This window comes from Alistipes provencensis (assembly GCF_900083545.1).
Lineage (GTDB): Bacteria > Bacteroidota > Bacteroidia > Bacteroidales > Rikenellaceae > Alistipes > Alistipes provencensis.
In genome coordinates, this window is the sequence record NZ_LT559262.1 from 230,285 (window position 1) to 287,955 (window position 57,671).

General features: G+C 61.2%; 43 protein-coding genes and 1 pseudogene (2 of these 44 running past the window's edge). 22 read left to right on the forward strand and 22 right to left on the reverse strand.

The annotated features are described in order from the left end of the window. Nucleotides 1-351: the 3' portion of a sugar O-acetyltransferase gene (locus BN5935_RS01065; RefSeq protein WP_064974451.1), read on the forward strand. 231 nt of this gene lie to the left of the window's left edge; only the last 351 of its 582 coding nucleotides appear in the window; the start codon falls outside the window, past its left edge; it ends in the stop codon at nt 349-351. Nucleotides 352-387: 36 nt separating this feature from the next. On the opposite strand, the gene BN5935_RS15705 is transcribed toward BN5935_RS01065, so the two are convergent. The 7 genes from BN5935_RS15705 to BN5935_RS01095 form a co-directional block, all read right to left on the reverse strand. Further along, nucleotides 388-618 (reverse strand): helix-turn-helix domain-containing protein, encoded by a 231-nt coding sequence (locus tag BN5935_RS15705; RefSeq protein ID WP_082943977.1) that lies wholly within the window; start codon nt 616-618, stop codon nt 388-390. Between the two features lie 233 nt (nt 619-851). Further along, complete coding sequence (locus BN5935_RS01070) at nt 852-2,090, reverse strand: exo-beta-N-acetylmuramidase NamZ family protein (protein WP_064974452.1); 1,239 nt, start codon at nt 2,088-2,090, stop codon at nt 852-854. 58 nt (nt 2,091-2,148) lie between these two features. After that, nucleotides 2,149-3,261, reverse strand: a complete 1,113-nt coding sequence (gene prfB / locus BN5935_RS01075; RefSeq protein WP_064974453.1) for a peptide chain release factor 2 — start codon at nt 3,259-3,261, stop codon at nt 2,149-2,151. Between the two features lie 5 nt (nt 3,262-3,266). Beyond that, nucleotides 3,267-3,899, reverse strand: coding sequence for a cytidylate kinase-like family protein (locus BN5935_RS01080; RefSeq protein WP_064974454.1), 633 nt, complete (start codon nt 3,897-3,899; stop codon nt 3,267-3,269). A 4-nt stretch (nt 3,900-3,903) separates the two neighbouring features. Next, complete coding sequence (locus BN5935_RS01085; protein ID WP_064974455.1) at nt 3,904-5,301, reverse strand: MATE family efflux transporter; 1,398 nt, start codon at nt 5,299-5,301, stop codon at nt 3,904-3,906. A 59-nt stretch (nt 5,302-5,360) separates the two neighbouring features. Further along, nucleotides 5,361-6,836: a cysteine--tRNA ligase gene (gene cysS / locus BN5935_RS01090; protein WP_064974456.1), complete on the reverse strand. Its 1,476-nt coding sequence runs from the start codon at nt 6,834-6,836 to the stop codon at nt 5,361-5,363. A gap of 66 nt (nt 6,837-6,902) precedes the next feature. Beyond that, complete coding sequence (locus BN5935_RS01095; protein ID WP_064974457.1) at nt 6,903-7,574, reverse strand: M15 family metallopeptidase; 672 nt, start codon at nt 7,572-7,574, stop codon at nt 6,903-6,905. Between the two features lie 89 nt (nt 7,575-7,663). Here BN5935_RS01095 and BN5935_RS01100 point away from each other — a divergent pair. The 4 genes and pseudogenes from BN5935_RS01100 to BN5935_RS01115 all read left to right on the forward strand — a co-directional run. After that, nucleotides 7,664-8,755 (forward strand): annotated as a pseudogene (locus BN5935_RS01100) (DEAD/DEAH box helicase); the annotation flags it as partial. 769 nt (nt 8,756-9,524) lie between these two features. Beyond that, nucleotides 9,525-12,752, forward strand: coding sequence for a glycosyltransferase family 117 protein (locus BN5935_RS01105; RefSeq protein WP_064974458.1), 3,228 nt, complete (start codon nt 9,525-9,527; stop codon nt 12,750-12,752). Between the two features lie 178 nt (nt 12,753-12,930). After that, complete coding sequence (gene asnA / locus BN5935_RS01110; protein WP_064974459.1) at nt 12,931-13,965, forward strand: aspartate--ammonia ligase; 1,035 nt, start codon at nt 12,931-12,933, stop codon at nt 13,963-13,965. Between the two features lie 613 nt (nt 13,966-14,578). Further along, nucleotides 14,579-14,815: a helix-turn-helix domain-containing protein gene (locus BN5935_RS01115; RefSeq protein ID WP_064974460.1), complete on the forward strand. Its 237-nt coding sequence runs from the start codon at nt 14,579-14,581 to the stop codon at nt 14,813-14,815. Between the two features lie 32 nt (nt 14,816-14,847). On the opposite strand, the gene BN5935_RS01120 is transcribed toward BN5935_RS01115, so the two are convergent. Continuing rightward, nucleotides 14,848-16,515, reverse strand: a complete 1,668-nt coding sequence (locus tag BN5935_RS01120; protein ID WP_064974461.1) for an AMP-binding protein — start codon at nt 16,513-16,515, stop codon at nt 14,848-14,850. Between the two features lie 99 nt (nt 16,516-16,614). Here BN5935_RS01120 and queG point away from each other — a divergent pair, with 99 nt between their 5' ends. Then, on the forward strand, nt 16,615-17,520 hold the full coding sequence (gene queG, locus BN5935_RS01125) for a tRNA epoxyqueuosine(34) reductase QueG (RefSeq protein WP_064974462.1): 906 nt from the start codon (nt 16,615-16,617) through the stop codon (nt 17,518-17,520). On the opposite strand, the gene BN5935_RS01130 is transcribed toward queG, so the two are convergent. From BN5935_RS01130 to BN5935_RS01140, 4 genes are all read right to left on the reverse strand, one after another. Beyond that, the gene (locus BN5935_RS01130) at nt 17,510-19,660 is read right to left on the reverse strand and encodes a fimbrillin family protein (protein ID WP_082943978.1); all 2,151 of its coding nucleotides are present in this window, start codon (nt 19,658-19,660) and stop codon (nt 17,510-17,512) included. The two genes, queG and BN5935_RS01130, sit on opposite strands and share 11 nt — an antisense overlap. After that, nucleotides 19,653-19,778, reverse strand: a complete 126-nt coding sequence (locus tag BN5935_RS15610; RefSeq protein ID WP_262481018.1) for a hypothetical protein — start codon at nt 19,776-19,778, stop codon at nt 19,653-19,655. Before BN5935_RS15610 ends, BN5935_RS01130 begins: the two co-directional genes overlap by 8 nt. Nucleotides 19,779-19,905: 127 nt before the next feature. Further along, nucleotides 19,906-20,865, reverse strand: coding sequence for a hypothetical protein (locus BN5935_RS01135; RefSeq protein WP_064974464.1), 960 nt, complete (start codon nt 20,863-20,865; stop codon nt 19,906-19,908). 98 nt (nt 20,866-20,963) lie between these two features. After that, nucleotides 20,964-21,410, reverse strand: coding sequence for a nucleoside deaminase (locus BN5935_RS01140; RefSeq protein ID WP_064974465.1), 447 nt, complete (start codon nt 21,408-21,410; stop codon nt 20,964-20,966). A gap of 117 nt (nt 21,411-21,527) precedes the next feature. Between BN5935_RS01140 and aspS the strand changes: the two genes are divergently transcribed. Beyond that, complete coding sequence (gene aspS, locus BN5935_RS01145) at nt 21,528-23,282, forward strand: aspartate--tRNA ligase (protein WP_064974466.1); 1,755 nt, start codon at nt 21,528-21,530, stop codon at nt 23,280-23,282. Nucleotides 23,283-23,363: 81 nt separating this feature from the next. On the opposite strand, the gene BN5935_RS01150 is transcribed toward aspS, so the two are convergent. Then, nucleotides 23,364-24,659, reverse strand: a complete 1,296-nt coding sequence (locus tag BN5935_RS01150) for a hypothetical protein (protein WP_064974467.1) — start codon at nt 24,657-24,659, stop codon at nt 23,364-23,366. A gap of 85 nt (nt 24,660-24,744) precedes the next feature. Here BN5935_RS01150 and BN5935_RS01155 point away from each other — a divergent pair, with 85 nt between their 5' ends. After that, nucleotides 24,745-26,019, forward strand: coding sequence for a replication-associated recombination protein A (locus tag BN5935_RS01155; RefSeq protein ID WP_064974468.1), 1,275 nt, complete (start codon nt 24,745-24,747; stop codon nt 26,017-26,019). Between the two features lie 51 nt (nt 26,020-26,070). Here BN5935_RS01155 and BN5935_RS01160 read toward each other — a convergent pair whose 3' ends face one another. Beyond that, complete coding sequence (locus BN5935_RS01160) at nt 26,071-27,528, reverse strand: hypothetical protein (protein ID WP_235820970.1); 1,458 nt, start codon at nt 27,526-27,528, stop codon at nt 26,071-26,073. 20 nt (nt 27,529-27,548) lie between these two features. After that, nucleotides 27,549-27,710 (reverse strand): hypothetical protein, encoded by a 162-nt coding sequence (locus BN5935_RS15035; protein ID WP_157377871.1) that lies wholly within the window; start codon nt 27,708-27,710, stop codon nt 27,549-27,551. A gap of 137 nt (nt 27,711-27,847) precedes the next feature. On the opposite strand from BN5935_RS15035, the gene BN5935_RS01165 reads away from it, so the two are divergent. The 9 genes from BN5935_RS01165 (at nt 27,848) to ung (ending at nt 38,988) form a co-directional block, all read left to right on the forward strand. Continuing rightward, nucleotides 27,848-28,342, forward strand: coding sequence for a metallophosphoesterase family protein (locus BN5935_RS01165; RefSeq protein ID WP_064974469.1), 495 nt, complete (start codon nt 27,848-27,850; stop codon nt 28,340-28,342). Nucleotides 28,343-28,735: 393 nt separating this feature from the next. Next, the gene (locus tag BN5935_RS01170; protein ID WP_064974470.1) at nt 28,736-31,189 is read left to right on the forward strand and encodes an ATP-dependent Clp protease ATP-binding subunit; all 2,454 of its coding nucleotides are present in this window, start codon (nt 28,736-28,738) and stop codon (nt 31,187-31,189) included. Nucleotides 31,190-31,338: 149 nt separating this feature from the next. Beyond that, the gene (locus BN5935_RS01175; protein WP_064974471.1) at nt 31,339-33,381 is read left to right on the forward strand and encodes a sensor histidine kinase; all 2,043 of its coding nucleotides are present in this window, start codon (nt 31,339-31,341) and stop codon (nt 33,379-33,381) included. Nucleotides 33,382-33,482: 101 nt separating this feature from the next. After that, entirely contained in the window at nt 33,483-34,841 is a 1,359-nt protein-coding gene (locus BN5935_RS01180; RefSeq protein WP_064974472.1) for an MATE family efflux transporter, read from the forward strand. Nucleotides 34,842-34,878: 37 nt separating this feature from the next. After that, complete coding sequence (locus BN5935_RS01185; protein WP_064974473.1) at nt 34,879-36,321, forward strand: PSP1 domain-containing protein; 1,443 nt, start codon at nt 34,879-34,881, stop codon at nt 36,319-36,321. 4 nt (nt 36,322-36,325) lie between these two features. Next, the gene (locus tag BN5935_RS01190) at nt 36,326-36,766 is read left to right on the forward strand and encodes a hypothetical protein (protein WP_064974474.1); all 441 of its coding nucleotides are present in this window, start codon (nt 36,326-36,328) and stop codon (nt 36,764-36,766) included. Nucleotides 36,767-36,915: 149 nt separating this feature from the next. Next, a complete protein-coding gene (trmB, locus tag BN5935_RS01195) occupies nt 36,916-37,665 on the forward strand; it encodes a tRNA (guanosine(46)-N7)-methyltransferase TrmB (RefSeq protein WP_064974475.1) in 750 nt (249 codons plus the stop codon). Between the two features lie 11 nt (nt 37,666-37,676). Next, entirely contained in the window at nt 37,677-38,171 is a 495-nt protein-coding gene (locus tag BN5935_RS01200) for a GNAT family N-acetyltransferase (protein ID WP_064974476.1), read from the forward strand. Between the two features lie 154 nt (nt 38,172-38,325). Beyond that, nucleotides 38,326-38,988, forward strand: coding sequence for a uracil-DNA glycosylase (gene ung / locus BN5935_RS01205; RefSeq protein WP_064974477.1), 663 nt, complete (start codon nt 38,326-38,328; stop codon nt 38,986-38,988). Between the two features lie 71 nt (nt 38,989-39,059). On the opposite strand, the gene BN5935_RS01210 is transcribed toward ung, so the two are convergent. The 7 genes from BN5935_RS01210 to BN5935_RS01240 form a co-directional block, all read right to left on the reverse strand. Next, nucleotides 39,060-39,920 carry a sigma-70 family RNA polymerase sigma factor gene (locus BN5935_RS01210; protein ID WP_010266169.1) on the reverse strand — a complete coding sequence of 287 codons (861 nt, stop codon included), beginning with the start codon at nt 39,918-39,920 and terminating at the stop codon, nt 39,060-39,062. 55 nt (nt 39,921-39,975) lie between these two features. Next, nucleotides 39,976-41,460 carry a Do family serine endopeptidase gene (locus BN5935_RS01215; RefSeq protein ID WP_064974478.1) on the reverse strand — a complete coding sequence of 495 codons (1,485 nt, stop codon included), beginning with the start codon at nt 41,458-41,460 and terminating at the stop codon, nt 39,976-39,978. 175 nt (nt 41,461-41,635) lie between these two features. Beyond that, nucleotides 41,636-42,940, reverse strand: coding sequence for a methionine adenosyltransferase (metK, locus tag BN5935_RS01220; RefSeq protein ID WP_064976787.1), 1,305 nt, complete (start codon nt 42,938-42,940; stop codon nt 41,636-41,638). 296 nt (nt 42,941-43,236) lie between these two features. Beyond that, a complete protein-coding gene (locus BN5935_RS01225; RefSeq protein ID WP_064974479.1) occupies nt 43,237-45,270 on the reverse strand; it encodes a transketolase family protein in 2,034 nt (677 codons plus the stop codon). A 62-nt stretch (nt 45,271-45,332) separates the two neighbouring features. Further along, nucleotides 45,333-46,601 carry an ATP-dependent Clp protease ATP-binding subunit ClpX gene (gene clpX / locus BN5935_RS01230; protein ID WP_064974480.1) on the reverse strand — a complete coding sequence of 423 codons (1,269 nt, stop codon included), beginning with the start codon at nt 46,599-46,601 and terminating at the stop codon, nt 45,333-45,335. A gap of 5 nt (nt 46,602-46,606) precedes the next feature. Beyond that, nucleotides 46,607-47,275, reverse strand: coding sequence for an ATP-dependent Clp endopeptidase proteolytic subunit ClpP (clpP, locus tag BN5935_RS01235; protein WP_064974481.1), 669 nt, complete (start codon nt 47,273-47,275; stop codon nt 46,607-46,609). Nucleotides 47,276-47,511: 236 nt separating this feature from the next. Then, nucleotides 47,512-48,837, reverse strand: coding sequence for a trigger factor (locus tag BN5935_RS01240; RefSeq protein WP_064974482.1), 1,326 nt, complete (start codon nt 48,835-48,837; stop codon nt 47,512-47,514). A 162-nt stretch (nt 48,838-48,999) separates the two neighbouring features. Here BN5935_RS01240 and BN5935_RS01245 point away from each other — a divergent pair, with 162 nt between their 5' ends. The 5 genes in view from BN5935_RS01245 to rnr are tightly spaced (at most 12 nt apart) and all read left to right on the forward strand, a layout consistent with a single transcriptional unit that may run on beyond the window. Next, nucleotides 49,000-49,812: a glutaminyl-peptide cyclotransferase gene (locus BN5935_RS01245; RefSeq protein WP_064974483.1), complete on the forward strand. Its 813-nt coding sequence runs from the start codon at nt 49,000-49,002 to the stop codon at nt 49,810-49,812. After that, nucleotides 49,813-53,427 (forward strand): methionine synthase, encoded by a 3,615-nt coding sequence (gene metH / locus BN5935_RS01250; protein ID WP_064974484.1) that lies wholly within the window; start codon nt 49,813-49,815, stop codon nt 53,425-53,427. Continuing rightward, nucleotides 53,424-54,380 carry a methylenetetrahydrofolate reductase [NAD(P)H] gene (metF, locus tag BN5935_RS01255; protein WP_064974485.1) on the forward strand — a complete coding sequence of 319 codons (957 nt, stop codon included), beginning with the start codon at nt 53,424-53,426 and terminating at the stop codon, nt 54,378-54,380. The genes metH and metF overlap by 4 nt, the downstream gene beginning before the upstream one ends. A 12-nt stretch (nt 54,381-54,392) precedes the next feature. After that, complete coding sequence (locus BN5935_RS01260) at nt 54,393-55,505, forward strand: M20 family metallopeptidase (RefSeq protein ID WP_064974486.1); 1,113 nt, start codon at nt 54,393-54,395, stop codon at nt 55,503-55,505. Then, on the forward strand, nt 55,505-57,671 hold the 5' portion of the coding sequence (gene rnr, locus BN5935_RS01265; RefSeq protein WP_064976788.1) for a ribonuclease R. The gene runs 74 nt beyond the window's last position; only the first 2,167 of its 2,241 coding nucleotides appear in the window; it begins with the start codon at nt 55,505-55,507; its stop codon lies off the right edge, out of view. Before BN5935_RS01260 ends, rnr begins: the two co-directional genes overlap by 1 nt.

Consider the following 57,671-nt stretch of genomic DNA (forward strand, 5'->3'; position numbering starts at 1 on the left):
GACCATTTCGTGGGCAACTACAACCTGACGATCCTCGACGAAGCTCCCGTGACGATCGGCGACCACGTCTTTATCGGCCCCAACGTGGGGCTTTACACCGTCGCCCACGCCCTTGTGCCCGACCAGCGCAACGCGGGCATCATGCGCTCGCTGCCGATCACCATCGGCAACAACGTCTGGATCGGGGGCAACACGGTGGTGATGCAGGGCGTGACGATCGGCGACAACACGGTGATCGGCGCCGGAAGCGTCGTCACGCGCGACATCCCTGCGGGAGTGATCGCCGTCGGGTCGCCCTGCCGGGTCCTGCGGGAGATCACCGAAGCGGACCGGATAGCGGAAGTATATTAAAGAAAAAAGGAAAAGCGCCCCGAAACGGGGCGCTTTTTATTCGATTGGAAGCCCTTTGAAGAGTTCTTCCAAAGTTATCCCGTAAAATTTACACAATTCACAGAGCGTCGACAGCGACAAATTCGTTTTTCCGCCTTCAACACGACGCATATTCAGGCCCGTATTAAAATACACCGCCTCCTGAGTCAACCCCCGGGCAATCCGCACAGCACGAAGTCTTTCGGCTACCGATTTTATAGCAGTATCATAATGTTTCTGGCCTTTCATAATGCAAAGGACTCGTCAAATCGAAAAAAACAGTCAGACGAATTCGTCTTTTTCGTTTTTTTGATTACCTTTGCAGAAACCAAACCAATCTAAGGCTGCGCTTATTCGCAGCCTTTTTACTCGCGGGGCGGCAACTCAGCACGGCCGTGCGTCACTAATTCTTCATAGAATCCATTGAAGCCGCGGCCGCCCCGCTTCTTACGAAAAACAGCCCCGGAAATCCGGGGCTGTTTTCAATTCTCATACAATAAGTATTTCGTTCGCCGTTCGCGGTAGCGTTCCACATCATCGGCCCAGCGGGCGCGTATCTCCCCCTCCGGGGCTCCGGCAAGGATCATTTCGCGCACCCACCCCACGCCGACCAGTTTTTCGAACATCGGCGTAAAGAATTTGGTCCCCGACCCGAGGTCGGCATAGGCATCGATCACATATTTCAACGAAAATCCCACTTCGCGGGCTTCGGCGAGCGGCATGCCGCTCAGGTCGACGCCCCGGCACAACTGTCCTTCGAGCGGCGGATGCTTGGCCCCGGCCGTCGGACGGGGTGTGAACGTAAAGGTGCGCCCGGTCAGGTCCGGATGTCCGTAGATTTCAAACGGCTTGTCGGTCCCGCGTCCGAGGCTCACGACGGTGCCTTCGAAGGGGCACAGCGCGGCATAGAGGTAGACGGCACGCGCGGTCGGCAGGTTGGGCGACGGAGCCACGGGCAGCCGGTATTCGGTCGCGTGGGTGTAGTTGCGGCACTTCACGACCGTCAGGTCGCACGGCTTCGCCCACCCTTCGCCGACGGCCATGCGGGCGATCTCGCCCATCGTCAGGCCGTGGAGCACCGGCACGGGAATCGCCCCGACGCCCGACCGGTATTTCATGTCCAGCACGGGCCCGTCGACGATGTGCCCGTTGGGATTGGGACGGTCGAGGACCACGACCCGGCATCCGAAATCGGCGCAGGCATCCATCATCCGCAGCATCGAGATATAGTAGGTATAGAATCGCAGTCCCACGTCCTGCATATCCACGACCAGTACGTCGAACGAGCGCATCGCCTCGTCGGAGGGACGCTTCGTGTTGCCGTCGTAGAGCGAGCGGATCGGAATGCCCGTCCGGACGTCGACCGAACTTTTGACATGCTCCCCGGCATCCGCCGTGCCGCGGAATCCGTGTTCGGGCGAGAAGATGGCGGCGACGTCGAAACCCTCGCCGTGCAGCAGATCGACCAGATGCACCCTCCCCGAGGCATCGGCCCCGGGCGCTCCGGGCATCTCCGCCACGGAGGTCTGGTTGGCCAGCACCGCGACGCGCTGTCCCCGGAGAAGCGGAAAATAGGCCGCCGTGTCGGTCATGCCCACGAGAGTTCCCTGCGCCGGAACATTGAAAATACCCGAAACGCAGGCGACAAGCACGACGACAAGCCGTCTGCATTTTAGGGATGCAGATGTGGCGCATCGTGAAGGGCGGGCCGGACGGGACATACAAGCAGTATTTCCCGTTCGGGACGGCCAAGGGATGTGTCGCAAGTGCCCCATAAAATCAGACGGACGCGCCATATTCCATTAAATAGCCCTTGATGAACTGGTCCAGATCGCCATCCATCACCGCTTCGACAGCCGAGGTCTGGACACCCGTGCGGTGGTCCTTCACGCGGCGGTCGTCGAAGACGTAGGAGCGGATCTGCGAACCCCACTCGATCTTCTTTTTCGAAGCCTCCAGCGCCTGCTGCGTCGCCATGCGCTTGTCCAGCTCGCGCTGGTAGAGTTTCGACTTGAGGATGCGCATGGCATTCTCGCGGTTCATCAACTGCGAACGGGTCTCCATGTTCTCGATCAGGAACTCCACGGGTTCGCCCGTGTCGGCATCCTTGCCGTGGTAGCGCAGACGCACCGCCGTCTCGACCTTGTTGACATTCTGCCCCCCGGCGCCCGACGCCCGGTAGGTATCCCACTCGATATCCGACGGGTTGACCGTGATCTCGATCGTGTCGTCCACGGCGGGCGAGACGAAGACCGACGCAAAGGTCGTCTGCCGCTTGTTGTTGGCGTTGAACGGCGAAAGACGCACCATGCGGTGCACGCCGTTCTCGCTCTTGAGATAACCGTAAGCGTACTCGCCCTCGAACTCCAGCGTGCAGGATTTCACCCCCACCTCGTCGCCTGCCTGATAGTCCAGCACCTTGACCTTGTAGCCGTGGGCCTCGCCCCAGCGGGTGTACATGCGCAGGAGCATCGACGCCCAGTCGAGGGCCTCGGTGCCGCCCGCCCCGGCGTTGATGTCGAGGATCGCCCCCAGCTTGTCCTCTTCGCGGCGCAGCATGTTGCGCATCTCGAGGTTCTCGATCTTCTCGAGCGTCGCGGCGTAGTGGGCGTCCATCTCCTCCTCGGTCACGACGCCCTCCTTCACGAAGTCGGGCATCAGCGCGAGGTCCTCGGCATCCTTGCGCACGGCGTCGTAATCGTCGACCCACGCCTTGATCGCCGCCACCTTGCGCAGCTGTTCGCGCGCCTTGTCGGGCTCGTCCCAGAAATTCGGCTCCTGAGTCTTCTCCTCCTCGTTGCGCAGGTCGATGCGCTTCTGTTCGATGTCGAGACAGCGTTCCAACGCCTCCCGGCGCTGTTCGATCTCCTTGATCTGTTCGGCAAGTACCATATCGCTTAAAATTTCTCGTGCAGTTTCCGTGCGGCGAATTCCAGAATGAAATCGGCCGTGCCCTCGTCGCCCAGAGGCGAGGAATTCACGCAGAGGTGGTAGGTCGAAGCCACGCCCCACGTCCGCGAACTGTAATAATTGTAATAGGAGGCGCGACGGGCGTCCACACGCTCCATCAGGGCCTGCGCCTCGGCCGGAGTGCAGCCCTGCCGCGCGCAGATTCGGCGGCAGCGGTTCTCGTCGTCGGCCGTGATGAAGACGTTGACACAGCGCGGCTCCTCGCGCAGGATGTAGTCGGCACAGCGGCCCACGAAAACCGCTGACTCCCCGGCGGCGACCTTACGGATCACGTCGCTCTGTATTTTGAACAGCGCATCGTTCGACAGCACGTTCGTCATGCCCGCGTCGTCGCCCGCAAACGGGGCGCGAAGGTAGCCGATCATCGTCGAGAGTACGCCGCGCGACTCCTTTTCGTCGGCCCTTTCAAAAATCTCGGGGCAGATGCCGCTCTCCTTGGCGGCCAAGTTTATCAGCTCCTTATCGTAGACACGGATACCCAGCCGGCGGGCGATGATCTCCCCGACGGTCTTGCCGCCGCTGCCCAGTTGACGGCCTATGTTGATGACGAATTTTTCCATATTCCTATCCCTCTTTGGCGGCATTCGCGGCGCCGATGGCCCGGAATTTCCGCAGTTGGTAAGTCAGCATGAAGAACGCCACGAGCGACGCCAGAAAATCCGACAGCGGCATCGCGCACCACACGCCCCAACTGCCGTTCCACTCGGTGTAGACGTCGAAAATGTGGGGCAGGAAGATCAGCCCCGGCATCAGGAACAACAACTGCCGCGACAGCGACAGGAAGATCGCCTTGCCGGCCATGCCGACGCTCATGAAGAAGTTCGTGGCCACCATCTGGAACCCGATGATCGGGAAGCAGAAGAAGACGATGCGCATGCCCTCGACCGAAAGGCGGATCAGCTCCTCGTCGGAGGTGAACATCCCCACGGCCAGCCGCGGCATGAACACGCCGATGATGAATCCCGCCGTCGTGACGCACGTCGCACCCATGATCGTCAGCTTCAGCACGCGCATCACGCGGTCGTACTGCTTCGCACCGAAATTGTAACCCGCAATGGGCTGCATGCCCTGATTGACGCCCAGCACGATCATCACGAAGAAGAACGCCAGCCGGTTGACGATGCCGTAGGCGCCGATCTGCAGGTCGCCGCCGTACTCCTTCAGCCCCTTGTTGATGAGGATGACGATGAAGCAGGCCGCGAGGTTCATCAGGAAGGGCGACATGCCGATGGCGAGCATATCGCGCACGATCTTTTTCCGCAGGCGGTAGATGCCGCGGCGGAAGTGGAGCAGCTCCCGTTTATTGGAAAGTATCTGGAACTGCCACACGAGCGCGATGATCTGCGCCAACACCGTGGCGATGGCCGCACCGCGGATGCCCCATCCGAATCCGAAGATGAAGATCGGGTCGAGGACGGCGTTGATGACCACCGTGATGATCGTGGCGTACATCGACTTGCGGGGGTGTCCCGAAGCCCTCAGCACCGAGTTCAGACCCAAGTACATGTGCGTGACGACGTTGCCCAGCAGGATAACGGTCATATATTCGCGGGCATAGCCGATCGTGGCCTCGCTGGCTCCGAAGAAGTAGAGGATCGGATCGAGAAACAGCAACGCCACCAATCCGAACACAACGCCGATAATCAGATTGAGCACCAGCACATTGCCCAGTACCCGCTGGGCCGTTTCATAATCCCGCTGCCCGAGCCGCATCGAGACCAGCGTCGCGGCGCCCACGCCCACCAGCGAACCGAACGCCGCAGCAAGGTTCATCAGCGGGAAGGTCAGCGCAAGGCCCGAAATGGCCAGCGGCCCCACTCCGTGACCGATGAAGATACTGTCGATCATGTTGTAGAGCGACGAAGCCGTCATGGCGATGATCGCCGGCACGGCATATTGTACGAGCAACTTCCGGATACGCTCGGTCCCGAGCTCCAGTGCTGCCGATTTAAGTTCTGCCATAAATACCTTAATTTTTCTATACCCTTTCTCCCGGGAAAGGGTCAAAGGAGGCCGCTAAATTACTCCAGATACCAATCCGAGCCCTCCTTGCCGTCCTTGACGCGGATTCCGGCGGCGGCGAGACCGTCACGGATGCGGTCCGAAGCGGCCCAGTCCTTCGCGGCACGGGCTTTCAGCCGCTCGTCCAACAGCATCTCGACCAGCGGCGTCACATAATCCCTGCCCGAAGCGGCTCCGGCGGCTTTCTCGTCGCGCAGGCCCAGAATGTCGAAGGCATAGCGGCGCACGGTGGCCGTCAGCGCCTCGAGATCGGCGGCGGTGATCGTCTGCGAACCGTCGACCAACTGATTGATGATGCGCACCCAGTCGAACAACGCCGAAATGACCATCGGTGAATTGAGGTCGTCGGCCATCGCCTCGGCACAGCGGGTCTCCAGCTCGACGGGATTGACCGTCGAGGAGTCCGCAGGCTTGATCTTCTCCAAAGCCTCGATGCCTTTCATCAGACGGTCCAGCCCCTTCTCGGCGGCCTGCAGGGCCTCGTTCGAGAAATCGAGCGTCGAGCGGTACTGCGCCTGCAAGACGAAGAAGCGGATGGTCATGGGCGAATAGGCCTGCGCCAGCAGTTTGTGCGACCCGGTGAAGAGCTCTTCGAGGGTGATGAAGTTGCCCAGCGACTTGCCCATCTTCTGGCCGTTGATCGTAATCATGTTGTTGTGCACCCAGTAGCGGGCCGAGTCGTGGCCCAGTGCGGCGGTCGACTGCGCGATCTCGCACTCGTGGTGCGGGAACATCAGGTCCATACCGCCGCCGTGGATGTCGAAACGCTCCCCGAGGTAGCGCGTGGACATCGCCGAGCACTCCATATGCCAGCCCGGGAATCCCTCGCCCCAAGGCGACGGCCACCGCATGATGTGTTCGGGCGCCGCCTTCTTCCACAGCGCGAAATCGTAGGAATGGCGTTTGTCCGACTGCCCGTCCAGCTCGCGCGTGTTGGCGATGATGTCGTCGAGATTACGGCCCGAGAGCTTGCCGTAGTTGTATTTGGCGTTGTATTTCTCCACGTCGAAGTAGACCGAACCGTTCGACTCGTAGGCGTAGCCGTCGGCGAGGATCTTCTTCACGAACTCGATCTGCTCGATGATGTGACCCGAGGCGTAGGGCTCGATCGAGGGGGTCTCGACATTGAGAGCATCCATCGCGCGGTGGTAACGCTCCGTGTAGTAGTGCGCCACCTCCATCGGTTCGAGCTGCTCGAGCCGGGCTTTCTTGGCGATCTTGTCCTCGCCCTCGTCGGCGTCGTGCTCCAAGTGGCCGACATCCGTGACATTGCGCACATAGCGCACCTTGTAGCCCGCGGCCTTGAGGTAGCGGAACAGGAGGTCGAACGTCACGGCGGGACGGGCGTGGCCCAGATGCGGATCGCCGTAGACCGTGGGGCCGCAGACATACATGCCCACGCGGCCCGGAACGAGGGGCTCGAACTCCTCCTTGCGGCGGGTGAGCGTATTGTAAAGTACGAGTTTGGAATCCATATTCGTGAATTAACGTTTTGAACGGGTAAAATTACAACTTTTTCCGCAAACATCCGCTCTTCGGGCTCAAAAATCGAGCAACCGGAAGCGTTCGCGCACCTCGGGCATCGGCATCGGCTCCTCGTAATGCCACCATTCGCGGCGGTAGGGAACCAGCCCCGCCCCGCGCATGACCGACCGGAGCAGTTCGCGGTTGCGGGCCGCCGTGGCGGAGATCTTCCCCGCGGCGACCAGCGCGGCCTCGCCTCCGGTGTGGGCCTCCTCGCCGAAGAAATCGACCGGCGTACCCATGTCGGCCTCGCGCCCCGCGGCGTCGAGCAGCGTCACGTCGACCGCCACGCCGTAATTATGGCGTCCTCCGCGGGCGCCGTTGGCCACATAGACCTGATTCGGAGTTCCCTCGACCAGACTGTACATATAGCGCTGGACGCTGATCGGGCGCGCCGCGTCGCAGACCAGCAGCCGCCACCCGGGACGCCGCTCACGCAGCAACGCCTGAGCCCGGGCCACCTTGTCGGCGAAATGCGGCAGCAGGTAGGCCCGTTCGAGGTCGCCGTACACGTCGCGGCCCATGAAATTGTCCTCCGTGGAGTACATCAGCCGCACGCGCAGCGTGGAATCCACGCCGAGCACGTCGACCAATCCCGCATCGCGCATTTTCCGATCGGTCGCACCCTGCGCCCGGACGCCCGTGCAGAGCAGGACGGCACACGCCGCCAGCAGGAGTTTTCGTTTCATATTTGCGAATTATCGTCCCGCAAAGGTAAGAAATATACGCCCTCCGACGCAGGAACCGGGAAATTATCGTACCTTTACCGCCGATTATTATGAAATTTCAAGACTTAGGACTCTCCGAGCCGCTGTTACGCGCCATCGGGGAAAAGGGGTACACCGATCCGACCCCCATTCAGCAACAAGCCATCCCTCCCGTACTCGAAGGCCGCGACCTGCAGGGCTGCGCACAGACCGGGACGGGCAAGACCGCAGCCTTCACGCTGCCCATCCTCCAGCTTTTAGCCGCAGAACCCGCCGCCAAGGGACGCCGCGAAATACGCGCACTGGTCATCACGCCGACGCGCGAGCTGGCCATCCAGATCGACGAATGCTGCCACGACTATGCGCGCTACCTCTCCATCCGCCACTGCGTGATCTTCGGAGGCGTCAACCAGCGCCCGCAGGTCGATGCGCTGCAACGGGGCGTAGACCTGCTGGTCGCCACCCCGGGCCGGCTGCTGGACCTCATCGGGCAGGGTTACATCTCGCTGGACAAAATCCGCTTCTTCGTGCTCGACGAGGCCGACCGCATGCTGGACATGGGCTTCATCCACGACATCCGCCGCATCCTGCCGCTGCTGCCCGCACAGCGGCAGACGCTCTTCTTCTCGGCCACGATGCCTTCGGATATCGCCCAACTGGCGGCCAAAATCCTGCACGATCCCGTGCTGGTGACCGTCACCCCGCCCGCTTCGGTGGTCGAGACCATCTCGCAGCGGGTCCACTTCGCCGAGAAGGCCGAAAAGAGCCAACTGCTGATCGACCTGCTGGAAGGCTCCGACGCTCAGCAGGTGCTCGTCTTCACACGCACCAAGCACGGCGCCGACAAGCTGGCCAAGATACTCAACCGCGCCGGCATCCAGTCGAGCGCCATCCACGGCAACAAGTCGCAGAACGCCCGCGTGAAGGCCATGAACGACTTCAAGGGCGGCGCCTGCCGCGTACTGATCGCCACCGACATCGCAGCGCGGGGCATCGACATCGACCAGCTCCCGCTGGTCATCAACTACGACCTGCCGGAGGTTCCCGAGACGTATGTCCACCGCATCGGCCGCACGGGCCGCGCCGGATACGAGGGCACCGCGTGGTCGTTCTGCTCGGAGGACGAGTTCGACTACCTGAAAGACATCCAGAAGCTCACCGGACTGACGATCCCCGTCGAGGGGCCCGTTCCGGAGTTCGCCGCACGGCAGTCCGCCGCCCCGGCCCGGAAACCCGCACAGAAAGCCGCACCCCAACCCGCCCGCAGCACGGAACAGCGGTCCGCCCGGAACGCCGCGCCCAAACAGGCCCGCAATCCGGAGCCGAAGCAGGCCCCCGCGCAGGATGCCGCCGGGCAGCCCGCCCGGCCGCCGCGGGGAACCAGCGAGGAGAAGCGCACACGGTGGGGCGGGGTCACCTACCGGCCCAGTTGGGGGGGCCGCAGGGAGGTCACGCCCAAACGGAATCCCTGTTTCTTATACACTTCTAGATGTGTAAAGGGGACAGGGCCCGCCCGCCCGGTCGTCGCGCTCCCGCCACAGACGGGGCACGCGCCCCGCACCGGGAACGCCCGTCCAGTCCACGGACAAAGGCTCGGCCGACACGCCCCGCAAGCAGGAACGGAAGCAAGGTTCCGGCAACGCCCCGAAAGGTGAGCGCAACGCCCCGAAACCCGCCGGGAACAAACCTGCCGCCGCAAACGCCCCGGAGGGCGCTTCGAAATCGGCGTCGTCCCGCCGCCGCAAACGCCGCCCCGCAGGCGGTGCGAAACCGGCGCAGGCGCAGGCCGCCAAACCCGCCGCAGAAGCCGCTCCGCGAAAGAGTTGGTGGAAAATGTGGTAAAATCGGGCTTTCCGGAAAATAAGGTTTGAAATAAAGCGTTAAATCATTACTTTTGCACGATAAGTAGTTACGAAAAAAGTTATCTCGGATATGCACGTTTTTAAACGCTGGAACAACATCACGGGCTGGGCGGTGTTCGCCATTGCGGCAATCGTCTACCTGATGACCATGGAACCCGTGTCGAGCCTCTGGGACTGCTCGGAGTTCATCGCCACCTCCTACAAGCTCGAAGTGGGACACCCTCCCGGAGCCCCGCTGTTCATGATGCTGGCGCGTCTGGCGACGCTCTTCTCGTTCGGCAACCCCGACTATGTGGGCATCGCCGTCAACGCCATGAACTCGCTGGCCAGCGCCTTCTGCATCCTGTTCCTGTTCTGGACCATCACTCACTTGGCCCGCCGCCTCGTGACGCGTGACGGCAGCGAACTCTCCGTGGTCAACACCGTCGCCGTGCTGGGCGCCGGAGCCGTCGGGGCCTTGGCCTACACCTTCACCGACACCTTCTGGTTCTCGGCCATCGAGGGCGAGGTCTACGCCCTCTCGTCGATGTTCACGGCGCTGGTGGTGTGGCTGATGCTCAAATGGGAGGAGCAGGCCGACGAGCCCCACTCCTCGCGCTGGATCGTGCTGATCGCCTACCTGATGGGGCTGTCGATCGGCGTACACATCCTCAACCTGCTCTGCATTCCCGCGCTGGTCTTCATCTACTACTTCCGCAAGACCGAACGGGTGACATGGAAAGGCATCGCGTGGTCGACCGTGATTTCGGGCGCGCTGATCGTCTTCGTCAACAACTTCATCATCCCCTACACCGTCTGGTTCGGAGCCCAGATCGACACGCTGTTCGTCAACACGTTCGGCCTGCCCGTCAACTCGGGCATCACGCTCTTCGCACTGGCGCTGATCGTCGGCATGGGATGGGCCGCATGGGTCGCCCACAAGCGGGGCCGCGTCGTGCTGAACATCCTCCTGCTCTCGACGACGATGATCCTCGTGGGTTACTCGTCCTACGCCTCGGTGACCATCCGCGCCGCGGCCAACCCGCCGATGAACTCCAACAACCCCAACAACCCCCACGCCCTGCTGTCGCTGCTCAACCGCGACCAGTACGGCGACCGTCCGCTGCTCTACGGCGCCCAGTATTCGGCTCCCCCCGAGGGCGTGAAGGAGAAGAAGGTGTGGTATCTGGACGAGGACGGCAAGTACAAGACCGCCACGGTGCTGACGGGTTACACCCACTCACCGGAGTTCATGACGCTGTTCCCGCGCATGTGGAACTACTCGAAAGGCGAAAAGGAGTACAAGCAGTGGGCCGCCTACCGCACCACGACCGAGACGCTGCGCGACGAGAACGGCGAGATACGCCGCGACGCGCAGGGCCGCCCCGTACGCGGCGAGGTGCTCGATTTCGGCCGCAAGAAGGTCTACACCGACTCCTACGGCGAACCCCGCACGGTTACGGAGCCGACGTTCGGCGAAAACCTCAACTTCTTCTTCAACTACCAGCTTTCGTACATGTACTGGCGTTATTTCCTGTGGAACTTCGTGGGACGCCAGAGTGACATACAGCCTTCGCGCACGACGATCACCGACGGCAACTGGCTCTCGGGCATCAAGTGGATCGACGAGATGTACCTCGGACCGCAGGACAACCTCCCGCGCGAAATCGCCGAAAATAAAGGCCGTAACACCTATTATTTCCTGCCCTTCCTGCTGGGTCTGATCGGACTGATCTACCAGTTGAACCGCGACCAGCGGAACTTCTCGATCGTGATGTGGCTGTTCGTAATGATGGGCATCGCGCTGGTGTTCTACTTCAACACCTCGCCCGGCGAGCCGCGCGAACGCGACTACGTCTATGCGGGGTCGTTCTACGCCTTCTCGATCTGGATCGGATTCGGGGTGCTGGCCATCCGCGACCTCATCGCATGGATCACCAAGCGCAACAACGTCACCGCGGCGGCCGCCGCAACGGTCCTCTCGATGGGCGTGCCGGTGATCCTCGCAGCCCAGAACTGGGACGACCACGACCGTTCGCACCGCACCATGGCCCGCGACATCGGCTGGAACTACCTTATGTCGACGCTCCCCAACTCGATCATCCTCAACTACGGCGACAACGACACCTTCCCGCTGTGGAACAATCAGGAGGTCTACGGCGTGCGTCCCGACGTGCGGATCATGAACACCTCCTACCTCGGGGGCGAGTGGTACATCGACGAGATGAAGACCAAGGCCAACGACGCTCCGGGGGTTCCGTTCTCGCTGCCCAAGCACAAGTACACCTACAACAACGACATGATCTACGTCACCAACAGTGTGGACCGGACGGTGGACATCCGCGAGGTGATGGACTTCGTGCGCAGCGACGACCCGCGCAGCCAGCTCAAGCTCTCCGACGGTTCGATGACCGACTACATCCCCACCAAGCGCATCGCGCTGCCGGTGAACAAGGAGAATGCCATCGCCTCGGGCATAGTCGCCGAGAAGGACCGCGACAAGATGGTCGACACGGTGTATATCAACCTCAAGCGCAACTCGCTGGACAAGAACCAACTGATGATCCTCGACATGCTGGCCAACTTCGACTGGAAACGCCCCATCTACCTCACGCAGGTCTATATCCTGCAGGACTTCGGGCTGATGGACTACCTCCAGTTCGACGGCTACGCCTACCGTTTCGTACCGATCCTCACCCCGGCGCAGAACCCCTATGAGATCGGGCGCATCGACCCCGACTATGCGGCTCCGCTGCTCAAGGAGACGTTCCGCTACGGTAATCTGGCCGACCCGAGGGTCTACGCCGACTACTTCATCCAGTACAACCTCTCGGCCTCGCACGCCCGCGACGCCTTCGCCCGCGTGGCCAAGGAGATGCTGCGGCAGGACCGCGTCGCAGAGGCCGTCGAGCTGCTCGATCTGGGACTGGAGCGGATGCCGACATGGCAGGTGCGCTTCACCGACACCAACACCTATCCGTTCCTCGAAGCCTACTACGCCGCCGCCGCGATGGGCGACGAGACGGCCGCCGACAAGGGCGACGCGCTTTTGAGGGAGTATGCCCAGACGCTGATCGAGTACATCGAGCACTACCTCCGTTTCGAAGGTGCGCAGGGCGACATGGTTTCGGGCATCATCGACGAGAAGCTCGACCAGTTGGGCGACGTCTACTATCTGGCCAGCTATGCGGGCCGCAAGGAGGTCATCGCCGAACTGAATACCTACTACCGTTCGCTGGGGGTCTCGGAGGAGAACCTCATCGACGTGGGCGACAAGACCCCGCAGCCCGACTCCGCCCACCTGAAAGGTGGGATTTAGGGCGCGACGGCCTGATTTTCCGTATCGGAGCAAGATTTGCGCTACGCCCCATTCTAAAACCCGCCCCTTAGGCGGGCGGAACGCACGGATTATTCCGTGCGTTTTTTGTTCGGTTTGCACCCGATTACGCACACTTTTTTATATATTTGCAAAATACGAATTTCAAAACCCCGAACTTATGCCGCTGTTCATTCCGGAAGACTATACCGCCAAGCTCGCTCCCGAGACCATGGAGCAGGCCATCGGCTACCTCAAGGAGATTTTCCCCGACATGCTCTCCCGCACGCTGCACCTGCGCCGCGTCACGGCCCCGTTGTTCGTGCTCTCGGGCACGGGCATCAACGACGACCTCAACGGCGTGGAACGCGCCGTGTCGTTCCCGATCCGCGATCTGGGCGACCGCCGGGCCGAGGTGGTGCACTCGCTGGCCAAGTGGAAACGCATGAAGCTCGGAGCCTACAAGATCGCCCCCGGATACGGTCTTTACACCGATATGAACGCCATCCGCGCCGACGAGGAGCTGGACAACATCCACTCGCTCTACGTCGACCAGTGGGACTGGGAGCGCACGATACGCCCCGAGGAGCGCAACCTCGGCTTTCTGAAAGCGACCGTCGAGACGATCTACGAGGCGATGAAGGCCGTCGAGGAGGAGGTTTACGAGCTCTACCCGCACATCACGCCCATCCTGCCCGAGCGGATCACGTTCCTGCAGGCCGAGGAGCTGTTGCAGGAGTTCCCCGCGCTCACGCCCAAGGAGCGCGAGCAGGCCGCCGCGCGCAAATACGGCGCGTTGTTCCTCATCGGCATCGGCGGCGAACTCTCGAACGGCGAGCGTCACGACGGCCGCGCCCCGGACTACGACGACTGGAGCACCCCGACCGAAGGGGGTTACAAGGGCCTCAACGGTGACATCATCGTCTGGAACCCGGTTCTGGAGAGTGCTTTCGAACTTTCGAGCATGGGTATCCGCGTCGATAAGGAGGCTCTCGAACGCCAGTTGGCGCTCTGCGGCTGTCCCGAACGGCGTGAAATGGAGTTCCACCGGATGCTGCTCGAAGGACGTCTGCCGCTCTCGATCGGCGGCGGCATCGGCCAGTCGCGGCTCTGCATGTTCTATCTGCGCTGCGCCCACATCGGCGAGGTGCAGGTCAGCATCTGGCCCGAGAAGATGATCGCCGAATGTGCCGCTCACGGTATTTATTTAAAGTGATTGCCGACTACCTTTTGATGTCAAAAGGTAGCACCAAAACCACCCGCTTAAGAAGCGGGTTTTAGGGGCTGCTGAAGCATCTTGCATATCGGAAACTCATTTCCGCTCCCCACCTAAGAGGTGGGATTTAGCGGCTACAATAGCATTTTGCATAGCAACGCCCGATTTCCGCGTCACCCCCCCCCGCTCTCGGAGCGGGGGTTTGCTTTTATAGCGTCTTCGACGCAGATTTCTTTGTACTTTTTTCCGCAAAAAGTACCAAAAACTCTCCGACGGATACCTCCGCCTGCGACGAACCGTCTAACGCTGGCTCCGGGCGACTATTCGCGGGGGCGCACGCGCCCCGTCCCCTCCGCTCGCGCTTTTAGCCGGTCCGTCGCTTAACGGCTCCGGCATCAAGTCGGAATCCTATCGAGTGTAGCATCGAAAAAAAACGGCGGGCAAAGGACTCTATGAAGAATTCAGTACCCAGTGACGCAACTCACACCTTTGCTCCGCCGCATAACCATTCCGGCCCGGTATCTGCTATTCCATACGACAAAGGTAAATAAAATTTCCCATTACACACTATATAGGGTGTAATAAAATTTTATTTGCAAGTCATCTTTGCAGCATGAAGCCGAGAAGCCCAAAAAGAGTGAACAATTCATTGACCTCAGCCGTTGCGTGGAAATTGAAACAACTCCGCGTTGCCAAAGGGTTCTCGCAGGAATATGTAAAGGAAAACACCGGAGTAAACATACAACGCAGCGAATCCAGCACGACAACCGTATCCCTGATTACGTTGGATATTCTCTGCAAATTCTACGGCACCTCGCTGAAAGAATTTTTCAACGAACTCAACCAATAAATAAAGCCCCGCTCTGAGAGCGGGGCTTTATTTTACTTACCAGCAGCGGGCTGATCGGGGGTTTTACCGTCCTTTTTATTCTTGTTGTAGAGGAATCGCTTGATCTTCTGCGTGGGGGTCTTGACGAAATCGTCCTTCTCCTCGACCACCTCCGAGATGCGCGAGAAACGGTTAACCTTGGCATTCACGAAATCCATGATCTCCTTTTTCAACTGCTCGGTCTTGGCCTCCCAAGCCTCCTTCTTGCCTTCCCACTCCTCGCGCCAGCCGTCGATCATCGACTCGATCTCCTCGCGGTTGAAATGCACGAGGGCGATCAGACGGCCCTCCTGCTCCGTGACGATCGAATCGGCGATGCAGACGTGCGAGTTCAGTACCGTCTCGATGTCCTCGGGATAGATGTTCTCGCCCCCGGGGCCCACGATCATATTTTTCAGACGCCCCTTGATATAGAGCCATCCGTCCTTGTCGAACTCCCCGAGGTCGCCCGTGCGGAACCAGCCGTCGGTCGTAAAAACCTCCTTCGTGGCCTCGGGATTCTTGAAATACCCCACCATGGCGCTCGGCGTGCGGGCCACGATTTCGCCCTGCCGCGTCTCGGGGTTGATGTTCTCCAGCCGCAGTTCGACGCCCGGGGCCTGAGGCCCCGTCGAGCCGAGGCGCACCTGCGAGGGAGCGGCTCCGGCCAGCAGCGGCGCAGTCTCGGTCAGTCCGTAACCGATGGCGTAGGGAACCTTCGATTCGAGCAGGAACTTCTCGGCTCCGCCGTCGAGCTTCGCCCCGCCGATGCCGAGAAAGCGCAGGCGGCCTCCGAAGAGCTTCATAAGTTTCTTCCCGGCCATGCGGTTGAGATAGCGGCGCATGAACCCGATGCGGTAGAGCGTGCGCCAGAAACGCGTGGAATTGAACTTGGCAAGCACCTGATGGCGGTAAATCTTCTCGATGACCAGCGGCACGATCAGCATCACCGTGGGACGGACCGCGCGCAGTGCGGGCATCAGCGCCGAGGCCGTGGGCGGACGGTCGAGGTAGACGATCCGGGCGCCCATCGAGAAGGGATAGATCATGCCGATCGAACATTCATAGGTGTGCGACAGGGGCAGCACCGAGAGGAACGTGTCGTCGCCGTCGACCGGGAAGATCGACGACGAAATGGTGACCTGCGCACACAGCGCGGCATGGGTCAGCATCACGCCCTTGGGCTTCGAGGTCGTTCCCGAGGTGTAGATGATCACGGCGATGTCGTCGGGCTTGGGGATGCCGGTCGAACCCTCCTCCCTGACCCGCTGCGCGATGACGCCGAGGTTCTTGGTGCGGACCACGACGTTGAGCCGCCCGATGGTCTCGCGGGAGAGTTTGGTGAAGAGTTTGTCGGAAACCAGCAGGGCCTTGGCCTCGGAGTGTTCGATAATCATGTCGAGCTCCTCGCCCGAGAAGTCGGGCAGGATGGGCACGGCGACCATGCCGGCCGAGGTCACGGCGAAGTAGCAGACGCCCCAGTTGGGCATGTTGCTGCTCAACAGAGCCACCTTGTCCCCGGCACGGAGCCCCGCGTCGGTCAGAATTTCCTGCACCTTAGCAATACGACGACCCGCCTCGGCGTAAGTCACGTCCTCACCCTCGAACATCGAGAAGGCGATCTTCGACGCGAACTTCTCCACGCTGTTGCGGGCCAGTTCGTACAGTGTATTGATCGTCATAGTACGTTCTTGTTTATGTGCGTTCAGATAACGCAAAAGTCCGGGGCGAAATTACTAATTTCCGGTGAAAAAACACTATTTTTGAAACAAAATAACACCATGCTCGACTTTCTGAACATCAAAAAACTTGCCGCCGATGCGGGTTTCGACCTCTGCGGAGTCGCCCCGTGCCGCCATCTGGCCGACGGCGAGGCGCGGTTCCGGGCATGGCTGGCACGCGGCGGACAGTCGTCGCTGGGCTACATGGAGCGCAACACCGAGAAGCGTTTCGACCCCCGGCTGCTGGTCGAGGGGGCCCGCACGGCGGTGGTCTGCGCCGTTTCGTACAAGAACGCCGCCTCGGAAGGCTACCCCGCCTCGCACCGCACCAAAGTCGCCTCCTACGCCTGCACGGCAGACTACCATACGACCATCCGCACGATGCTCATGCAACTGTTCGACGCCCTGCGCACGACGCATCCGGAACTCCGGGGCCGGGCGTTCGTCGACACGGCGCCGCTGGCCGAGAAACAGTTGGCCGTGGAAGCCGGGCTGGGCTGGATCGGGCGCCAGTCGCTACTGGTGACGCCCCGTTTCGGGAGTTACGTCCTGCTGGGCGAGCTGATTCTCACCGAGGAGGCCGATGCCTACGACACGCCGTTCGCCGAAAACCGCTGCGGCACATGCCGCCGGTGCGTCGACGCCTGCCCCACGGGAGCCGTCGCCCCGGACCGGACCATCGACACCGCGCGCTGTATCTCGTGCCACACGATCGAAAAAGAACCCCCGACCGGCGTGGACCTCGACGGCTGGATCTTCGGCTGCGACTGCTGTCAGAGCAGTTGCCCTTGGAATCTCCGGGCCCCGCAGCACCGCAATGCGGCGTTCGACCCCGTGTTCGACCCGCTGTCGATGGATGCTGCGGCGTGGCTCGGGATGGACGAAGCGGCGTTCGACGACCTCTGCGGCCGCACGCCGCTGACCCGCAGCGGACTGGCCCGCATCCGACGCAACGTCAAGGAGTAGCGAGGTCGCGCATGCAGCGCACCGGAAGTCCGAAGCCCCGGGGATCGGGAATACGCTGGTAAACATTCGCCGCGGTCAGTCCGAACACCCACGCCCCGAACGTGTCGGCGGGCGCCGGGGAACTCGACCAGTAGTAGCCCGAAGGCGTGAATACGAAAAGTCCTAATTCGTCGTAACGATACCCCACACCGGGATAATAGGTCGCATCGATGCCGTTGTAGAGGAAATTCCACCCCTGCACGAACGTCCCCCGCATACGCACCTCGCCGCTGGCGACTGACGCCGAGGCGCCCGTCTTGGTAAAGGCCGTAAAGACGTAGGGATGCGGCACGGCCCACCCCGGGGGACAGGGGTCGAACAGGGTCTTGACGGTCTTCTGCCCCGCCTCGTACCCCATAGGATTGCCCCACAATTCGTCGTTGCGGAACGAGGGTCCGTTGCCCTTGCCCGCCCCGTAATACCAGTCGTAGGAAGTCCCGTCCATCGTGACGATGAAGGTGTCGGGGTGCGCCGTGGCGTAATGCGTGTTGCCCGTGTAACCGGCGTACTGCCCCAAGGCTCCCGAAGTCTGCACCGGCCTGCGGTAGGTGATGTAGGTCTGCGGCGCATCCTGCGCGTCGAATGCCACCTTTCCCCACGGGAAGGGGTCCTTGCGGCCCCACTGGTAGAGCGGCGCGCGGAACGAACGGGCATAGGGCCCGTCCTCCTTGTAAACGGCCCCCAGATTGCGGTCCATCATCTGCACCGAACCCGAACCGTAGTCGGCCTCGTAGTCGGCCGAAAGCACATAGGTCTCGGCAAGGGCCGTCAGCGCGGCGTTGTCCGCATCGGTGATCCAGATGTGCCAGCTCCACAGCGCCTCATCCGACGCGGCGTCGGCATAGAGCCCGATGACGGCGTTGCCGCCCAGCAGCGTGGGGCGCGTCGTCAGCGTGAAATAGATATGTCCGCCCTCGACGCGCAGGCTCGCGGGATCGATCAGACGGGGATTGCTCTGCCACAGCAGGCGTGCCGATGTGCCCGACAGCGATGCCGAAAGCGTGCGGCCTTCGTAACGCTCGACGGCTGCGGCAAGCGCCTGCGAGATGTATCCGTTGCCGGCGACGGTGGCGTCGAACGAATACTCCTGCCCGGCCGACGAGGCCACATAGCAGTTGGCGCGGGGACCGCCGCCCGAAAGGTCGACGGCCGGCTGCGGAGCCTCACCTGCGGCAATGTCCTGCGTGATGACTTTCATTTGTGCCGGAGCGATTACCAGCCCCGGACGGGTGTAGGCCGCCGTATAGCCGTCGTCGGTCCGCACCGCGACATAGACTTTCCCGCCGCCGCGCGAATAATCGGCCGGATTGACCGTCAGCCACACCTTCACCGCATCGCTTCCCAGCACCGGGGGCTCCGTGAACCCGAGCGAGCAGTAATCGACCTGCGCCGAGCCGCCCGCATACGCCGCCGTGTTGTTGCCCGACGCCGCGGTGAGGTCGAACGTGAACGCCCCGGTCAGGTTGGACATCTCCCCGAGATTGCCCGCGGCATCGACCGTCGCGGCGTCCGTGCAGTAGAGCGTCACCTCGGAGAGCCGTTTCCCGGCCATCTCCCCCGAAGCCGTCAGGTCGACCTCCACGACCGCAAAGGCGTGGCGGAATGCCAACGTCCCGAAGTCGCCCGTCGGACTCTGCACCGCCCCGGCGACAAGGAAGTCCGTGTCGCCCAGATGCGACGAGTCTCCCGCCGCAGACTGTGTCTGCTGCGGGGCAAGGGTGAATGCAATGTCCGAAGCGTCGTCCGACGCCTGTTCCGAATAAGGGTAATAGGCATAGAGCGTATAGCCCGAAGCCCCTGCGGCGAGGGTAATGTCGCCCGCAAAAGTCCCCTCGGAGGCCGCCTGCGCCCCCTCGAAGGTCAGCGGGGCGTTGACCGTGGTGAATGTGTCGCCGCTCTTGACATAGATGCCGATGCGGTCGCCGGGAGTCCACAGGATGTTGTAGCCGTCCGGAGCCAGTTCGGTGCGGGTCGCAGGAGCGGCGGCCGCGATTCGGATGCTGCGCGTCAGGGTCTGCGGCGGAACCGGGTCTCCGGTCCGGTCGGCTGTGCAGGCGCATAGTCCACACACGACCGCCGCCGCGGTCAAAAACCTACTCATTCCAATCCTCCCGGTCGAAACCCTCGACCCCGCCGGTCACCGTCGAGCCGGCGAATCCGCGTTCCGTGCGAATCTCCGCCACCCCGACCTCCGGCCGCAAATAGTTCTCTTTCTCCATCTCTCCGATTTTTTGTCAGACACTTCCGAAAGGAACACATACCATGCCGAACCCGACCGGCGGAACCGGCACAAAAAAGCGGGCTCCGGAAATCCGGAACCCGCCGTATGGCTTGTCTGCCCGCGAACTATTTGGACAGCTCGGCCAGTGCGGCCTTGGCGCTTTCGGCAGCGGGACCGGCGGTCACCTTCTGGGAAGCGGCGATGGCCTGCGGCTTCATCTCCTTGGCGTTGTAGGCGGCGCCCAGCAGGTAGTACATCAAGCTCTTGTCCTCGGGATCGGTCTGTGCGTTGGCAGCGCCGTCGGCCAGTTCGATCACCTTGCTGAAATCCTTCTTGTTGGCATAGGCCTGCAAACGGACCTTCTCGGCCAGTGCGCTGGTCGGGTTCTTGGCCAGCATGGCGTCGGCAGCAGCGATGATGCCGTCGAAATTGTTGGCCTCCTGCAACTTGGCCACCATGTTAGTGGTGTAGAGCGCCATCATCTCCTTGGCCTTGGCGGCAGCCTCAGCGTATTTGGGATGCGTCTTGGCGGCGATCGCCTCGTAGACGTCCATACCCTTCTCGTACTGCGCCATGTCGCCCGTGTTCATGAACATCTCGCAGTAGCTCATCGCCAGATTCAGCGCCATGTCCGTATTGTCGGGGTCGGCCTTGTAGCCCTTCTCGAAAATACCGGCGGCCGTCACATAATCCTTGTTGTTGAAAGCGTCGCCGCCCTGTATCTGGTACATCTTGGCGACCCAGCCGTTGGCCTTGGCCATCTGGTTCATGTCTCCGTAGAGCTCGGCCAGTTCAGCCGACTTGGTGAAATTCTTCAGCGCTTCGTCGTAATTCTTGGCTTTCAGAGCTCCGCCGCCCAAGTAGAAATAGCAGTTGGGAAGCGTCTTCTTGGCCGTGGCCACCAGCGAAGCAGCCTCCTCGCTGTCCATACCCTGTTCGATCACCTGTTCGAACTTCGCGGCAGCGCCGGCATAATTCTTGGCGCCGTAAGCGGCCGCAGCCTCATTGTAGATTGCAGTCAGATCCTGCGCCGGGAGCGACACCGCCGCCAGCAGCGCGATTGCCAGTACGAATAACTTTTTCATTGTTCTCTCCTATCGTTTTTATAGTTTTTCAGTTCATGCACCCCTTCCGGAAATGCGTCGGATGCAAAAGTATAAAAAAAATTCCTTTTTTACCAAATCTATCCGCGCAAACCCGCGAAAAAATCGCTCATCAGCGCTTCGCACTCTTCCCGAAGCACACCCCGTGCCACGGTGGTTTTGGGATGGAACACCCCCTCGGAGTAACGTCGGTACCCCTTCTTCGGGTCGTCGGCGCCCCACACCACGCGGCTCACCTGCGCCCATCCGATGGCCCCGGCGCACATGATGCACGGCTCGACGGTCACATACAACGTACACTCCTGCAGGTATTTGCCCCCGAGCGTCGAAGCCGCGGCCGTCAGGGCCTGCATCTCGGCATGGGCCGTGGGGTCGGCGAGCGTCTCGACGAGGTTGTGGCCCCGCCCGATGACGGCCCCTCCCGCCACGACGACCGCCCCGATGGGCACCTCCTGTTCTTTTAACGCTTTTTGCGCCTCGTTTAGTGCCAGACGCATGAATTTTTCGTCGGTTTGCTGCTGATCCATCGTTTTCGTATTTTGTGCAAAAGTAACAAAATCCCGCCGCCGGGCATCCTTATTTCGCAAGTTTTATATAACTTTGCGGGTCATAAGGACAAAACGAACAAATCTATTCAATTCCAAATGTACAGATCCCATACCTGCGGCTGTCTCAGGGCCTGCAACGTCAACGAAACCGTCACCTTAGCCGGGTGGGTGCAGAAAGTCAGAAACCTCGGAGCGATGACCTTCATCGACCTGAGGGACCGCTACGGCATCACACAGGTCGTCATCGAGGAGCACTCCCCCGCCGAGGCGCGCGCCGTGGCCTGCTCGGTGGGCCGCGAGTGGGTGATTCAGGTGGTCGGCAAGGTGATCGAACGCGAGTCGAAGAACCCGAAGATGGCCACCGGCGACATCGAGGTGGCCGCCGAAAAGGTGGTCATCCTGCACGAAGCCGAGCTTCCTCCCTTCACCATCGAGGAGACCTCGGACGGCGGCGACGACCTGCGCATGAAGTACCGCTACCTCGACCTGCGGCGTCCGCCCCTGCAGCGCAACATGATCCTGCGCCACAAGATGGCTCAGGAGATCCGCCGCTTCCTCGACTCCGAGGGATTCCTCGAGATCGAGACCCCCTATCTGGTCAACTCCACGCCCGAGGGGGCCCGCGACTTCGTGGTGCCGAGCCGCATGTCGCCCAACCAGTTCTACGCCCTGCCGCAGTCGCCGCAGACCCTCAAGCAACTGCTGATGGTCGCCGGCTACGACAAATATTTCCAGATCGTACGCTGCTTCCGCGACGAAGACCTGCGCGCCGACCGCCAGCCCGAGTTCACGCAGATCGACTGCGAGATGTCGTTCGTCGAGCAGGAGGATGTGCTCGAAATCTTCGAGCGCTGGGCCAAGCACATGTTCAAGCAGGTGATGAACATCGAGCTGACCGAGCCGCTGCGCCGCATGCCGTGGATCGAGGCGATGGAGAAATACGGCTCGGACAAACCCGACCTGCGCTTCGGCATGGAGTTCGCGGACATCACCGACCTTGCCAAAGGCCACGGTTTCAGCGTATTCGACGATGCGGAATACATCACCGGATTCGCCGCCACGGGCTGCGCCGCATACACCCGCAAGCAGATCGACGCGCTGACGGAGTTCGTCAAGCGGCAGCAGATCGGCGCCAAAGGCCTCGTCTGGATTCGCGTCGAGGAGGGCTGCGTGAAGTCGTCGATCGACAAGTTCTACTCCCCCGAGGAGGTGCGCGCCATGGCCGAACGCTGCGGCGCCAAGGCCGGCGACATGGTCTTCATCCTCTGCGGCAAAAAGTTCAAGACGCTGACGCAACTGTGCGCCCTGCGCCTCGAGGTGGCCCAGCAGTTGGGCCTGCGCGACCCGCAGAAGTTCGCCCCGCTGTGGGTGGTGGATTTCCCGCTGTTCGAGTGGGACGACGAGACACAGCGTTACTACGCCGTGCACCACCCCTTCACCTCGCCCAAACTCGAGGACGTCGAATTCCTCGACAGCGATCCGGGCCGCGTGCGCGCCAACGCCTACGACTTCGTCTGCAACGGCACGGAGATCGGCGGCGGCTCGATCCGTATCCACGACTCGGCCCTGCAGGCCAAGATGTTCGGGCTGCTGGGCTTCACCCCGGAACAGGCGCAGGAGCGCTTCGGCTTCCTGATGAACGCCTTCAAATACGGCGCGCCCCCTCACGGCGGACTGGCGTTCGGTTTCGATCGTCTGTGCTCGCTCTTCGGCGGCTCGGAGTCGATCCGCGACTACATCGCCTTCCCGAAAAACAACGCCGGCCGCGACGTGATGCTCGACGCCCCGGGCTGCATCGACCAGTCGCAGCTCGACGAGCTCTGTCTGGAGCTGAAGAAGCCGGAGGAATAACCCGGCGAGATAAAGCGGAAGAGGGCCGAAGTTTAAACTTCGGCCCTCTTCCGCTTTTACAACCAATGCGACAGCATCGTTCTATTGCACCTGTTTCCGGTTCCGGAATAGGAACAGCCAAGACAGGAGCATCAACCACAAAATGCCCCAAAATACCCCATCCTCGCTTGGAATGGTAAAAATCCGGATCCACTCCCACAATCCGCAACACATCCATACGATCGCCACGAGGAATCCGATCTTGCCCCACCGATTCACCGGAACACGCCGCACGAAAAGCCAGGCCCCGACAAAATACAACAGAGCAAAAAGGGGATAGACCCAACTAACGACTTCATCCCGAATAAAAGGCAGAGTCGAATAATAATATAAATCCGCCCAAGGCAGTTGCGTACCCATATGTATATTGAAGATCCAGCAGAACAGACAACTGCATGCCGTCAACAAAAGACCCGTTTTCGCCGATCCGGACAACTCCAGTTTGCGGTTCGATCTCAAATAGCCGCACAACGCAAGTGTCGACACCAATATGAAGAAGTTTATGATCTGGAGCATGGAATACGGTTCGTTGCAAATCCACACCACACCCACACCTTCAGTCATACCATAATCGGAACACAGACTCCACAGTAAGGGAATCACGGCCATACCCAGCAAAAAGAGGCAAGCAGATCCGAGGACCTTCGCCTTTTTCGCTTCGCTCCACGGCAACGCATCCGCCCGTTCTAACTCGGCGGCCTCGGCCTCGTTCAACACGGGAGCGCCGCGCCGGATACGTCCCCAGCCCGCCAGCACGCAAAAGAAGACCACGATACCGATCACCGACTCGATGGCGTCACCCACGAACGGAATCACACCGATCACATACCCGACCAGCAGCCACACGGTCGATGCAAAGAGCAGTCCTGCACCGCGGCGGGCCTCCTCGGGAAAAGTCTCCGAGTGCTTCAGCCCCCGGTAGCCCGACAACATCTTGACGTAGGCCACGATCACCAGCACCAGCGCGGCGATCTTGCCGGGAATCCACAGATAACCGACCAGAATGGCGACAAGCATCAGAATATACGATTTGCGGACCTTGGCGACCGCCTCGCGGTCGGCGTCGCTGCGTTGCAGGCGCATAAAATCCGTCAGCGAACTGTAAAACAGCCAGTAGCCCAGTAGCACCAGCAGCGGGAACAGGTATTCCAGCAGATCGCCTAACCCGAACGCCGAACCGCCGCTGTCCATCATCGAGGCCAGCATCCCCATCATGTCGCCGGGCGAGAGCAGACCGTTCACAAAGCCCGTGACGCTCCCGGCGATGTCGGCCAGCGTGTAGAGCCAGATAGCACCGATCAATGTGCCGACGCTTTTCTCCCAGTAAGTATTCTCCATTTGCACAAAGTTTGGTTTGACTTGATAACAAATGTAAAAAAAATACTCGAAAATTTGTATCTTTGAACCATAAAACGAACCTGCCATGTCCACACCTTTAGCCGAACGACTGCGCCCCCGCACGATAGACGAATATATCGGGCAGGAGCACCTCGTGGGCAAAAACGGGGTGTTCCGCAAATTCTTCGAGACGGGCAACGTCCCTTCGTTCATCCTGTGGGGACCTCCGGGCGTAGGCAAAACCACGCTGGCGAAGATCGTCGCCACGCAGTTGGAACGCCCCTTCTTCACCCTCTCGGCCGTCACGTCCGGAGTGAAGGACGTACGCGAGGTGATCGAGTCGGCCCGCAAACAGCGGTTCTTCGACCAACGGCCGCCGTTTCTGTTCATCGACGAAATCCACCGCTTCAACAAGTCGCAGCAGGATTCGCTCTTAGGAGCCGTCGAACAGGGCGTCGTCACGCTGATCGGCGCCACCACGGAAAACCCCTCGTTCGAAGTGATCTCCCCGTTGCTGAGCCGCTGTCAGGTCTACATCCTCAAATCGCTCGAGGATAAGGATTTGCAGGTGCTGCTCGACCGGGCCCTTTCGACCGACATCGAACTGAAAGAGCGCGAGATCGAGGTCGCGGAGACCGCCGCGCTGTTCAAGTTTTCGGGCGGCGACGCGCGCAAACTGCTCAACATCCTCGACATCGTCGTCGGAGCCACGGAGGGCAAAGTGACGATCTCCGACCAATATGTCACCGACTGCCTTCAGCAGAATATCGCCCTCTACGACAAGAACGGCGAACAGCATTACGACGTCATTTCGGCCTTCATCAAATCGGTCCGGGGCAGTGACCCCAACGCGGCGATCTACTACCTTGCGCGGATGCTCGCGGGCGGTGAGGAACCTCGGTTTCTGGCGCGGCGGCTGGTAATTCTGGCCTCGGAGGATATCGGACTGGCGAATCCCAACGCCCTGCTGCTGGCCAACGCCTGCTTCGACACGGTGCACAAGATCGGCATGCCCGAGGCGCGCATCACACTGGCCGAGACGACGATCTATCTGGCCACCAGTCCTAAGAGCAACTCGGCCTACATGGCCATCAACAAGGCCATAGCGCTGGTCGAGCACGACACGACGAACCGTCCCGTGCCGCTGCACCTGCGCAACGCCCCGACGAAGCTGATGGACAAGGCGGGTTACGGCAAAGGGTACAAATACGCCCACGACTACGCGGGGCATTTTGCCGAAATGGAGTTCCTGCCGGAATCGCTCTCGGGGACGAAATTCTACGAACCCGACCTGCAAAACGCCACCGAGGCGAAAATCGCCGAACGGATGGCGCAGCTCTGGAAAGACAAATACAAGTAAAAAAAGCGGTCTGCCTTGTGACGGACCGCTTTCGTTTTCGGGATAACCGGATCAGAATCGTCTTACGGGCCGGATGCGGCAATATTGTCCGCCATTTTTCGGCATCACCCGATACATTCCCTGATCCAGTTGGATAGACCAAACGGAATCTCCGTCTCCATTTTCATAACAAGAATACAGACGACCGGTCAGAACGAGCGGATTCGAACCTGAAATAGCATCGAGTTTCGTTTTAAACAACTGACGCGCCGCCACAGCATCCGAGGAGTTATATCCATTCAAAGCAACATTATCTGCTGTCGCTTTCCACTCAGAGTGAGCAGTAGGATCCATTCCGCACATCACCAGATAAAGTTCCCGCAATTCCGGACGCGTAGGCACATACCAAACGCCATCAACATCACCACCGTTCTTCGTATTCAGTACCCAGTCGAAACCCGGATATTCGGTTGCGAAATTGACATCCTTACGCAAACCTATCAGTTGCTGCGTTACAATCCATCCATCCTCGGGCTCTTCGCGCATCAACGTTACGCCGTTGTTCTTTTCGCTCTGATTCGGACCCCAGTTCCCGGTCTTCTCCTGATGGGACAAGATTACACCGTGCAAACCGCTTTCCGAAACCGAGAAAACAATACCCTCGGGCGCTGTGTCGTTGGGCCAATAGTCCGCTATCTGATAGAGATTCCGCTGATAGGCGACCACCGGAAGGCGCACCACGGTCGAAGCCGCAAAGGTCTTGGCGGAGGTGGTCTTCTGAACCATCTTCTCCACCCCGTCCACGGAGATGGTAAAGACGGCGTCGCAGGGAGTTGCCGAACCTTCTACCGCAATGTAAAACGTCGCCGCCGTCGCCGAAAGCGTCACGCCGTCACCGGGACACGCGAGCGTGTAGCTTTTCGTCGTTCCGCCCGAAGGCGTCAGGTCCAGACGCACCGAGGTCACCTTTTCACCGTCGCCGGTCAGCCGGAGGCAGGCGACCGAAACCTTACTCTCGAAAACGATCGGCTCGCCCGAATTACCGACCTCGGCCCGCATGACATGGGCAGCGGGATCGAAACTGCCGGGAGTATAGGTCTGCGCCGCAGGCACGGCAAATTCGCTCGCAGCCAGCTCCGCGGGGTAATAAATCTCGGCAATGGCCGACGGAGGCGTCTGGTCGTCGTCATAGGTAAACGTGCCGCTGCCGGAGCCGCCCGAACCTACCAGTTTATAGGCATGTCCGACAGCATGCTCCTCCACCGTTTCGTAAGCGATGATCCGGTCTTCCGCATCCCAGAACACGGGAAGTTTCCCGTCGGCTTCGTCGCCGAACGACGCCCGGGTTCCGGACGCGCCGAACTCCGCCATGCCGACGGTCAGCGTGCGGATGCCGTCCCCGACGGCAGGAGTATCGGGATTCCCGGCGTCGGGCGTCCCGTTCATTTCATCGAATCCGTCCCCGGAACAACCCGGAAACAGCAGGGCGCACGCCAGTGCCGCACCTGCAAGGAAAGTCAGTTTTTTCATGGCCGTCGTGTTTATCGGGTTTACCATTTGTCCTCGTCCACGACGCCGAATTCGGGAAGCGTCAGGTCATCGTAATCGGTGGAAGCGGCGAAACCGCGCTCCACGGCTACCTCTACGACCGTAACGGCAGGAGCCGTGTATCGGTCCCCCGAGGCGTGGGGGGGGGTAAATCTGTACTGCATAACGTTGAAGTTTTAGGTATATGTACAAATTTAGGCAAGCCCCCGGAGGCGGGTTGAAACAATCGTACATTAAATTGAAACGATCATACATATGTCTGAACGCGGAAAAATCGTTACCTTTGCCGAAAACAAATCCCATGAAACGCATCGGCATCCTGTCCGACACCCACGGCACCTTCGACGAAACCCTGATGAATTTCTTCCGCGACGTCGACGAACTCTGGCATGCGGGCGACATCGGGTCGATCGAGCTGGCCGACCGAATCGCCGCCTTCAAACCGCTCCGGGCCGTGAGCGGCAACATCGACGGCGGAATGACACGCCGCGTCTACCCGACGTTCCTCTCGTTCGAATGCGAGGGCGTCCGGGTGCTGATGACCCACATCGGGGGCTATCCGCGCCACTACGATCCGCGCGCCGTGGCCAAAATCCAGTCCGTACACCCGAAGCTCTTCATCGCCGGACATTCCCACATACTCAAGGTGGCCTACGACCCCGTTTACGACCTGCTGGCGGTCAATCCGGGAGCCGCCGGGGAGTTCGGGTTCCACAAGGTCCGCACCGCCGTGCGGCTTGTGATCGACGGCACGGAGATGCGCGACATGGAGGTCGGCGAATGGCCGCGAAAATAGAACGATCGGATTTCACCCGAGCCAAAAGTGATTGCTCAGACAGACTTTTTCAGCTACCCACCCGCCCGAAAGCAATTTATATGTCAAAAAAAGCCGGGATAGCACTCCGGATGGACAACACTGATAGTCAAAGCAATAAATACCACATTCTCCCGAGACACCCCACAGAACGGCCCATTTTATACAATTCCGGCCAGACGAAACCCAATACAGCCCGCAATCGACTGATAAACAGCCTGTAGCCCCAATCCTTGGGTTCGGACCGGGACGGGTTCAAAACGCGGAACGATCTCATAATCAAAAGACATCGTCCAGCACCCAAACAAAAACGCTCCGGCAATAATCACATACGCTTCGCCGTTAGTATAGCGAATTCATTAACGACGACGCAACATGCAACTGAAAATTTCAAAGACGCTGGAGGGTATCATCGCCCGTTCGGCATTCAACACGACGAAGGCGGGTATGACGCACTCGCTCAAAGACTTTCTCACGCTGGAGCTGCTCCGCGAAGAGGGGTCGCTCGCCTATCAGCTTTTATCCTCCCGGCTCAAGGACTGGGAGCTTTATCAGGTACGCCTGCGCATCGAGCGGGAACTCATCAACATCAAACCGCAGGAGACGCTCTCTCCGGAAACTTTCTTCCATGATTTCACCGAGGAGCTTCTCTCGACGTCGGGTGCCACCCGGAGCGTCTCCACGGCCCACGCGCTGCTGGCCATCGTCAAAGACCGCACGACGGCCACCGCGCGCGTACTGGAGATGTACCATGTAACCCCGGAGACCGTAGCCGAAGACCTGCAAAAGTTCTCCGTGGGCGACGACTTCCGTTCCGAGATACAGGTCCACATGCTCGACTTCGGCGAGGAGAACAAATCCGCCGGGAAGGAGTCGGAACACCTGCTGGACAAATTCGGCGTGAACCTTACGCGGCAGGCCCGCGAGGGTAAGATCGACCCCGTCGTGGGTCGTGAGCAGGAGATCGAGCGCGTGGTGCAGATACTCTCGCGCCGCAAGAAGAACAACCCGATCCTGATCGGCGAGGCCGGCGTGGGCAAGAGCGCCATCGTCGAGGGGCTGGCGCTGCGCATAGCGCGCGGCGAGGTGCCCTACACCATCGCCGACAAGACGCTCTTCTCGCTCGACGTCTCGTCGCTCGTGGCGGGCACGAAGTTCCGCGGCGAGTTCGAAGAGCGCATGCAGCAGTTGATCGACGAACTGCGCAAGGCCAAGGACACGATCATCTTCATCGACGAGATACACACCATCGTCGGTGCCGGCTCGACGCAGGGGAGCCTCGACACGGCCAATATCCTCAAACCGGCCTTGGCGCGCGGCGAGCTGCAGACCATCGGCGCGACGACGCTCGACGAGTACCGCGAGAATATCGAGAGCGACTCGGCCCTCGAGCGGCGCTTCCAGAAGGTGATGGTCGAACCCACGACGCCCGAACAGACGCTCCAGATTCTGCACAACATCGCTCCCCACTACGAGCAGCACCACAAGGTGCGCTACAGCGAGGAGGCGCTGCAGGCATGCGTGAACCTCACCGGACGCTACATCACCGACCGCTACTTCCCCGACAAGGCCATCGACGTCATGGACGAGGCCGGATCGCGGGCGCACCTGCAGTCGGCGCGCGAGCCCGAGGAACTGCAGGCCATGAAGACGGCGCTCTGCGAGGCCAAGCGCGAACGCCGCGAAGCGGTCGAGGCGCTAATCTATGAGAAGGCCGCGTCGGCCCGCATGCGCGAGATCGCGCTGCGCTCGAAGCTGGGCGAGACCAGCGCCGAGTGGAAGCGCTCTTTGGAAAACAACCCCGTGGAGATCACCGCGGAGCACATCCAGCAGGTCATCACCGCGATGACGGGCATCCCGGCCGAGCGGGTCTCGGGCGGCGAGATGACCCGCCTGCAGACCCTGCGCGAACACCTCGCCCGGCGCGTAGTGGGACAGCAGGAGGCCGTGGAGAAGATTTCGCGGACGATCCAGCGCTCCCGCGCGGGGCTCAAGGACGAGAACCGCCCCATCGGAGTCTTCCTCTTCGTGGGTCCCACGGGCGTGGGCAAGACCCTGCTGGCCAAGGAGGTGTCGAAATGGCTGTTCGACGAACACCGCGGACTGATCCGTATCGACATGAGCGAATACGGCGAGAAACACAACGTGGCGCGCCTGATCGGCTCGCCCCCCGGATACGTCGGTTACGGCGAAGGAGGCCAGTTAACGGAGGCCGTGCGTCGTCAGCCCTACGCCGTGGTGCTCTTCGACGAGATCGAGAAGGCCCATCCCGAGGTCTTCAACGCCATGCTGCAGATCTTCGACGAGGGGCACCTCACCGACGGCTCGGGACGCAAGGTCGACTTCCGCAACACGATCATCATCATGACCTCGAACGTGGGTTCGCGGGCCGTGGTCCGGAAATCGGTGCAGGTGGGTTACAGCACCACCTCCAAAAGCGCCGTGGCCGACCTGACGCCCCAGAGCGAGTACCGCAAGGCGCTGGAACAGACCTTCGCCCCGGAGTTCCTCAACCGCATCGACGACATCATCCTGTTCCGCACGCTGGAGATCGGCGACGTGGAGCGCATCATCGAGCTGGAGCTTCAGGGACTGCTCAACCGCACGAAGAAGCTGGGCTACAAGGTGAAGATTACCGAGGGCGCCAAGCGCCGTCTGGCGGCCATGGGTTACGAATCGCGCTATGGCGTGCGTTCGCTCAAGCGGACGCTGATGGACAACGTCGAGGAACCGCTCTCGGCGCTGATTATCGACGGCAAGCTCCACGAGGGCGACACCGTAGTCGTGGAGTCGGACAAGGCCCACGGCGTGAAGCTGCGCGTGGCCTGAGCCACAGAGTGTTTGCAAAGGGACCGGATCGCCTGATCCGGCCCCTTTTTTCGCTCCCCGAAACCGGTTTTTTGCCGGAGTACGCTGGAATTTACCATTTTTATGACTAAATTTGTCCTGAATTTTTCAAAACGTCCTTTCGAACCGACATGCGTCCGATTTTCCTGCGAGTCCTTGCGGGACTCATGCCTTTGATCCTCTGCGCCGTCCTGACGGCGCGAGCCGCCGTACCCGCCGCCGACAGCCTGTCGGCCGCACTCCCCGAAGCACACACCGCCGCCGACCGCGAGCGAATTTATGTACAACTGGCCGATCTCAGCGCCGACAGCCTCCCGCTCGCCGCATCCTTTTGGGAGAAGGCGCTCGCCGAAGCCGTCAAGGCCGGTGACGACTACGGATGCCGCGAGGCCCTCGACCGGCTCGTGCAGAAGCTGGCCGTCCGGGAGCCCGACCGGGCCCTGCAATACGTCCATCTGGCTGACAGTCTCCTTCCCGAGCGCCGTTACGCCCTGTTCCGCTCGTCGCTCAACGCTTTCTGGCTCTGGAAACAGATGTCCGCCGCCAACTCGTTCGAGGCGATCGACCGTGCGCTGGCTGAGTTCCGCGAACGGCGGCCGGGCAGCCTCACTCCCGAGGAGCAGATCGAATGGGAGTTCCTGACGGGACTCTCGATCGACTATTCGTCGATCGCCACCGAAGCCTACGGCAACATCCCCCAAGCCATCCCCTATGTGGAGAAGGCCCTCGCCAAACTTGAAAAATACCCGTTCGAAGAGCGCGTCCACCTCGAAAAGCTCTGCCGCGAGGAGCTCAGCGACATCTACCTCTACGCCGACGACCCGCGTGCGGCCGACCAGATTCGCAGAAACATCGACCTGCACCGCGCGTGGCTGGCGGCCGACACGCGTTTCGAACGGCCCCGCCGCGATACGACGGAATACCTGATGCGTTCCTACGGCAAGATGGTCTTCCTGCTCGATCTCATCCCCCGGGAAGAGCTCTCCGAATATTACGACAAATGCATGCGGCTGGCCCGGGAGCGGAACGACCGCGAGGAGATTTACGGCACCAGCGCCCGCTATTACGAATGCATGGGCGACAACCTGCAGGCCGCAGCATACGCCGACTCGGTGCTGAACTTCTATATCCGAACCGGCAAAAAGGCGGACCTCGGCTCTATCTACATAGCCCAGTCGCACATGTACGAGAAGGCTGGCGAATACGAAAAGGCCCTCAAAGCCGTGCGGGAGGGCAACGATTTCCGTTACTACAACCGCATGGACCAAGCGCAGGGCAAGCTGGCCGAGATGCAGGCCCTCTACGACGTCAACCGCCTCGAGCTCGAGAAGGCCCGGCTGGCCGACCGTAACAAGTTTTTCCTGCTCATCGCCGGCGGCATCGTGGTGGTGGTGCTCATCGGGTGGATCATCTACCAGCAGATCATGGTCCGGCGGCTGGAACGCACCCGCGAACAGCTCACCGCGGCCAATGCGGAGGCACGGAGGCAAAGCTGCCGCGCACAGGAGAGCGAGAAGATGAAGACGGCGTTCATCAACTCGATGTGCCACGAGATACGCACGCCCCTGAACGCCATCAACGGATTCTCCGAGCTGCTGCTGACCGAAGAGGACCCCGAGACCCGGCAGGCTTTCCAGACCGAGATCGGCAAGAGCACCAAAGCTCTGACCACCCTGCTGGAGAACATGCTCGAACTCTCGCAGCTCATCAGTACCGAGGGTCCGCTCCCGGTAGCCCAGACCGACGTCTGCCTGCTCTGTACCGAACGGCTGGAACTGCAAAAGCAGCTTACGGATAACCCGGCAATCGAATACGTCTGCGAAGCGGGGGGGGGTATCGAGATACCCACCAACGCCTTCTACCTGACGCGCGTCGTCGATAACCTGCTGCACAACGCCGCCAAATTCACCGCCGCGGGAAGCGTCACGCTCTCCTGCCGCAACGACGGGGAGCGCCGCACGCTGCACATCGCCGTCAGCGACACGGGCATCGGCATCCCGCCCGAGAAGCAGGAGTGGGTCTTCGAACGCTTCACCAAGGTCGACCCGTTCAAGCCCGGCTCGGGCATCGGACTCTACCTCTCGCGGCAGATCGTCACCCGCCTCGGGGGCACCATCCGCGTCTGCCCCGAGTACCGCGAGGGGTGCCGCATCCTGATCGAACTTCCCTACTGACACACCGAAGGGGTTTCCGGCGGTTTTTCCGCGCCGGAGGGGTACCGGAAATTGTATTCCCGGCAGAATTCGCTATCTTTGCACCCTAAAACCCGAATCGAATGTACAGTTTCGCAACATACAAGGACCAGTACAAGGCCAACCTGAAGCTGGCGCTGCCCGTGGTGCTCACGCAGTTGGGGCAAATCCTGACGCAGGTAGCCGACAACCTGATGGTCGGCCGCTACGGCGGCGACGACCCCACGCCGCTGGCCGCCGTGTCGTTCGGCGGCGCGGTCTTTTTCATCCTCTTCATCGCCGCCATCGGTATCGCACTCGGCATGACGCCCCTCGTGGGCGAACTCTACGCGCAGGGCGACCGCGAGAAATCGGCGGGCCTGCTGCAAAACGGCATCCTCTTTTACGGGCTGCTCGGTCTGGCGATGGCCGTCGTGCAGTATGCCGCCATCCCGCTGCTGTACCACCTCGGCCAACCCGCCGAAGTGGTCGACATGGCCATTCCCTACTACAAGATGCTGGTTTACAGCATGCCGTTCATCATGCTGTTCTTCACCTTCAAGCAGTTCCTCGAGGGCGTGGGCAACACCAAGGTCGAAATGGTCGTCACGATCGTCGCCAATCTGGCGAACATCGGCTTCAACTGGGTCTTCATCTACGGCCGCTACGGATTCCCCGAGATGGGCGCCGAGGGCGCGGGCCTCGGCACGCTGATGTCGCGCATCATCGCCCCGATCCTGATGATCGGGTACTTCTACAGCCGTGACAAGTACCGCGCTTACCTCGACGGATTCTCGCCCCGCAACTACTCGTGGGCCACGGTCAGAAAACTGCTCCACATGGGGCTGCCGATCTCGCTGCAGATGTTCTTGGAGGCTTCGGCCTTCGTCGGCACGGGGATCATGATGGGATGGTTCAACAAGGAGACCATGAGCGCCAACCAGATCGCCACGACCATCGGCAACTGCGCCTTCATGATCGTCATGTCAATCGGTGCGGCCACCACCATCCGCGTGTCGCACTGCTACGGGGCGCGCAACATCGGCGAACTATCGCTGGCGGCCAAGGCGTCGTATCACCTCGTGCTGGCGTGGAACGCTTTTGCGGCCATCGTCTTCATCACGATGCGCAACATCATTCCGACCTTCTTCACCTCGAACGCCGAGGTGATCGCCATCGCCTCGAACCTGATGATCTTCGCCGCGCTGTACCAGCTTTCGGACGGCATCCAGAACGTCTCGGTAGGCATCCTGCGGGGCATTCAGGACGTGAAGATCATCATGCCCATCGCCTTCGTGTCGTACTGGCTGCTGAACCTCCCGGTGGGCTATCTCTTCGGCTTCACGATGGGCATGGGCCCCTCGGGACTCTTCTTGGGCTTCTCGTTCGGACTCTCGGCCGCCGCCGTGATGATGATCCTGCGCATCCGCCGCAGCATCCGTAAACTCTACATGGCGAAATAAATATTTTTTCGTATCTTTACGCAAATTATACCCACCAATGGATACCGAAAAACAACATACAGGCGCCTGCAAACCCGAAGTGGGCCGCGGATGCGCCTTCTGTAACTGCGGCTCGGAGGCCGAAGCCAAGCTCTGCGACGGCTGCTTCAAGCTCCACGAGACCCCTTGGCTCGAGGAGTACCCGGTCAACGTGCCGACCGACGTGGTCGAGGTGCGCTTCAAGAACACCCGCCGCGCGTTCTACCAGAACACCAACAACCTGCCCCTCAAACGGGGCGACATCGTGGCCGTCGAGGCGTCGCCGGGCCACGACATCGGCGTGGTGTCGCTCACGGGCGACCTCGTGGCGCGGCAGATGCGCCGCACGGGCTTCAACCCCTTCAACGGCGAATACAAGAAGATCTACCGCAAGGCCAAACCCTACGACATCGAAAAGTGGCAGGAGGCCATCGCACTGGAACACGAGACGATGATCGCCTCGCGCCAGATCGCCGCCGACATGGGGCTGAACATGAAGATCGGCGACGTGGAGTATCAGGGCGACAAGATCAAGGCCATTTTCTACTACATCGCCGACGAGCGCGTTGACTTCCGCGAACTCATCAAGGTCTTCGCCGAGCGGTTCCACATCCGCATCGAGATGAAGCAGATCGGCGCCCGTCAGGAGGCAGGACGCATCGGCGGACTGGGCGCCTGCGGCCGCGAGCTGTGCTGCGCATCGTGGATGTCGAGTTTCTCGAGCGTCACCACGGGTGCCGCCCGCGTGCAGGACATCTCGCTCAACCCCCAGAAGCTGGCCGGGCAGTGCTCGAAGCTCAAGTGCTGCATGATGTACGAATACGACACCTACGTCGACGCCCGCAAGGAGTTCCCGCGGCTGCGCGAACCGCTGCAGGCCGCCGAGGGCGAATGGTTCTGCGTCAAGAGCGACGTGCTGGCCGGCACGATGACCTTCTCGTCGTCGAAAGAGGCGATGGCCAATGTCACCACGCTGCCCGTCTCGCGCGTGCGGGAAATCATGGCGCTGAACCGTCAGGGCAAGAAGGTCGACCGGCTTCAAAACGCCGACGACATCCGCCCGGCGGTCGAGGAGCCGACCTACCGCTCCGAGGAGGACAGCATCACCCGCTTCGATCAGGCCAAACGCCGCAAGCGCGGAGGCCGCAACAACAAGGGCCGCGGCGACCGTCCGCAGCAGGAGGGCGGCGACAACAACCGCCAACAGGCTTCGGGAGAGGCACGCGAGGAGCGCCAGCGCCGCCCGCAGCGCCCGAACAACGGCAACAACGGCGGCGAACGGCCCCGTAACAACCATCCCGAGGGCAACAACGGCCCCCGCGAACCCCGCGAGAACAACGGCAACCGGGAGGGCGGCAACCGCAGCCGCAACAACCGCCGACGCCGTGGCAACGGAAGCAACGGAAGCGGCAATAACGGTAACAACGGCGGCAATAACGGCGGAACGCCCCAGAACCAATAACGCGGTGAAAGCTTCGGCACGGCATATCGCCGCGGCCACGGCGGCCGCGCTGCTGGCCGGAGGGTGCATCTCGCCTCACCAGTCGGCGGCTACGGACGTCGATCCGTTCCGCTGGGAGCGGGGAGCCGAAATCCGCCTGCCGAACGCCGATACGGTCACCCTGCGCGACGCGGAGGTGTTCCTGCGCTGCAACGACCGTTTCGCCGAAGACACGCTGACGCTCCGCATCGCGACCATCGCCCCCGACTCGCTCCGCTTCGAGGAGCCGTTCCGGCTGGTCATCCCCCGCGGCGAGAGCCCGGCCCCCCTGATGCGCGAGGTCGCCGTACCCTACCGCATCCGCATCCGGTTCACACAGAGCGGCGACTACCGCTGCATCCTCACGCCGACACGTCCCGTCCGCGGGGTCGAGGCCGTGGGCATTAACATAGAGAAAAGCGAATGAACCGTCCGCAACGTACACCATCTCCCGCCCTGAGGGAGGGCCGGTGTGGGGTCGGATTTGCAAACGCGGCGGTACGCCGCGAAGAACAACCGACGACGACGCCATTGCGATCGCCCCGAATTACTACTTAGATAACTGTCTGATCACTTATGGGCAAAGACAAGCTCCGGAGGTTCCGCGAGAATCTCAGTTTCGAATGTTTCGTACAACCCGAATTCGACGAGGTGTTCCACCGCGACCACCCGCTGAAAGGGAACTGGCGCCGCGATTTTTTCCACAACGACCATCCCATCGTGCTGGAGCTGGGCTGTGGCAAGGGTGAATACACCGTGGCGCTGGCCGAACGCGACCCGATGCGCAACTACATCGGCATCGACATCAAAGGGGCCCGCATGTGGCGGGGCGCCCGGACCGCCACCGACCGCAAGATGCACAACGTGGGTTTCCTGCGCACCCGCATCGAATTCATCAATGCGCTATTCGCCGAGGGCGAGGTTTCCGAAATCTGGATCACCTTCCCCGATCCGCAGCTCAAGACGCGGCGGGCCCGCAAGCGGCTCACCTCGCCCGTCTACCTGACCTACTACGCCCGCCTGTTGGAACCCGGCGGAGCCATCAACCTCAAGACCGACTCCAAACACCTCTACGCCTATACCGACGAGGTGATCCGCCGTTTCGGGCTTCCCTGCGAGGTCTCCGAACCGGATATCTACGGCACGGGCTACGCCGACGAGGTGCTCTCGATCAAGACCGCCTACGAAACGCTTTTCCTCGGCATGGGGCTCCCGATCACCTACACCCGCTTTTCGCTCGGCGAGCGCCGCGACTTCCCGTGGTTCGACTGGGAGGAGGACGACAAAGCGGAAAAGGACAACGAAGCCGAAAGGCAGCTCCGGTAACCCGACCCTCCATGACGATCGACACCCGACGGCTGGAAATCCGGCTTCTCGACGCGACGCAGCTCTCGCTGTGGCTCGGCGACCTGCCCCGGCTGGAGCGGGAGATGAACGCCATCTACCGGGCCGAACCCCTCGCGGGCGTGTTCCGGACCATCGTCGAAGGACAGCTCGTGGCGACTGCCGCCGATCCCGCAAACCCACAATGGCACAGCTTCTGGTTCATACTCCGCAAAACGGACCGGAGCATCGTCGGTTCCGCGCTTTTCAAAGACCGACCCGACCCCGAAGGCTGCGTCGAGATCGGCTACGGACTGGGCCCGGCATTCGAGGGCTGCGGCTATATGACCGAGGCCGTCGAAGCCCTCTGCGGCTGGGTCCTGCGACAGCCGGGAGTCCGCCATGTCACGGCCGAAACGGACGCCGACGGATACGCCTCCCAACGGCTGCTGCAACGGTGCGGATTCCGCGAACGGAGCCGCGACACGACCGTCCGATGGATTCGGTAACCTCCCCGGTCGGAGCCACCGCCATGAACCACGATAACCGGTCACCCCAACACGCCATCCGCTCTCCAAGAGCGGACAGCGTCCGTTTTTGGCGTTGATTGAATTTTTCACTATATTTATCCGACCAAAAACGAAAAAAACTATCCCGAAAACCATGGATGTAAAGATAGCCCCCGACTGGAAAGAGCTTCTCGCCCCGGAATTCGAAAAACCCTATTTTGCCCAGCTCACGGAGTTCGTGCGGCAGGAGTATGCCACACGGCGCGTTTTTCCCCGCGGCAGCAACATCTTCCGGGCCTTCGACAAATGCCCGTTCGAAAAGCTGAAAGTGGTCGTCATCGGTCAGGACCCCTACCACGGTCCCGGACAGGCCAACGGGCTCTGCTTCTCGGTCGCAGACGGCATTCCCTTCCCGCCCTCGCTGCAAAACATCTTCAAGGAGGTCGCCGACGACACCGGGACGCCCGTTCCCGCGACGGGCAACCTCGACCGCTGGGCCGAGCAGGGCGTGCTGCTGCTCAACGCCGTGCTGACGGTCCGCGCCCACGAGGCGGCCTCGCACGCCGGACACGGCTGGGAGACCTTCACCGACGCCGTAGTCCGCGCCATCGCCGAGCGCAAGCAAAATATCGTCTACATGCTCTGGGGCAGCTACGCCCAACGGAAAGGCGCCATTGCCGATCCCCGTCAAAACCTGATCCTCAAAGCCGTGCACCCCTCGCCGCTGTCGGTCTACCGCGGGTTCTTCGGCTGCCGTCACTTCTCGCAGGCCAACGAATACCTCCGCACTGTCGGCAAAGAGCCGATCGTGTGGTAACCCCCCCCCAAAGCACAAAAATCCCGGCCTCGCTTGTCAAGGCCGGGATTTTTTACGGACTGCGGGATTCGCTATCCCAGATAGGATTTCAGCAGTTTGCTGCGCGACGAGTGGCGGAGGCGGCGGATGGCCTTCTCCTTGATCTGCCGCACGCGTTCGCGCGTCAGGTCGAACTTCTCGCCGATCTCCTCGAGGGTCATCTCCGAGGTGCCGATGCCGAAGAAATACTTGATGATGTCGCGCTCACGCTCCGTCAGTGTCTCCAGCGCGCGGTCCACCTCCGTCGACAACGACTCGTTGATCAGCCCGCGGTCGGCGTTGGGCGAATCGGGATTCACCAGCACGTCCAGCAGCGAGTTGTCCTCACCATCGGCGAACGGCGCATCCACCGAGACGTGGCGGCCGGCGACACGCAGCGTGTCGGTGACCTTCTCCTTCGGAAGTTCCAGCTCCGTGGCCAGCTCCTCGGGTGACGGCGTGCGCTCGTGCTCCTGTTCGAAGCGGGCGAACGCCTTGTTGATCTTGTTCAGCGACCCCACCTGATTCAGCGGCAGGCGCACGATGCGCGACTGCTCGGCCAGAGCCTGAAGGATCGACTGGCGGATCCACCACACGGCATAGGAGATGAACTTGAAGCCGCGGGTCTCGTCGAACTTCTCGGCGGCCTTGATCAGTCCGAGGTTGCCCTCGTTGATCAGGTCCGGGAGGCTCAGCCCCTGATTCTGGTATTGCTTGGCTACGGAGACCACGAAGCGCAGATTGGCTTTGGTCAGCTTCTCAAGTGCCTCTTGGTCTCCTTTTTTAATTCGCTGGGCGAGTTCCACCTCCTCCTCGACCGTGATGAGCTCCTCCTTGCCGATTTCCTGCAAGTACTTGTCCAGCGAGGCGCTCTCGCGGTTGGTGATGGACTTTGTGATTTTTAATTGACGCATATTTATTCTAACTACCTAAAAATTATTTCACTGCAAAACCCGCCCGGGTCCGTACCTACTCCACCAGCGTATAGCTTGCCGAGCGTCCGTTGGGATAGACGCCGTCGATCGAAGTGACCTTCTCCGTCATCCGCTGCATGTCGCTGAGCGCATAGACCGGGCGGTCGTTGATGTGAGTAATTACAAATCCCTGCTTAACACGGGCACGGGCCAGAATTCCGTCGGCCTTGATGCCGACCACCTGTACGCCGCCCTTGATATCGAGCTCGCGGCACAGTTTGGCGCCCGCATCGGCGAACTTACCTCCGAGGGCCTCGACCACGTCGATATCCTCCTTGGTAACCAATTCCGTTTTACCAGCTTTATTACGCAAAGTGACGTCAAATTGTTTCACCTTGCCGTCTCTTTTTACCGATAATTTAACCGTATCGTTGGGTCGGCGCTTGGCAACCTGCTCCTGAAGCGTCGAGGGGTCGGTGACTTTCACGCCGTCGATGTCCAGAATGATGTCGCCCTTGCGGATTCCGGCCTCCGAAGCCGAGCCGCCCTCGATCACACCGGCCACATAGGCCCCGCCGAGCTCCTTAATACCCAGCTCCTTGCCCTCCTCGTCGAGGAAGTCCTGATCCACGACGCGGAACTGGATGCCCAGCAGTGCGCGCTGTACGACGCCGAACTCCTTGAGGTCCATCACGACCTTCTTGACGATCGACTCGGGAATGGCGAACGAATAGCCCACATAGCTGCCCGTCTGCGACTTGATGAGCGTGTTGATGCCCACCAGCTCGCCGTGGGTGTTGACCAGCGCGCCGCCCGAGTTACCGGGATTCACCGCCGCGTCGGTCTGGATGAACGCCTCGATACGGAAGTCGTTGGGAATCACACCCAACTGACGCGCCTTGGCGCTCACGATGCCGGCCGTGATGGTCGACTGCAGGTCGAACGGCGAACCGATCGCCAGCACCCACTCGCCCAGACGTAGCGCGTCGGACGATCCGAAAGCCAGCGTCGGCAGCCCCTCGGCCTCGACCTTCAGCAGCGCGAGGTCCGTCGCCGAGTCCTTGCCGATGAGCTTGGCGTCGAACGAACGGCCGTCGTTGAGTTTCACCTTGAGTTTCGAGGCGCCGTCCACCACATGGTTGTTCGTGACGATGTACCCGTCCTCCGAAATGATGACGCCCGAACCGCCCGCACGCTGCTCGCGGTACTGCGGACGTCCGTCGCCGCGGCCGTAGTCCTGCGGAATGCCGAAGAACTCAAGGAACGGATCGTAACCGCCCCTACGCTGGGGCATCTCGACCTGTTGGATGGCCTCGATGTTCACGACGGCTTTCACTGCATTCTCGGCGGCATAGGTCAGGTCGGGATACTGCTCGGCCTGATACGAGGTAAACTGCGCGCCCAGCGCGGGAGTGCGTTCCACCTCGCGCTCGACATATTGTACCGAATCACTGCGGTCGCCCGCAACGGTCCACGCCGTAAGTCCGCCGGCTGCGGCCGACACGGCAACTATTCCTAAAATCAAAAATGCCTTTTTCATAATGAATTAAAGTGGTTAAGTTCTATTAATCAGAGGCAACTTCATTACATAAGCTATGCGTTTAGATTTCAATTTCGTAGGACAAACGCACAATAACGTCCGGTTAGTATGTCCTTTTCGCACAAAAATCGGGACATCCTGAGCGGACACCCCGATTTTTCAGCGTACACGTCCGTTAAAGGCCGAATTCCCGTTTGATCTGCTCCACGGCGTCGAGTTTCTCCCAGCCGAAGAACTCGATTTCGCGCTCGACCTCGGCGCCGTTCTCCCAGACCTTCTCGGTCCGGGTGTAGGGACGGTTGCCGAAGTGTCCGTAGGAAGCCGTGGCCTCGAAGATCGGGTTTTTCAGCCCGAAACGCTTCACGATGGCCGCGGGACGCAGGTCGAAGAGCTTACCGATGCGGCGGGCGATCTCGCCGTCGGTCATGCCTTTCAACGCCTCGGGACGGGGCGAGTTATAGGTCTCGACGTAGATCGACAGCGGTTCGGCGATGCCGATGGCATACGACAGCTCCACCAGAATCTGGTCGGCGACACCTGCCGCCACGAGGTTTTTGGCGATATGACGCGCAGCATAGGCCGCCGAGCGGTCCACCTTCGAGGAGTCCTTGCCCGAGAATGCACCCCCGCCGTGTGCGCCGCGGCCGCCGTAGGTGTCGACGATGATCTTGCGCCCCGTGAGGCCCGTATCCCCGTGGGGACCTCCGATCACGAACTTGCCCGTGGGATTCACATGCAGGATGTAATCGTCGCCGATCAGCTCCGCCAGTTGGTCCCCGGCGCGTTCCAGACGCGCCTTGACGCGCGGAATGAGGATCGTGCGCACATCCTCGCGGATTTTATCCTGCATCTGCTTCTCCGCCTCTTTCTCGCTGCGGCCCTCTCCCGGAAGGATGAACTCGTCGTGCTGTGTCGAAACGACGATCGTATGCACGCGCAGCGGCTTGTTCGTCTTCTCGTCGTACTCGATCGTCACCTGCGACTTCGAGTCGGGACGCAGGTAGGTCATCACCTCGCCTTCGCGCCGGATGACGGCCAGTTCCTTGAGAATCACATGCGAGAGAATCAGCGTCGCAGGCATCATCTCGCGGGTCTCGTTGCAGGCATAGCCGAACATGATGCCCTGATCGCCGGCGCCCTGCTCCTCCTCGGCTTCGCGGACAACGCCTTGGTTGATGTCCGACGACTGTTCGTGGATGGCCGACAGGATGCCACACGAGTTGCAGTCGAACTGATACTCGCTCTTGGTGTAGCCGATGCGGTTGATGACGCGGCGCGTGACGGCCTGCACGTCGACATACGCTTCCGAACGCACTTCACCGGCCACGACCACAAGTCCCGTGGTGCAGAGGGTTTCGCAGGCGACCTTCGAGTTGGCGTCGCGGCGCAGGAATTCGTCGAGGATTGCGTCGGAAATCTGATCCGAAACTTTATCGGGATGCCCCTCGGACACCGACTCCGATGTAAATAAAAAGCCCATTTTCATACATTTTAATGGTTAAACGTATAAAATGGGAAAAATTGGCTGCTTGGAAATAAAAAATGTGCTGCTTTAGCGATTTTTTATTGTGGTTTGCAATCAGTCAAATCTTTCCACATTTCCCCGCTTGACAGACGGGACTGCAAAGATAGGCATAATTTCGGAATCTGCAAAACAAAAGCCACCGCATCGGGCGGTGGCTTCTGCACATTATATATAAGGTACTATTTTCCGAGCATCCTCTTTACTTCGGCGGCTACTCAAAATCGTTGCCGCTGAAGGTCCGACGATTACTGCTATTTCCCGAGCATCTTCTTTACTTCGGCGGCTACGGTCTTGCCGTTGTAACCGAACTTCTCGTCAAGAACCGTATAGGGAGCCGAATAGCCAAAGTGGTCCAGACCGTGGATCATACCCTTCTCGCCCACGAGTCCCAGCAGGTTCACCGGAAGACCCGAGGTCATCCCGTAACGCGCAACGCCCACCGGAAGCACGCTCTCCTGATACGACTTGGGCTGGTCGCGGAACAACCCCTCGCTCGGGACGTTCACCACGCGGACCGGAATTCCCTCCGAAGCCAGCAGTTCGGCGCCTTCGACCAGCGTCGCAACCTCCGAACCCGTGGCAATCAGCACCGCGGCGGGTTTGGCCGAATCCATCACCACATAACCGCCCTTGGCGATCTGTGCGGCCTCCTCGCGGCGGCTGGCGCCCAGCGTCGGCAGGTTTTTGATGTTCTGGCGCGAGAGAACCAATGCCACGGGGCGGTGCTCCTCAACGGCCAGTTTCCACGCCATGACGGTCTCCTCGCCGTCAGCCGGACGCAGCACGACCATCGAACGCTCGCCGTGGTGGTTTTTCAGATGCTCCATCAGGCGAATCTGCGCCTCGTGTTCCACGGGCTGGTGCGTAGGGCCGTCCTCGCCCACACGGAACGAATCGTGCGTCCAGACATAGACCACATGCAGGCGCATCAGCGCCGAGAGGCGCACGGCCGGTTTCATGTAGTCCGAGAAGACGAAGAACGTGCCGCAGACGGGGATCACGCCGCCGTGCAGCGCCATACCGTTCATCACGCAGGCCATCGTCAGCTCCGAAACGCCCGCTTGGAAGAACTTACCCGAGAAGTCGCCCTTCTCGAAAGCCTTGGTTTTCTTCAGGAATCCGTCGGTCTTGTCCGAGTTCGACAGGTCGGCCGAGGCCACGATCATGTTGTCGATCTTCTCGGCATAGACCCCCAGCACCGTCGCCGAAGCAGCGCGCGTCGCCACACCGGCCTTCATCTCGATGGATTTATAGTCGATCTCGGGGAGTTTGCCCGAAAGGAAATCGTCGAGCTTGCGTGCGAGGTCCTTGTGCTCCGTGCGCCACGACTTCTCGACGGCGGCCTGCTTGGAGGCCCACTCCTTCAGCGCCTCCCGACGCTCGGCGAAGACCTCGCGGCTCTCGGCGAAGATGGCGAACGGATCCTTCGCATCGCCGCCCAGATTCTCGACCGTAGCGGCGAAATCGGCTCCGGCGGCCGTAAGCGGCTGGCCGTGGGTCGAAACCTTGTCCTCGAAGCTCTCTCCGGCGGGACCTTTGGCGCCCTTGCCCATGACCGTATGGCCGATGATGAGCGTCGGACGCTCCGTCTCGCTCTCGGCGGCGACCAGTGCCTCGCGGATCTCGTTGATATTGTGTCCGTCGACCGACAGCACGTTCCAACCCCACGCCTCGTACTTCATGGCCACGTTCTCGGTCATCACCTCGTCGACCTTCGTCGAGAGCTGGATGTTGTTCGAGTCGTAGTACATCACGAAATTCGACAGACCCAGATGACCGGCGATGCGCCCCACGCCCTGCGAAATCTCCTCCTCGACGGCGCCGTCCGAAATATAGGCATAGGTCTTGTGCGCCATCCACTCCCCGAAGCGCGCCGCCATGAAACGCTCCGCGATGGCGGCGCCCAGTGCCATGGCATGTCCCTGACCCAGCGGACCCGAAGTATTCTCCACGCCGCGCATCACGTCCACCTCGGGGTGGCCCGGGGTCACGCTGCCCCACTGGCGAAGCGACTGCAAATCCTCGGACGAGTAGTGACCCGTCAACGCCAGCGTCGAATAGAGCATCGGCGACATGTGCCCCGGATCGAGGAAGAAACGGTCCCGGTAGGGATAAGCCATATTATCCGGGTCGTAACGCAGGAATTCCGCGAAGAGCACCGTGATGAAATCGGCGCCGCCCATCGCACCGCCGGGGTGTCCCGACTTAGCCTTTTCGACCATCGCAGCCGACAGAATGCGGATATTGTCGGCCACGCGTGTGAGTTTGGAGTTCGTTGTAGACATTGGAGTTAGTGTTTTTATTCGTTCAATTTGTATTTTTCGCAGTAAAGATATAGAAAAAGAAATTACCCGACTTGTTTCAGCTCTAAAATATTTGCTTTTTCTATCTTTTTCTTTGCATAAGGTAAAGTCACAGTGAATTTCCGGGCATCGGTCGACGGGATGTCGAACATCGTATCCATCATAATCGCCTCGCAGATCGAGCGCAGGCCGCGGGCCCCGAGCTTGAACTCGACGGCCTTGTCGACGATGTAGTCCAGCACCTCGTTGTCGAACGAGAGCTTCACGCCGTCCAGCTCGAACAGCCGCTTGTACTGCTTGACGATGGCGTTCTTCGGCTCGGTAAGGATCGAGCGCAGCGCCTCGCGTTCCAGCGGCTGCATGTAGGTCAGCACCGGAAGGCGTCCCACCAGCTCGGGAATCAGCCCGAACGACTTCAAATCCTGCGGCGTGACATACTGCATCAGGTTCGAACGGTCGACGGGGTCGGCGTTCAGGCGTCCGTAACCCATCGCACGGGTGTTCAGCCGCTGGGCGATCTTCTTCTCGATGCCGTCGAAAGCGCCGCCGCAGATGAAGAGAATGTTACGCGTGTCGACCTGTATGAACTTCTGCTCGGGATGCTTGCGCCCGCCTTGGGGCGGAACGTTGACCACCGTGCCCTCGAGTATCTTCAGCAGGGCCTGCTGCACGCCTTCGCCCGAGACATCGCGCGTGATCGAGGGGTTGTCGCCCTTGCGCGCGATCTTGTCGATCTCGTCGATGAAGACGATGCCGCGCTCGGCCTGCTCGACATTGTAGTCGGCGACCTGCAACAGCCGCGAGAGAATGCTCTCGACGTCCTCGCCCACATAACCGGCTTCGGTCAGGACGGTTGCGTCGACGATCGTGAACGGCACTTTCAACAGCTTGGCGATCGTGCGGGCCATCAGCGTCTTGCCCGTACCCGTCGGCCCCACCAGCACGATATTCGACTTGTCGAGCTCGACCTCGTCCTCCTTCGGGGCGTAGAGCAGTCGCTTGTAGTGGTTGTAGACCGCCACCGACATATAGCGTTTGGCGGCGTCCTGCCCGATGACCCACTGGTCGAGAAACTCCTTGATCTGCGCCGGTTTCAGCAGCTCCTCCATCTTCAGCGGAGCCGCCGCCGGACGCCGTCCGTGCTCGGTGGCGATATCGTTGTCAACGATGATCTTATAGCCGTTCTCGATGCACTTGTTGCAGATGTTGGCGCCGTCCGAGCCTTGGAACATGATCTCCACGTCCGAGCGCTTGGCGCCGCAGAACGAGCAGCAGTCGCCGCCGTTCTTATTGTTGTTCTTGTTCTGTGCCATGCGGTTTACTTTTCGCGTTTGGAGAGCACTTCGTCGATCAGGCCGTATTCCTTCGCCTCCTTGGCCGAGAGCCAGTAGTCGCGGTCGGCATCCTTCTCGATCTTCTTGACCGAAACGCCCGAGTGGGCCGAGAGAATCTCGTACAGCTCGCGCTTGGTCTTCAGAATCTCACGCGCCGTGATCTCGATGTCCGAAGCCTGCCCCTGCGCGCCGCCCAGCGGCTGGTGGATCATCACCCGCGAGTGCGGCAGCGCCGAACGCTTGCCCTTGGCGCCCGCCGTGAGCAGCACGGCGCCCATCGAAGCCGCCAGACCCGTGCAGATGGTCGCCACGTCGGAGTTCACCAACTGCATCGTGTCGTAGATGCCCAGACCGGCCGAAACCGATCCGCCGGGCGAGTTGATGTAGATCTGGATGTCCTTCTCGGGATCGACCGATTCGAGGAACAGCAGTTGGGCCTGAATGATGTTGGCCGCATCGTCGTAGATCGGCGCGCCGAGGAAGATGATGCGGTCCATCATCAGACGCGAGAAAACATCCATCGTAGCGATGTTCAGTTGGCGCTCCTCGATGATCGTCGGCGACACATAGGCCGAGCTTATCGACTGGAAGTCGTGCAGTTTCAGCGAACTGATCCCGCAGTGGTTCCGTGCGTATTTTTCAAATTCTGACATAGTTGTATCTATTTACTTTTCATTCATCCGTCGGGAGCGGGCAAAACCGGTTACAACACCCTGACCGCCCATCGCCCTCCAAAACCCGCTTCTTAAGCGGGCGGGAGCGCAGAACCGGATGGAAAGCGCGAGAACTCACAACCGCCCCAAAGAGTGCCTTCTTAAGGCACAAGGCACAAAGGACTTTGCAAACATCAAGCCTGCAAAGTCCAAAGATACATAAAAATCCGCGAATCTTAAAGCTCCTTCGCCATTTTAGCGAAATCGTCCGCAGATACGGCTTTTTCCGTCACCTTAATCTTCGATTTGACATCCTCGACGACCTTCACCTCGTAGAGTTTCTCGTAAATCTTCTGGCCCTGATCCTTGTCGGCGAGGATCTTCTCAGCGTAGTCGGCCAGCATCTCGTCCGGTGCCGACGGCATGCCGTACTGTGCGAACTGCGCGGCAGCCAGCGCCTTGGCCTCGGCCAGTGCCTCCTCCTTCGTAACGGAGAGGTTGTCGGCCTTGATGAAGTGCTTCTGGAGGTAGTTCCATGTGAACATCTTCAGGAACTGGTCGAAGTCCTTCTCGATGTCCTCCATCGTGAACTTACCCTCGTTGATGGTGTAGAGCCAGCGCTTGAGGAACGCCTCGGGCATCTTCAGCCCGGCCTTCTTCACGAGGTAATCGCGCAACTGCATCGTGAAGAGATAGTCGCTCTCGCGGCGCAGTTCGCCCTCGATCTGGGCGTCGATGAACTTGTCGAAGCCGGCCTCGTCGCTGACGCCGCCCTGCGGGAACGCCATCTTGAAGAACTCCTCGTTCAGCTCCGGCTCGGCGAACTTGCGGATCTTGGTGATCTCCAGCTCGAATTCGGGGTTGATGCCCTCCAGCTCGTTCTCCTTGACCTGCAGACAGGCGGCGCGCTGGGCGGGGTTCTTATAGAGGTCGTTGAGATTGACCTTCATCTTGGCGCCCACTTTCTTGCCGATGAAGGGCTTGCGATCCTCCTCCGACATCGAAATCAGGCCCACATAAGCGTCGGCCACGTTCATCTCGCCGTTGTCGAGCGTCACGGTCAGCGCCTCGTCCGAAGTCACCTTGTCGGCATCCACCAGACGGCCGAAGCGGCGCAGGTAGTTCGAACGGTAGTCGTCGTGCATCTTCTTGTCGACCTTGATCTTGCTGTATGTCAGCTTATCCTTGTCGGAGAGCTCCAGATTGACAGCGGGAGCCTCGCCGATCTCGAACACGAATTCGAACTCCGTAGCGTTGTCGAAATCGAAATCGCCCTGCTCCTCCGAAGGGATCACGTCGCCCAGATAGTCGATCTTCTCCTTCTCGAGGTATTCGAAAGCGGCGTTCGACGCCTTGCGGTACGACTGCTCGGCCACGACGCCCTTGCCGAACATCTTCTTGACGATGCCCATCGGCACCATGCCCGGGCGGAAGCCGGGGATGTTGGCCTTGCGCTTGTACTCGCGCAGGGACTTCTCGACCTCCTGTCCGTAATCCGCCTCGCCGACAGTCACGCGAATCAGCGAGTTATTCTCGCCGCGTTGTTCTCTTACAATGTTCATAGTGAATGAATTATATTTGTTATTCTTCGTATTTTCGCTCAGAATCGGGAGGCGAAGATACGAAATAATTCCCTTTCCGACAAGACATTCCCTGTATAATATAGCGAAATTATGATATGTAGTTTGCTTTTTATATCTTTGTAGGCTATTTTGTTCCGAGCGATGAAAACGATCTTCATATCCCTGCTTTCCCTGCTGCTGCTCCCGGCGTGCGGCGGCTCCGCGGCGCGTTCCAAACGCCCGGCGCAGACCTCACCGGCGGCCGTGCAGATGCAGCCCAAAACATACACCTACCGCATCGCGGCGACCTATCCCCACTCGACAACAGCCTACACCCAAGGACTGTACTATGACGGCGGCCTCCTATGGGAGGGAACGGGGCAGTACGGCGAATCGCTCGTGCAGACCGTCGATCTCACGACGGGCAATACCAGCGTGCTGACACGCCTGCCCCGCTCGGAGTTCGGCGAAGGGATCGCCCGCGTGGGCGACGAGCTTTTCCAGCTCACTTGGCAGTCCAACACCGCACACGTCTACGACCTGAAGAACGGGTGCAAAAAAATCCGCGACCACCGCTATCCCGGCGAGGGCTGGGGCCTCACGACCGACGGCACAAAACTCTACATGTCGGACGGTACGGCCACGATCTACACGGTGGAGCCCGCGACGTTCCGCCGCGAGAAGCGCGTGACGGTGACCTTTCAGGGCGCTCCGGTCAACTACCTCAACGAGCTGGAATGGATCGGGGGCAGAATATGGGCCAACGTCTACACCACCGAACAGATCGTGATCATCGACCCCGCGACGGGCATCGTGGAGGGCGTCGTGGACCTGACGGGCATCCTGCCCGAGGAGGAGATGACCCCGGCGACCGACGTGCTGAACGGCATCGCCTACGACGCCGAACGGGAGCGTATCTTCGTGACGGGCAAGAACTGGCCGAAGCTCTACGAAATAGAACTAATCGAAAAATAAATGGCAACGACGCTATACGAACAACTGGAAAAACGCATCCTGCTGCTCGACGGAGGCTTCGGGACGATGGTTCAGGGCTACGGACTGCAGGAGGAGGATTACCGCGGCGAACGCTTCGGCGACTGGCCGGTGCTGCTGAAAGGGTGCAACGACCTGCTCGTGCTGACGCGCCCCGATGTAGTGCGCGAAATCCACGAAAAATACCTGCAGGCGGGAGCCGACATCATCGAAACCGATTCGTTCAACGCCAACGCCGTGTCGCTGGCCGACTACCGCATGGAGGGGCTGGCCTACGAGATGTCGAAAGCCGCGGCCGAGGTGGCCCGCCGTGCGGCAGACGAGTTCACGGCCCGCAACCCGCAGAAACCCCGCTTCGTGGCAGGCTCGATGGGTCCCACGAACCGCACGGCCTCGATGTCGGCCGACGTGGCGAATCCCGCGGCCCGCGAAGTGACTTTCGCGCAACTGGCCGAAGCCTATTCGGATCAGGCGCGGGGATTGGTGGACGGCGGCGCGGACATCCTGTTGGTGGAGACCGTTTTCGACACGCTCAACGCCAAGGCGGCCCTCTACGCCATCGACACGCTCTGCGCGGAGCTGGGATGCGCAATTCCCGTGATGGTCTCGGGAACGCTGGCCGACGCCAGCGGCCGCACCCTCTCGGGGCAGACCGTCGAGGTATTCGCCGCCTCGGTGTCGCACGCACACCTGCTCTCCGTGGGCCTCAACTGCGCTTACGGGGCCAAGCAGCTCCTGCCCTACCTCGAGCGGCTGGCGGCGGTGGCCGAAACACGCATTTCGGCACACCCCAACGCCGGGCTTCCCAACGTGATGGGCGGCTACGACGAGACCCCCGAGATGTTCGCCGAGGACGTCGGGGAGTACCTGCGGCGCGGACTGGTCAACATCGTGGGCGGATGCTGCGGCACCACCCCCGCACACATTTTCGAACTGTCGAAGATCGCCGGGCAATACACCCCGCGGCCCCTTCCCGAACCCCGCCATACGACGGTGCTGAGCGGTCTGGAGCCGCTGCGGATCGTCCCCGAAGCCAACTTCATCAACATCGGCGAGCGCACCAACGTCGCCGGGTCGGCCAAATTCGCCCGGCTGATCCGCGAAGCCAACTACGAGGAGGCCCTTTCGGTGGCCCGCGCACAAGTCGACGCCGGGGCGCAGATCGTCGACGTCTGCATGGACGACGGGCTGATCGACGGCCCCACGGCGATGCGCACGTTCCTCAACCTGATGGCCTCGGAGCCCGAAATAGCCCGCGTGCCGGTGATGATCGACTCGTCGAAATGGGAGGTACTTCAAGCGGGACTTGAGGTGACGCAGGGTAAGTCGGTGGTTAACTCCATCTCGCTCAAGGAGGGCGAGGCGGAGTTCCTGCGCCGGGCCGGGGAGATTCACCGCTTCGGCGCGGCTGCCGTGGTGATGCTCTTCGACGAACGGGGGCAGGCCGACACCTACGAACGTAAAGTAGAGGTTGCGGAGCGGGCCTACCGGACGCTGACCGAAAACGGATTCCCCCCGGAGGACATCATCTTCGACCCCAATGTACTTGCCGTGGCAACGGGCATTCCCGAGCACGACGGCTATGCCAAGGCTTTCATCGACGCCACGCGCTGGATCAAGGAGAACCTTCCCCATGCGAAGGTCTCGGGCGGCGTGTCGAACCTCTCGTTCGCCTTCCGAGGCAACAACGCCGTGCGCGAGGCGATGCACTCGGCGTTCCTCTACCACGCCATCCGCGCGGGCATGGACATGGGCATCGTCAACCCGCAACTGGTCCGTGTCTACAGCGAGATCGAACCCGAACTGCTCGAGCGGGTCGAGGACGTGATCCTCTGCCGCCGGGCCGACGCCGCGGAACGCCTGACGGAGTATGCCCAGCAGGTGCAGCAGACGGCCCAGACACAGCCGCAGGCCCCCGACGCGTGGCGCGCGGGGACGCTCGAAGAACGTATCGCCCACGCGATGCTCAAGGGCGTGGCGGACTACATCGAGCAGGATGCGCTGGAGGGTTACGAGGCGCTGGGCAGCCCGATGGCCGTGATCGACACGCTGCTGATGCCCGCCATGGAGCAGGTGGGAGCGCTGTTCGGCGAGGGCAAGATGTTCCTGCCGCAGGTAGTCAAGACCGCCCGCGTGATGAAGCGCGCGGTGGCGGCGCTGACGCCCTACATCGAACAGGGTTCGGGCGGCACTTCACATAACGCCGGCAAGGTGCTGATCGCCACGGTGAAAGGCGACGTGCACGACATCGGCAAGAACATCGTGGCGGTCGTGATGGCCTGCAACGGATATGAAATCAAGGACTTGGGCGTGATGGTCGAGTCGGAGCGCATCGTCGACGAGGCGGTGGCGTGGGGTGCGCAGAGCATCTGTCTGAGCGGCCTGATAACCCCGTCGCTCGACGAAATGGCCCATGTCTGTGCAGAGCTGGAACGCCGCGGGCTTCGCATCCCGGTCATCATCGGCGGCGCGACGACCTCGGACCTCCATACGGCGGTGAAGATCGCCCCGGTCTACTCGGGGGCAGTGATCCATTCCGCGAACGCCAGCAGCAACAGCCAGATTTTGGCACAGTTGCTCGGCCCCGACGGCGACCTCTACATCGACAAAATAAAGGCCGACCAGCAGGCCCTGCGCCAAGATTACGCCCGCCAACTGCGGATACGCGACCTCATGCCGCTGGCCGAGGCACGCAAGGCGGGACGGAGCGCCCGGCCACACGATCCGGTAAAACCGCTCCATCCGGGACGCATGGTCTTCCCGGATTTCGATGTGGCCGACGCCGAGCCGTTCATCGACTGGAATTTCTTCTTCCCGGCGTGGGGACTCAAGGGGCGTTATCCCGAGATACTGGACCACCCCGACCGGGGCGCCGAGGCCCGCAAGGTCTTCGCGGATGCGCAGGCGTTGCTGGCGCGCATCCGCGACGAGCGGTTGCTGACCCTGCAAGGCGTCGTGGGCATCTTTCCGGCACGCTCCGAGGGCGACGACATCCGGGTGACGGACACCAAGGGCCGCGAAAAGCGCCTCCCGATGCTCCGCAACCAGACACGCGGGCAGGAGAACCGCTCGCTGGCCGACTTCATCGCCCCGGCCGGCGACTGGATCGGCTGTTTCGCCGTGACGGCCGGCATCGGGCTGAAAGAGCTCACCGAGAAGTTCCGCGCCGAGGGCGACGACTACTCGGCGATCATGGCCAAACTGCTGGCCGACCGGCTGACGGAGGCTTTCGCCGAGGCGGTGCACACGTTCGTGCGGCGGCAGATGTGGGGCTACGAAACGGGGGAACCGCTCACCCCGAAACAGGTCGTCCGCGGCGAGTACCGCGGCCGCCGCATGGCCTTCGGCTACCCGGCGACGCCCGACCATTCGTTAAAGCGCGAGGTTTTCGACCTGCTGGCCGCCGAGGTGACGACCGGCATGCGGCTGACCGAAAACTGGATGATCGACCCCGGTGAGGCGCTGTGCGGCCTGCTGTTGGCCGATGCCGACTACTTTTCGGTCGGGACCATCGACGCGCAGCAGTTGGAGGAGTATGCCGAACGCCGCGGAATGGAGGTTGAAACCGTAAAAAAGATTATACCGAACAACGTATGAACGTCGTAGATATCATCAACGAGGCGATCGCCACCGGACGCACCCGTTTCGCTTTCGAACTGCTGCCGCCGCTCAAGGGGGACGGCATGCAGAAGATATTCGCCGCCGTGGAGCCGCTGATGGCCCTCGACCCGGCCTATGTCAACATCACGTTCCACCGCGAGGGGATCAAGGAGACCGAGCGTGAGGACGGCAGCGTCGAATGGCACGTCGTGCGGCGCCGTCCGGGGACGGTCGGCATCTCGGCGGCCATCCAGCACCGCTACAGCGTGGAGGTGGTGCCGCACCTGATCTGCGGCGGGCTGTCGAAATACGACATCGAGGACACGCTCATCGACATGGACTTCCTCGGCCTGCACAACGTGCTGGCGCTGCGCGGCGACAAGTCGCAGAACGAAAAACGCTTCATGCCCCATCCGCAGGGACACGCGCACGCCGTAGACCTCGTGCGCCAGATCGCGGACATGAACCGCGGAAAGTTCATCGACGGCGAGGTCGAGGAGTGCCACCACTCGAAATTCTCGATCGGCGTGGCGGGCTACCCCGAGGTACACGCCGAAGCCCGCGACATCACCTCGGACATCGAGCGGCTGAAGGCCAAGATCGACGCCGGGGCGGAGTATGTCATCACGCAGATGTTCTTCGACAACCGCAAATACTTCGACTTCGTGCGCCGCTGCCGCGAGGCGGGAATCGAAGTGCCGGTCATTCCCGGCATCAAGCCCCTTTCAACGCTCCGCCATCTGGAAATCCTGCCCGAGACGTTCGGCGTGGAGCTGCCCGAAGAGCTGGTGCGCGAGGCGAAGGCGCACCCGGACAACGTGCGCGAGGTGGGTACCGAGTGGGCCATCGCCCAGAGCCGCGAACTGATGGCCGCAGGCGTGCCCGTCCTGCATTACTACACGATGAGCCGCACGACGAACATCCAGAAGATCGTGAAAGCGATATTTTAAAGAACTACGATTATGACACCCGTCGAATTTCGCCGCCGCCTGCATGCGCATCCCGAACTCTCGTTCCGGGAGCACGGCACGGCGGCATTCATCGAACAGCAGCTCACGGAGCTGGGCATCAAGCACCGCAGAATCGCCGACACAGGCGTACTGGCCCGCATCGGGGGCCGCAAGACGGCCGCCGGCGACCGCCGTGCCGTCGTCCTGCGGGCCGACATCGACGCCCTGCCCATCACGGAGCAGAACGCCTGCGAATGGCGGTCGCAGAACGAGGGCGTGATGCACGCCTGCGGCCACGACATGCACGCCGCGGTGCTGTTCGGCGTACTGAAGGAGTTCGCCGCGGCGCCCGATTTCCGGGGCACGCTCTTCGGACTGTTCCAGCCGGGCGAGGAGTGCAACCCCGGCGGAGCGTCGCTGGTGCTGGCCGAAAAGCCGTTCGACGAATATGAGGTGCGGGCCGTGGTCGGCGAGCATGTCGAGCCGCAGTTAGAGGTCGGGACCCTCGGCTTCCGGGCCGGGAAATACATGGCCGCCAGCGACGAACTGCGTTTCCGCGTGCACGGCACGGGCGGTCACGGGGCCATGCGCCGACAACTCAAAGACCCCGTGGCGGCGGGTGCCGAACTGCTGACGCGCCTCATCGCCCTCAACGGCGAGGAGTGCGTGCTGTCGATCGGCCGCGTGGAGGCCGGCGGGGCGACGAACATCGTGCCCGACGAGGTGTACATGGAGGGGACGCTGCGCACGTTCGACGAACGGGAGCGCGAGATCATCCACCGCCGCATCGGGATCATCGCGGCGGACATCGACAAACGCCACGGCGTGAAGACCGACGTGAACATCGGCCGGGGCTATCCCTGCGTGGTGAACGACGAGATGCTGGTCAAAAAGGCCGTCGCGCTGGCCCGGACCGAAGGGCTCGGGGTGGAGATGCTGCCCCTGAGGACCACGGCCGAGGATTTCGGGTTCTACTGCAAACAATATCCGTCGCTGTTTTACCGGCTGGGCGTAGGCGCCGCAGCCGGACGGCCCCATACGGCGACGTTCTCACCCGACGAAGGGGCCTTGGACGTGGGCATCGGCTTTATGCGCCGACTGGCCCTGCAAATTTTGGAAAAATGATGAAAAAACAGAACCAACGCTCCGGAAAAGGAGCCCGGAAAACAGACCGCGCATCGGTCATACTGAACCTGCTGCGCGAGTTTCCCAACAATAAATTCTCGCTGAAGCACCTTGCGTCGGCGTCGGGAGGCGCCACGAAAGAGGGCCGCCGCGAAACACTCGAAATCCTCGACCGGCTCTTCGAAGAGGGCATCGTCGAGGAGTGCGCGCGCGAAAAATACCGCCTCACCCAAAACCACCTGCCCCATTACGAGGGTGTGGCCGACATGGCCCCCTCGGGTTCGGTCTATGTGAAGGTCGAGGGGCTCGAGGCCGACATCTTCGTCAACCAGCGCAACGCGGCCAACGCCCTGAACGGCGACCGCGTGGAGGTCGTGGTGATGCACCGCGGCCGCAACGGGCAGATGGAGGGCGAGATCACCCGGATCATCGAACGCAACCGCAAGCCCTATGTGGGCGTCGCCGAGGTGGGGCTCCACCAGATCTTCGTGCGCGCCGACTCGCGCCGCATGCCCATGGACATCTACCTCTCGAAGCGCACCTATCCCGACGTCAGGGACGGCGAAAAGGTCGTGGTCCGCATCGCCGACTGGCAGCCCGGGAGCAAGAGTCCCGTGGGCGAACTGGTCGAACGGCTGGGCATGGCCGGCAACAACGACACGGAGATGCACGCCATCCTCGCCGAATACGAACTCCCCTACCGCTTCGAACCCGAGATCGAAGAGGCCGCAGAGGCCATCGACGCCCGCGTGACGGGCAAGGAGATCGCCCAGCGGCGCGATTTCCGGCAGGTCGTCACGTTCACCGTGGACCCCGCCGACGCCAAGGACTTCGACGACGCCCTGTCGGTGCGGAAGATCAAAGACGGCGTCTGGGAGATCGGCGTGCACATTGCCGATGTAACCCACTATGTGCGGCCCCATTCGGTGATCGACGACGAGGCCGTGGAACGCGGCACGTCGGTCTATCTGGTGGACCGCACCGTGCCGATGCTCCCCGAGCGGCTCTCGAACGAACTCTGCTCGCTGCGCCCCAACGAGACGAGCCTCTGCTTCTCGGCGGTCTTCACCCTCAACGAGAACCTCGACATCCTCGAGGAGTGGTTCGGCCGTACGGTCATCCACTCCGACCGCCGGTTCACCTACGCCGAGGCGCAGGAGATCATCGAGACGGGGCGCGGGGATTATGCCGAGGAGGTGCTGACCCTCAACCGGCTGGCGCAGGCGCTGCGCGCGGAGCGGTTCAAAAACGGTGCGATCTCGTTCGACCGCGAAGAGGTGAAATTCCGCCTCGACGAGAACGGCAAACCGCTGGGCGTCTATTTCAAGGAGCAGAAGGAGTCGAACCAGATGATCGAGGAGTTCATGCTGCTGGCCAACCGCCGCGTGGCGGAGTTCTGCGGCAAGCGCAAGACCGAGAGCGGCCGCACGACGGAACGTACGATGGTATACCGCGTGCACGACTCCCCGAGCGAGGAGAAACTCGACCGCTTCCGCCAGTTCATCCTCCGCTTCGGGCATATCTTCAAGGCCACGAAAGGCCGCGCCGTGGCCAAGGAGATGAACAAGCTCTTCAAGCAGATCAAGGGCACCACCGAGGAGAACGCCGTCTCGACGATGGCCGTGCGCTCGATGGCCAAGGCCTACTACACGACCGACAACATCGGCCACTACGGGCTGGCGTTCCCCTACTACACGCACTTCACCTCGCCCATCCGCCGTTATCCCGACATGATGGTCCACCGCCTGCTGGCGCGTTACCTCGCGGGCGACAAGTCGGCAGACAAGACCATGCTGGAGGACCTCTGCGCACGGGCTTCGGACCGCGAGGTGGTGGCCGCCGAGGCCGAACGCGCCTCGATCAAGTACAAGATGGTCGAGTTTATGAAGGAGCACATCGGCGAGGAGTTCGAGGGTCACATCTCGGGTCTCACGGAGTGGGGCGTCTATGTGGAGCTGGACGAGACCCACATCGAGGGCATGTCATTCCTGAGGGACATCGAGGGAGACTTCTTCCAGTTCGACGAACAGCTCTACGAGATCATCGGCCGCTCGACGGGCATCCGCTTGACGCTGGGCAGTCCGGTGCGCATCCGCGTGAAGCGCGCCGACCTGCAGAAGCGCCAGCTCGACTTCGAGGTGCTGCTGCCCGAGGCCGCCGCACGCC

Coding starts and splice junctions, on each gene's coding strand:
- BN5935_RS15705 (WP_082943977.1), bottom strand. CDS start 618: ATGAAAGGCCAGAAACATTATGATACTGCTATAAAATCGGTAGCCGAA.
- BN5935_RS01070 (WP_064974452.1), bottom strand. CDS start 2,090: ATGTCCCGTCCGGCCCGCCCTTCACGATGCGCCACATCTGCATCCCTA.
- prfB (WP_064974453.1), bottom strand. CDS start 3,261: ATGGTACTTGCCGAACAGATCAAGGAGATCGAACAGCGCCGGGAGGCG.
- BN5935_RS01080 (WP_064974454.1), bottom strand. CDS start 3,899: ATGGAAAAATTCGTCATCAACATAGGCCGTCAACTGGGCAGCGGCGGC.
- BN5935_RS01085 (WP_064974455.1), bottom strand. CDS start 5,301: ATGGCAGAACTTAAATCGGCAGCACTGGAGCTCGGGACCGAGCGTATC.
- cysS (WP_064974456.1), bottom strand. CDS start 6,836: ATGGATTCCAAACTCGTACTTTACAATACGCTCACCCGCCGCAAGGAG.
- BN5935_RS01095 (WP_064974457.1), bottom strand. CDS start 7,574: ATGAAACGAAAACTCCTGCTGGCGGCGTGTGCCGTCCTGCTCTGCACG.
- BN5935_RS01105 (WP_064974458.1), top strand. CDS start 9,525: ATGCACGTTTTTAAACGCTGGAACAACATCACGGGCTGGGCGGTGTTC.
- asnA (WP_064974459.1), top strand. CDS start 12,931: ATGCCGCTGTTCATTCCGGAAGACTATACCGCCAAGCTCGCTCCCGAG.
- BN5935_RS01115 (WP_064974460.1), top strand. CDS start 14,579: ATGAAGCCGAGAAGCCCAAAAAGAGTGAACAATTCATTGACCTCAGCC.
- BN5935_RS01120 (WP_064974461.1), bottom strand. CDS start 16,515: ATGACGATCAATACACTGTACGAACTGGCCCGCAACAGCGTGGAGAAG.
- queG (WP_064974462.1), top strand. CDS start 16,615: ATGCTCGACTTTCTGAACATCAAAAAACTTGCCGCCGATGCGGGTTTC.
- BN5935_RS01130 (WP_082943978.1), bottom strand. CDS start 19,660: ATGAGTAGGTTTTTGACCGCGGCGGCGGTCGTGTGTGGACTATGCGCC.
- BN5935_RS15610 (WP_262481018.1), bottom strand. CDS start 19,778: ATGGAGAAAGAGAACTATTTGCGGCCGGAGGTCGGGGTGGCGGAGATT.
- BN5935_RS01135 (WP_064974464.1), bottom strand. CDS start 20,865: ATGAAAAAGTTATTCGTACTGGCAATCGCGCTGCTGGCGGCGGTGTCG.
- BN5935_RS01140 (WP_064974465.1), bottom strand. CDS start 21,410: ATGGATCAGCAGCAAACCGACGAAAAATTCATGCGTCTGGCACTAAAC.
- aspS (WP_064974466.1), top strand. CDS start 21,528: ATGTACAGATCCCATACCTGCGGCTGTCTCAGGGCCTGCAACGTCAAC.
- BN5935_RS01150 (WP_064974467.1), bottom strand. CDS start 24,659: ATGGAGAATACTTACTGGGAGAAAAGCGTCGGCACATTGATCGGTGCT.
- BN5935_RS01155 (WP_064974468.1), top strand. CDS start 24,745: ATGTCCACACCTTTAGCCGAACGACTGCGCCCCCGCACGATAGACGAA.
- BN5935_RS01160 (WP_235820970.1), bottom strand. CDS start 27,528: ATGAAAAAACTGACTTTCCTTGCAGGTGCGGCACTGGCGTGCGCCCTG.
- BN5935_RS15035 (WP_157377871.1), bottom strand. CDS start 27,710: ATGCAGTACAGATTTACCCCCCCCCACGCCTCGGGGGACCGATACACG.
- BN5935_RS01165 (WP_064974469.1), top strand. CDS start 27,848: ATGAAACGCATCGGCATCCTGTCCGACACCCACGGCACCTTCGACGAA.
- BN5935_RS01170 (WP_064974470.1), top strand. CDS start 28,736: ATGCAACTGAAAATTTCAAAGACGCTGGAGGGTATCATCGCCCGTTCG.
- BN5935_RS01175 (WP_064974471.1), top strand. CDS start 31,339: ATGCGTCCGATTTTCCTGCGAGTCCTTGCGGGACTCATGCCTTTGATC.
- BN5935_RS01180 (WP_064974472.1), top strand. CDS start 33,483: ATGTACAGTTTCGCAACATACAAGGACCAGTACAAGGCCAACCTGAAG.
- BN5935_RS01185 (WP_064974473.1), top strand. CDS start 34,879: ATGGATACCGAAAAACAACATACAGGCGCCTGCAAACCCGAAGTGGGC.
- trmB (WP_064974475.1), top strand. CDS start 36,916: ATGGGCAAAGACAAGCTCCGGAGGTTCCGCGAGAATCTCAGTTTCGAA.
- BN5935_RS01200 (WP_064974476.1), top strand. CDS start 37,677: ATGACGATCGACACCCGACGGCTGGAAATCCGGCTTCTCGACGCGACG.
- ung (WP_064974477.1), top strand. CDS start 38,326: ATGGATGTAAAGATAGCCCCCGACTGGAAAGAGCTTCTCGCCCCGGAA.
- BN5935_RS01210 (WP_010266169.1), bottom strand. CDS start 39,920: ATGCGTCAATTAAAAATCACAAAGTCCATCACCAACCGCGAGAGCGCC.
- BN5935_RS01215 (WP_064974478.1), bottom strand. CDS start 41,460: ATGAAAAAGGCATTTTTGATTTTAGGAATAGTTGCCGTGTCGGCCGCA.
- metK (WP_064976787.1), bottom strand. CDS start 42,940: ATGGGCTTTTTATTTACATCGGAGTCGGTGTCCGAGGGGCATCCCGAT.
- BN5935_RS01225 (WP_064974479.1), bottom strand. CDS start 45,270: ATGTCTACAACGAACTCCAAACTCACACGCGTGGCCGACAATATCCGC.
- clpX (WP_064974480.1), bottom strand. CDS start 46,601: ATGGCACAGAACAAGAACAACAATAAGAACGGCGGCGACTGCTGCTCG.
- clpP (WP_064974481.1), bottom strand. CDS start 47,275: ATGTCAGAATTTGAAAAATACGCACGGAACCACTGCGGGATCAGTTCG.
- BN5935_RS01240 (WP_064974482.1), bottom strand. CDS start 48,837: ATGAACATTGTAAGAGAACAACGCGGCGAGAATAACTCGCTGATTCGC.
- BN5935_RS01245 (WP_064974483.1), top strand. CDS start 49,000: ATGAAAACGATCTTCATATCCCTGCTTTCCCTGCTGCTGCTCCCGGCG.
- metH (WP_064974484.1), top strand. CDS start 49,813: ATGGCAACGACGCTATACGAACAACTGGAAAAACGCATCCTGCTGCTC.
- metF (WP_064974485.1), top strand. CDS start 53,424: ATGAACGTCGTAGATATCATCAACGAGGCGATCGCCACCGGACGCACC.
- BN5935_RS01260 (WP_064974486.1), top strand. CDS start 54,393: ATGACACCCGTCGAATTTCGCCGCCGCCTGCATGCGCATCCCGAACTC.